This is a genomic window from Sulfitobacter brevis, from assembly GCF_900112755.1.
Classification (GTDB): Bacteria; Pseudomonadota; Alphaproteobacteria; order Rhodobacterales; family Rhodobacteraceae; genus Sulfitobacter; species Sulfitobacter brevis.
This window is the reverse complement of sequence record NZ_FOMW01000009.1, coordinates 171,543-221,582: the sequence shown is the minus strand read 5'-3', so window position 1 is coordinate 221,582 and position 50,040 is coordinate 171,543. Positions and strand designations below refer to the sequence as shown.

43 protein-coding genes and 2 tRNA genes (1 of these 45 cut by a window edge) are annotated in these 50,040 nt (G+C 57.3%); 17 read left to right on the top strand and 28 right to left on the bottom strand.

The features are described from left to right. The coding region (locus tag BM174_RS13845; protein ID WP_177209489.1) for an ATP-binding protein at nucleotides 1–296 on the top strand (296 nt) is incomplete at its 5' end. Nucleotides 297–1,039: 743 nt separating this feature from the next. Beyond that, nucleotides 1,040–1,774: a plasmid recombination protein gene (locus BM174_RS13840; protein WP_093924440.1), complete on the top strand. Its 735-nt coding sequence runs from the start codon at nucleotides 1,040–1,042 to the stop codon at nucleotides 1,772–1,774. A 33-nt stretch (nucleotides 1,775–1,807) separates the two neighbouring features. On the opposite strand, the gene BM174_RS13835 is transcribed toward BM174_RS13840, so the two are convergent. From BM174_RS13835 to iscR, 10 genes are all read right to left on the bottom strand, one after another. Beyond that, the gene (locus BM174_RS13835) at nucleotides 1,808–2,062 is read right to left on the bottom strand and encodes a P-loop NTPase family protein (protein ID WP_093924439.1); all 255 of its coding nucleotides are present in this window, start codon (nucleotides 2,060–2,062) and stop codon (nucleotides 1,808–1,810) included. Between the two features lie 561 nt (nucleotides 2,063–2,623). Continuing rightward, nucleotides 2,624–2,700 (bottom strand) — tRNA-Arg (locus BM174_RS13825). 256 nt (nucleotides 2,701–2,956) lie between these two features. Continuing rightward, a complete protein-coding gene (locus tag BM174_RS13820) occupies nucleotides 2,957–4,177 on the bottom strand; it encodes a cysteine desulfurase (protein WP_093924437.1) in 1,221 nt (406 codons plus the stop codon). Beyond that, a complete protein-coding gene (locus BM174_RS13815; RefSeq protein WP_093924436.1) occupies nucleotides 4,170–4,760 on the bottom strand; it encodes a YIP1 family protein in 591 nt (196 codons plus the stop codon). The genes BM174_RS13820 and BM174_RS13815 overlap by 8 nt, the downstream gene beginning before the upstream one ends. Continuing rightward, on the bottom strand, nucleotides 4,757–5,242 hold the full coding sequence (locus BM174_RS13810) for a YIP1 family protein (RefSeq protein WP_093924435.1): 486 nt from the start codon (nucleotides 5,240–5,242) through the stop codon (nucleotides 4,757–4,759). The genes BM174_RS13815 and BM174_RS13810 overlap by 4 nt, the downstream gene beginning before the upstream one ends. After that, a complete protein-coding gene (locus BM174_RS13805; RefSeq protein ID WP_093924434.1) occupies nucleotides 5,242–6,522 on the bottom strand; it encodes a SufB/SufD family protein in 1,281 nt (426 codons plus the stop codon). The genes BM174_RS13810 and BM174_RS13805 overlap by 1 nt, the downstream gene beginning before the upstream one ends. Next, nucleotides 6,522–7,277 (bottom strand): Fe-S cluster assembly ATPase SufC, encoded by a 756-nt coding sequence (sufC, locus tag BM174_RS13800; protein ID WP_093924433.1) that lies wholly within the window; start codon nucleotides 7,275–7,277, stop codon nucleotides 6,522–6,524. The genes BM174_RS13805 and sufC overlap by 1 nt, the downstream gene beginning before the upstream one ends. A gap of 137 nt (nucleotides 7,278–7,414) precedes the next feature. Next, nucleotides 7,415–8,938 (bottom strand): Fe-S cluster assembly protein SufB, encoded by a 1,524-nt coding sequence (gene sufB / locus BM174_RS13795; protein WP_093924458.1) that lies wholly within the window; start codon nucleotides 8,936–8,938, stop codon nucleotides 7,415–7,417. A gap of 33 nt (nucleotides 8,939–8,971) precedes the next feature. Then, complete coding sequence (locus BM174_RS13790; protein ID WP_425442369.1) at nucleotides 8,972–10,117, bottom strand: cysteine desulfurase family protein; 1,146 nt, start codon at nucleotides 10,115–10,117, stop codon at nucleotides 8,972–8,974. A 93-nt stretch (nucleotides 10,118–10,210) separates the two neighbouring features. Continuing rightward, on the bottom strand, nucleotides 10,211–10,672 hold the full coding sequence (gene iscR, locus BM174_RS13785; protein WP_093924431.1) for a Fe-S cluster assembly transcriptional regulator IscR: 462 nt from the start codon (nucleotides 10,670–10,672) through the stop codon (nucleotides 10,211–10,213). 173 nt (nucleotides 10,673–10,845) lie between these two features. Between iscR and BM174_RS13780 the strand changes: the two genes are divergently transcribed. The 5 genes from BM174_RS13780 to BM174_RS13760 all read left to right on the top strand — a co-directional run bounded on the left by BM174_RS13780 (nucleotide 10,846) and on the right by BM174_RS13760 (nucleotide 14,871). Continuing rightward, nucleotides 10,846–11,499 (top strand): alpha/beta hydrolase, encoded by a 654-nt coding sequence (locus BM174_RS13780; protein WP_093924430.1) that lies wholly within the window; start codon nucleotides 10,846–10,848, stop codon nucleotides 11,497–11,499. Beyond that, a complete protein-coding gene (locus BM174_RS13775) occupies nucleotides 11,499–11,747 on the top strand; it encodes a hypothetical protein (RefSeq protein ID WP_093924429.1) in 249 nt (82 codons plus the stop codon). The genes BM174_RS13780 and BM174_RS13775 overlap by 1 nt, the downstream gene beginning before the upstream one ends. Next, complete coding sequence (locus BM174_RS13770; RefSeq protein ID WP_093924428.1) at nucleotides 11,744–12,337, top strand: HD domain-containing protein; 594 nt, start codon at nucleotides 11,744–11,746, stop codon at nucleotides 12,335–12,337. Before BM174_RS13775 ends, BM174_RS13770 begins: the two co-directional genes overlap by 4 nt. Nucleotides 12,338–12,451: 114 nt before the next feature. After that, nucleotides 12,452–13,666, top strand: a complete 1,215-nt coding sequence (locus BM174_RS13765; protein WP_093924427.1) for an NADP-dependent isocitrate dehydrogenase — start codon at nucleotides 12,452–12,454, stop codon at nucleotides 13,664–13,666. 272 nt (nucleotides 13,667–13,938) lie between these two features. Next, a complete protein-coding gene (locus BM174_RS13760) occupies nucleotides 13,939–14,871 on the top strand; it encodes a hypothetical protein (RefSeq protein ID WP_143092459.1) in 933 nt (310 codons plus the stop codon). 63 nt (nucleotides 14,872–14,934) lie between these two features. Here the strand turns inward: BM174_RS13760 and BM174_RS13755 are convergent, their stop codons facing one another. Further along, nucleotides 14,935–15,183 (bottom strand): DUF6356 family protein, encoded by a 249-nt coding sequence (locus tag BM174_RS13755; RefSeq protein ID WP_093924425.1) that lies wholly within the window; start codon nucleotides 15,181–15,183, stop codon nucleotides 14,935–14,937. A gap of 119 nt (nucleotides 15,184–15,302) precedes the next feature. Between BM174_RS13755 and BM174_RS13750 the strand changes: the two genes are divergently transcribed. From BM174_RS13750 to typA, 3 genes are all read left to right on the top strand, one after another. After that, the gene (locus tag BM174_RS13750) at nucleotides 15,303–15,761 is read left to right on the top strand and encodes an Lrp/AsnC family transcriptional regulator (protein WP_093924424.1); all 459 of its coding nucleotides are present in this window, start codon (nucleotides 15,303–15,305) and stop codon (nucleotides 15,759–15,761) included. Between the two features lie 33 nt (nucleotides 15,762–15,794). After that, on the top strand, nucleotides 15,795–16,130 hold the full coding sequence (locus BM174_RS13745) for a DMT family transporter (RefSeq protein WP_093924423.1): 336 nt from the start codon (nucleotides 15,795–15,797) through the stop codon (nucleotides 16,128–16,130). Nucleotides 16,131–16,233: 103 nt separating this feature from the next. Beyond that, on the top strand, nucleotides 16,234–18,054 hold the full coding sequence (typA, locus tag BM174_RS13740; RefSeq protein ID WP_093924422.1) for a translational GTPase TypA: 1,821 nt from the start codon (nucleotides 16,234–16,236) through the stop codon (nucleotides 18,052–18,054). A gap of 66 nt (nucleotides 18,055–18,120) precedes the next feature. Here the strand turns inward: typA and BM174_RS13735 are convergent, their stop codons facing one another. The 3 genes from BM174_RS13735 to recA form a co-directional block, all read right to left on the bottom strand. Then, the gene (locus BM174_RS13735; protein WP_093924421.1) at nucleotides 18,121–18,408 is read right to left on the bottom strand and encodes a DUF1330 domain-containing protein; all 288 of its coding nucleotides are present in this window, start codon (nucleotides 18,406–18,408) and stop codon (nucleotides 18,121–18,123) included. A 4-nt stretch (nucleotides 18,409–18,412) separates the two neighbouring features. After that, the gene (gene alaS / locus BM174_RS13730; protein WP_093924420.1) at nucleotides 18,413–21,073 is read right to left on the bottom strand and encodes an alanine--tRNA ligase; all 2,661 of its coding nucleotides are present in this window, start codon (nucleotides 21,071–21,073) and stop codon (nucleotides 18,413–18,415) included. Between the two features lie 174 nt (nucleotides 21,074–21,247). Further along, nucleotides 21,248–22,312, bottom strand: a complete 1,065-nt coding sequence (gene recA / locus BM174_RS13725) for a recombinase RecA (protein ID WP_093924419.1) — start codon at nucleotides 22,310–22,312, stop codon at nucleotides 21,248–21,250. A gap of 206 nt (nucleotides 22,313–22,518) precedes the next feature. Between recA and BM174_RS13720 the strand changes: the two genes are divergently transcribed. Continuing rightward, on the top strand, nucleotides 22,519–23,112 hold the full coding sequence (locus BM174_RS13720) for a gamma-glutamyl kinase (protein WP_093924418.1): 594 nt from the start codon (nucleotides 22,519–22,521) through the stop codon (nucleotides 23,110–23,112). Nucleotides 23,113–23,130: 18 nt separating this feature from the next. Here BM174_RS13720 and BM174_RS13715 read toward each other — a convergent pair whose 3' ends face one another. From BM174_RS13715 to cysS, 7 genes are all read right to left on the bottom strand, one after another. Continuing rightward, nucleotides 23,131–25,404, bottom strand: a complete 2,274-nt coding sequence (locus BM174_RS13715) for a hybrid sensor histidine kinase/response regulator (protein ID WP_093924457.1) — start codon at nucleotides 25,402–25,404, stop codon at nucleotides 23,131–23,133. A 145-nt stretch (nucleotides 25,405–25,549) separates the two neighbouring features. Beyond that, nucleotides 25,550–26,662 (bottom strand): RsmB/NOP family class I SAM-dependent RNA methyltransferase, encoded by a 1,113-nt coding sequence (locus BM174_RS13710; RefSeq protein WP_342742067.1) that lies wholly within the window; start codon nucleotides 26,660–26,662, stop codon nucleotides 25,550–25,552. A gap of 98 nt (nucleotides 26,663–26,760) precedes the next feature. Then, a complete protein-coding gene (guaB, locus tag BM174_RS13705; RefSeq protein WP_093924416.1) occupies nucleotides 26,761–28,209 on the bottom strand; it encodes an IMP dehydrogenase in 1,449 nt (482 codons plus the stop codon). 174 nt (nucleotides 28,210–28,383) lie between these two features. After that, on the bottom strand, nucleotides 28,384–29,160 hold the full coding sequence (locus tag BM174_RS13700) for a squalene/phytoene synthase family protein (protein WP_093924415.1): 777 nt from the start codon (nucleotides 29,158–29,160) through the stop codon (nucleotides 28,384–28,386). Next, a complete protein-coding gene (locus tag BM174_RS13695; RefSeq protein ID WP_177209488.1) occupies nucleotides 29,157–29,876 on the bottom strand; it encodes a class I SAM-dependent methyltransferase in 720 nt (239 codons plus the stop codon). The genes BM174_RS13700 and BM174_RS13695 overlap by 4 nt, the downstream gene beginning before the upstream one ends. After that, nucleotides 29,873–31,498: a citramalate synthase gene (gene cimA / locus BM174_RS13690; RefSeq protein ID WP_093924414.1), complete on the bottom strand. Its 1,626-nt coding sequence runs from the start codon at nucleotides 31,496–31,498 to the stop codon at nucleotides 29,873–29,875. The genes BM174_RS13695 and cimA overlap by 4 nt, the downstream gene beginning before the upstream one ends. Beyond that, a complete protein-coding gene (gene cysS / locus BM174_RS13685) occupies nucleotides 31,495–32,880 on the bottom strand; it encodes a cysteine--tRNA ligase (RefSeq protein WP_093924413.1) in 1,386 nt (461 codons plus the stop codon). Before cysS ends, cimA begins: the two co-directional genes overlap by 4 nt. Nucleotides 32,881–33,183: 303 nt before the next feature. On the opposite strand from cysS, the gene BM174_RS13680 reads away from it, so the two are divergent. After that, the gene (locus BM174_RS13680; RefSeq protein WP_093924412.1) at nucleotides 33,184–34,353 is read left to right on the top strand and encodes a pyridoxal phosphate-dependent aminotransferase; all 1,170 of its coding nucleotides are present in this window, start codon (nucleotides 33,184–33,186) and stop codon (nucleotides 34,351–34,353) included. 97 nt (nucleotides 34,354–34,450) lie between these two features. On the opposite strand, the gene BM174_RS13675 is transcribed toward BM174_RS13680, so the two are convergent. After that, a complete protein-coding gene (locus BM174_RS13675) occupies nucleotides 34,451–35,047 on the bottom strand; it encodes an outer membrane protein (RefSeq protein ID WP_093924411.1) in 597 nt (198 codons plus the stop codon). A gap of 392 nt (nucleotides 35,048–35,439) precedes the next feature. On the opposite strand from BM174_RS13675, the gene BM174_RS13670 reads away from it, so the two are divergent. The 3 genes from BM174_RS13670 (at nucleotide 35,440) to BM174_RS13660 (ending at nucleotide 39,190) form a co-directional block, all read left to right on the top strand. Continuing rightward, nucleotides 35,440–36,978 (top strand): trimethylamine methyltransferase family protein, encoded by a 1,539-nt coding sequence (locus BM174_RS13670; protein ID WP_093924410.1) that lies wholly within the window; start codon nucleotides 35,440–35,442, stop codon nucleotides 36,976–36,978. Between the two features lie 128 nt (nucleotides 36,979–37,106). Continuing rightward, nucleotides 37,107–38,480, top strand: a complete 1,374-nt coding sequence (locus BM174_RS13665) for a phospholipase D-like domain-containing protein (protein ID WP_093924409.1) — start codon at nucleotides 37,107–37,109, stop codon at nucleotides 38,478–38,480. Then, on the top strand, nucleotides 38,477–39,190 hold the full coding sequence (locus BM174_RS13660; protein WP_093924408.1) for an endonuclease/exonuclease/phosphatase family protein: 714 nt from the start codon (nucleotides 38,477–38,479) through the stop codon (nucleotides 39,188–39,190). Before BM174_RS13665 ends, BM174_RS13660 begins: the two co-directional genes overlap by 4 nt. A gap of 47 nt (nucleotides 39,191–39,237) precedes the next feature. On the opposite strand, the gene BM174_RS13655 is transcribed toward BM174_RS13660, so the two are convergent. Then, complete coding sequence (locus tag BM174_RS13655; RefSeq protein ID WP_093924407.1) at nucleotides 39,238–40,491, bottom strand: glycerate kinase type-2 family protein; 1,254 nt, start codon at nucleotides 40,489–40,491, stop codon at nucleotides 39,238–39,240. A 206-nt stretch (nucleotides 40,492–40,697) separates the two neighbouring features. Between BM174_RS13655 and BM174_RS13650 the strand changes: the two genes are divergently transcribed. Beyond that, on the top strand, nucleotides 40,698–41,591 hold the full coding sequence (locus BM174_RS13650) for an AEC family transporter (protein WP_093924406.1): 894 nt from the start codon (nucleotides 40,698–40,700) through the stop codon (nucleotides 41,589–41,591). 356 nt (nucleotides 41,592–41,947) lie between these two features. On the opposite strand, the gene BM174_RS13645 is transcribed toward BM174_RS13650, so the two are convergent. After that, complete coding sequence (locus BM174_RS13645; protein ID WP_093924405.1) at nucleotides 41,948–42,835, bottom strand: LysR family transcriptional regulator; 888 nt, start codon at nucleotides 42,833–42,835, stop codon at nucleotides 41,948–41,950. A gap of 99 nt (nucleotides 42,836–42,934) precedes the next feature. On the opposite strand from BM174_RS13645, the gene BM174_RS13640 reads away from it, so the two are divergent. After that, entirely contained in the window at nucleotides 42,935–43,432 is a 498-nt protein-coding gene (locus BM174_RS13640) for a lactoylglutathione lyase family protein (protein WP_093924404.1), read from the top strand. Nucleotides 43,433–43,594: 162 nt separating this feature from the next. Here BM174_RS13640 and BM174_RS13635 read toward each other — a convergent pair whose 3' ends face one another. From BM174_RS13635 to BM174_RS13620, 4 genes are all read right to left on the bottom strand, one after another. Next, nucleotides 43,595–44,701, bottom strand: a complete 1,107-nt coding sequence (locus BM174_RS13635) for an AAA family ATPase (protein ID WP_093924403.1) — start codon at nucleotides 44,699–44,701, stop codon at nucleotides 43,595–43,597. A 357-nt stretch (nucleotides 44,702–45,058) separates the two neighbouring features. Further along, nucleotides 45,059–48,712 (bottom strand): vitamin B12-dependent ribonucleotide reductase, encoded by a 3,654-nt coding sequence (locus BM174_RS13630; protein ID WP_093924402.1) that lies wholly within the window; start codon nucleotides 48,710–48,712, stop codon nucleotides 45,059–45,061. Nucleotides 48,713–49,507: 795 nt separating this feature from the next. Then, nucleotides 49,508–49,584, bottom strand: a tRNA-Pro gene (locus tag BM174_RS13625). 111 nt (nucleotides 49,585–49,695) lie between these two features. Then, nucleotides 49,696–50,040 carry the 3' portion of a DUF192 domain-containing protein gene (locus tag BM174_RS13620; protein WP_245766372.1) on the bottom strand. The gene runs 66 nt beyond the window's last position, so 345 of the gene's 411 nt are visible here — the last part of the coding sequence; the start codon falls outside the window, past its right edge — the gene reads right to left on this strand; it ends in the stop codon at nucleotides 49,696–49,698.

The window sequence follows — 50,040 nt, the reverse complement described above, 5'->3', positions numbered from 1 at the left end:
GCTCCACTCTGATCACCGCCAATCAGCCGTTCGGCGAATGGAACAGGGTCTTCCCCGATCCCGCCATGACACTCGCGGCCGTCGACAGGCTTGTTCATCATGCGACCATCTTCGAAATGAATGTCGAGAGCTACCGGCGGCGATCCGCGCTCGAAGCCAAACGCAAGCGAGGCAGGCCTGCCACATACGCGACAATCAACAACACACCGCTGATTGACGCGGAGCGACAAACAACAGACGAAGAAAATCTTGCCGACGGCAATAACGATGATATCGTCACAGATGCCGCGACATAGAATCTCATCATGATTGTCGCCGCCGTCTCACCCAGATTGTCGCGCTATAGATATTGGGATTGTCATCTCTAGCCCTTTTTTTGGGTTATCGTAGACTATTCAGATTTCACGGCAACCAATTAAGCGCGAGCAAAGATTTTCATAAACTGGGTGGCCCTAATAGTGTTATCGGTGGTCCGTCGACACATAAAGCTGTTGTTAGATAATTTGCCCTTAATTGTCTCAAAAGAGGAAACGCAGCATTCCCACGATTTATAGGATGTTCGTCGTTCATGAACCGGAGCGATCGTCGGCTTTGGCCGATACCAGCAAGTGCCGATTAACCGTCGGAGACGCCTGAGAGGGTGCAGGGACAGACGGCGAGTGGTCCTTGCCTTGGAGTGTCCAGAGAGGGAAGTCCCCTCTTTGGTCCAAGCCGGACAGGCTGCCAGGGGGTGCAGGGGAGTGGCGAACGACGACCCTGCGAGTGGGGATGAAAGGGGTGGGCGAAACCTCCCTTTCTCGGGCTGAAGGTCCCGTGAGGGTTTGGGAGAGTTGGACGTCTCCCAAGGTCGCCGCAGGCGGCCAGGGTCCAGGGGCTTGCCCCTGGCGAACGGCAGGCCGAACAGAGGTGCCGTAGGCGCCGGAGTGCGGGCTGTTTAGTGAGTAATCTCCCTCCACCCCCGCTTAACTTTCTGCTTAAGATTCCTCACGGCGCCCGAACCATCGACCGATGTTCTGATCTCATAGTCTGGAGATCAAAAATGGCGGCGAAAAAACACCCTGTAGTCTTGCGGTATGCGGGAATGGATCCAAGCGATATCAGCGGATATCAGGCCCATCGCTATCGCAAGTATGGGGATCTGGGGCACATTGACCGCGACAAGCCAAAGCCACGGCTTCTGATCGGAACAGAAACCTGGGCGGAGGAAGCGCTGGCCGAAATCAAGCTGATCAAGATGGAAACCTTTGCTGCAGAGCTGACCGACTTGGACCGTCGCAACCGGCGCAAAGATTTGAAAAAACGCCGCATCGAAGGGCCGCGTGATCCTTGGCGCGCATCCCGGCATGGCCCGTTGCGGGAAGTCCTACTGACCGCCAACAAGGACTGGTTCGAAGTAACCGAGGACAGTGCTGAGCTTTTCAATACAGCCCGAGAGAAGCAGCTCGAGGAGCGCGCTGTTGCGTGGTTGAAAGCGAATTTCGGTGATGATGTCATCCACGCCCGGGCGGATACAGATGAACAGGCGTATCACATCCATGCGGTGATCATGCCCCGCGCGACCGTGCATAAACACGGGGTGGAGTGCAGTGTGCTCCAACCCTCCATTCATCCGCTGATCAAGGATTACGAGGCGGCACAAGACAGCGTTGGCACTTGGTTCAGCGAAATTGGCCTGACGCGCGGGGAAACCCGCAAGCAGGCGATCCGCGAGGCGCTGAACAACGGGAAAGCCCCACCGGAAAAACGGCGCCATGTTCGCCCTGCTGAACCGTGACTAAAAATGAAGCGGGTTCGGCGGTATCTTCAATCACTGATGCGGCACCATCAGATGCTGCGCCAAAGAGCGGGCCCAGTAGGTTTTCCCAATACCGGGTGGCCTTACGAAGAGCAGAGGTCTCAAACGCGGTGCCGGATCGCCGCTGCGCACCGATGCCCGCATGTCCTGCAAGATCATCGCCGTTGCTGCTGCCATCCAAAGCATCTCAGAATGGACGGCAGCAGCAATCTCGTCGGCGCGGTGTTCGGATTCGACAGAAATTAGTTTTGCGCCGTGGCGGAACACCTCCAGCCTCTGCCGGTCTTGTCAGCAACATGGACCATGCCCGATCTACGGGAAACCGCATCCCTGTAGGCTGCTATCTTTCCGCAGAATATTGCGCCGATCTCGGTCAGAGATTTGATTGTCTGGTTTGCATTTGCCCATCTTCTCTCGGAAATTGATCGGGTGCTGTTTTAACCGATGTTCAATGTCAAAGACCGACGGGGCATTCGGGTCCGGGAATCTCACGTCGGCAAATTTGATGCGTGGCATTTGATGCCCTCTCTTGGCCGGTTCGCCAGCATTTTGGCGACCGGCACTCGACAGCGAAGGGCTGCCTTGGGTTAAGCGAGAGGATCCGGATCCTTGAGAATCTTGGTGCCATTCATTGGAAGGATAGCAAACGGCGTGTCAAATATGCGCGAAAGCCACCCGGACAGACAACCTCAACTATATGAGGAACTTAGTCATAAATACATGAAATAAAAGATAAAGTATTGCCGCAACTGCTTTCTGGACACATTTTTGCGCAAGCTATTGCTACATCTAGCGCATACATTCGCTTTCGTTGGCAGGTGAAAACGGTGGTGGTCCCAGCTGGATTCGAACCAGCGACCTCTCGCTTCGGAGGCGAGCACTCTATCCAGCTGAGCTATGGGACCATCTATACAGAGCGTTTCAGTGCAGTTTCTTTGCGAGACCAACTTCTACGCTCTAATTTATACCTTACCTTTCAACACGTTGCAACTTTACCCGTTCGCCTTCGGAGGGCAGCGCTCTATCCAGCTGAGCTATGGGTGCATGCCGGTATGGCAGTTCTATACCCGAGTGACCAAGCGCCCGCAATGGTCGGGACAGCACTTTGCGCAACAATCTGGCATCGCGCGCCCTGCCCCGAAAATCGGTGTTTACCGTAGCTTAGGCGAAAAGCTCATGCGCCAGTTCGAGCGCCTCGACCAGCGTGTCGACCTCGGCCTTGGTGTTATAGAGACCGAAGGACGCGCGGCAGGTCGCTGTGACGCCCATGTGTGTCATCAAGGGCGCGGCGCAATGTTGACCCGCTCGCACAGCGACCCCCTTCTTATCCAGAATGGTCGAGATGTCGTGCGCGTGGGCCGCACCGTCCAGTGTAAAGCTGAAGATCGCCGCTTTGTCAGGTGTGGTGCCCTGGATCTGTAGCCAGTTCAGCCCGCCAAGACGCGCCACCGCATAATCCCGTATGGCATCCTCATGGGTGGCGATATTCTCCATTCCGAGGTCCATCATGTACTCAAGCGCCACGCCCAGCCCGATGGTAGCGACTATGCCCGGTGTGCCTGCCTCGAACTTCATCGGCGGGTCGTTATAGGTCACCTCTTCTTTGGTGACTTCGCGGATCATATCACCGCCACCGATAAACGGACGCATCTCGGCCATCCGCCCAGGCTTGATATAGATCGCGCCCGACCCTGATGGACCATAGAGTTTGTGCCCGGTGATCGAATAGAAATCACAGCCGATGTCTGCCACGTCCACGGGCATATGAACAGCAGCCTGCGAGCCATCTACCAGCACCGGCACGCCCTTTGCATGCGCTGCGGTAGTGATGGCTTTCACATCAACCTTGGTACCTAACACGTTAGATAGATGAGAAATTGCCACGAGCTTTGTCTTGGGTCCGATCGCATCGATCACGGACTGCGGGTCCAAAGCGCCGGTGCTATCAACATCGACCCATTTCAAGACAATGCCTTGCCGCTCACGCAGGAAATGCCAGGGCACGATATTCGCGTGATGCTCCATCACGCTCAGCACAATCTCGTCCCCCGCCTGCATGCGCGGCATCGCCCAACCATAGGCTACAAGATTGATGCCCATCGTGGTGCCGGTGTTCAGGACGATACTTTCTTCATTGGGCGCATTGAGAAACCGCGCAACCGTGGCACGGACACCTTCATATTTGTCCGTCGCCAGATTAGAAAGGAAGTGTAAGCCTCTGTGAACGTTCGAATACTCAGAAGTGTAGCCTTGGGTCACCGCATCAATCACCACCTGCGGCTTTTGCGCCGAGGCGCCATTGTCGAGGTAAACCAGCGGTTTTCCATTCACTTCGCGCGACAGAATGGGAAACTGGCTGCGGACCTGCATGACGTCATACATGTGCAAATACCCCTTGGGCGCTCAGCCCGATCAGTGTCAACAAGAACCCTAAGCCCAGGACCAGCCCAATAGCCCCGATCACAAGCACTGCAAATGCATGAAAAAGGGTAGGAAGATGAAGGGCTTCAGAGATGAAGTTCAACATGATCCAAAAACCCCAGACAGAGACAACGAGCGACAACAGTAGCGCCAGCATGGGTGCAGCAAGCGTAAGGATCACCACGGCTAACTGAGCCGCAACCCGCAGCACTAAAAGCCAAACCACCAGCGCCACAACATCAAGCAGACTGCCTTTGCCGCCGATGGCGACGCCCGTCCAGTAGATCGCGTGGATATACACCACCGATGTGCCCGCAAGCAGCACGAACATCGCCAGCGGCGCGTCGAAGTAGCTTGGCAAGGCAATATTGGGCGGTGACATGGCCAGCAGCAGCACGATAATCACCGTATTTGCCAAAGCTACCAGCGCTAAACCTGTCCACAGAACATCGCGCGGAAAGTTAAAGCCGATGATTTGCTGTGCCGCTGCACGCGGATCGCGCAGTGTGAGCAACGCCAGTGCTTTGAAATCAATATCGATCATGATGTGGCTCGCAAAGCGCCTGTCAGGCCGCCAATCCAGAACCACGCAAAGATCGCGACCCATAGGATACCAACGGCCGTCATCTCTAGCCCGTCGCCGATGAACCCTGCCGTCAGACCCCAGAGCAGGATCACCGGAGAGGAGGCCAGCAACGCCCAGAACAGCGCCATGCGTGTTGCATAAGCGCTTGTCTTAACACCAAAAATCCGCAGCACCAATTGGCTGACGCCCGCCAGGATGTAGAACACCAGCGGCGCGATAAACAGCCACGCCAAAAGCGTTGCTCCCATCAACATGCCAAGGTCCTCGCCCGTCTGCCAGGCTTGTCTTGCCAAACGCGGCGTTTGCGCCACGAACACCATCAGGCAGCCGATCATCAAATAGATCAGCGCCCGATCTTCGCGCAGCCCGTCGCCGAGTAACCGGCGCACAACGCGGCCCGGCCCCCGATACGTGGCAACAATATCGCGTGTCGCCGCCATCAGTCGCTGCGACGGCCAAGCCAGGACGCGAGGCGGCCATTGATCTGGTCGCGCAGCGATTCCTGAGCGATCTCCTCCACAGCTTCGGCAAGGAATGACAGGGTTAGCAAATCTGTCGCTTCGTTTTTGCTGACGCCCCGTGCGCGCAAGTAAAACAGCGCTTCCTCGTCGATCGCGCCGGAAGTCGAACCATGCGAACAGGCCACATCATCGGCGTAGATCTCAAGTTCGGGCTTGGCGAGGAATTGGCTGTCTTCGTCGAGCAGCAAAGACTGGCTGATCTGATAACCATCGGTCTTTTGCGCGCCGGCCTTAACCAGAATTTTACCCTGAAATACACCTGTCGCGCCGTTGCGGAGCACTTTTTTGAAAACCTGACGGCTCTCGCAATTTACCGCGTCATGGGTAACGAAAACCGTGTCATCGTGATGGAAAGCCCCATCGCCGACGCAGGCGCCAGCGACATGGGCCGAGGCGTCATCGCCCGTCAACTCAATGATACAATCATTGCGGGTCATGACGCCGTTCACCGTGACTGTGAAGCTTTTGAACAAGGATCGTGCGCCAAGACGCGCAAAGATATGGGTTGCGGCGCGGCGCTCATGATCGCGCCCCTGGGCCCGCACGTGGTGGAATGCTGCGTCATCCGCGACATCAATCTCCATCACTTTGTTCAAACGTGCGGCGGCGGGACCGTTCTCCAGTAAAGTCAGTTCAGCACCCGAGTCGACCTTTACAAAGTGGTGGAGGATCGCGTCGGAAGTCGTTGATGCGTGACGATAAATAATGCTTACCGGCTTGCTTGGTGTGGATGTTACATGGATCAATACACCGTCGCTGGCAAAGGCTGTGTTCAGCGCTGCAAGCGGGCGTGCCACTGGTGTCTGGCCGTTCTGCTCCAGCGTGCCATAGAGGTCGCGCGCCCAATGCAAATCAGCATCTGTCTGCTCCAAGCGGTCTATCGTGATCCCGTCCAGCGCCAAATCGTCTGAGGCGTCTGCATCAAAAGTACCGTCGACAAAGACGATTTTCAGCCGGTCAACATCGTCAAACAGCTGCGCTTCGTCATTTTCAAACACCGCGGCAGGTTCAGCAACCGGTTGGATCAACGTATCTGGGCGGGTGTATTTCCAATATTCGTCACGCCGTTGCGGCAAGCCAGTGGCCCGCAGACGTGTCAACGCGTTTTGACGCGCGGCCACAGACCAACCAGCACTCGGCATCTCCAGCGTGGCGATCATCTCTTCGGTCGGGTTCGGTTTTTGGACTGCTTCCGCCATTAGGCAACCTCGGCCTTGATATCGGCGTAACCGTTATGTTCAACGTCCAAGGCCAATTCAGGACCGCCACTTTTAATGATCCGGCCATCTGACATAATATGCACAACGTCTGGTTTAATATGGTCAAGCAAACGCTGGTAGTGGGTGATTACCAAAAAGCCACGGCCTTCGCTGCGCAGCGCATTCACGCCGTCTGCGACCAGTTTCATGGCATCTACATCCAAACCGGAGTCGGTCTCGTCCAAGATGCACATCTTCGGCTCTAGCATCGCCATCTGCAGGATTTCGTTGCGCTTTTTCTCACCACCGGAAAAGCCCATGTTGACAGGGCGCTTCAACATCTCGGCGTCGATCTGTAAGTCTTTCGCTTTGGCGCGCACGACCTTCAGGAACTCGGAAGCTGACATTTCCTCTTCGCCGCGTGCCTTGCGCTGTGCGTTCACCGCAGTACGCAGAAAGGTCATGTTGCCCACACCGGGAATTTCAACGGGGTATTGAAACGCCAGAAACAAGCCCGCCGCTGCGCGCTCTTCCGGCTCCATGTCCAAAAGATCCACACCTTCCAGCTTCGCCGTGCCGTCCGTGACCTCATAGCCACCCTTGCCCGAGAGCACATAGCTGAGGGTCGACTTGCCAGAGCCATTCGGCCCCATAATCGCGTGGACCTTGCCCGCCTCGACCTCAAGGTTCACGCCCTTGAGGATTTGCTTGTCTTCATCTTCGAGTTTTACATGCAGGTTCTTGATGCTCAGCATAATGTCTTTCCTTACTCCCGCGATCCGGCGCGGTGTTGTCTGTTTCCAAGGGCGCCCGCAGACACCACTTCGGCATTTATCCAGCGGTTTAGCCGCAAAAGGTCCGGAGCGCGCTCAGCGCCCGAGAAATCCCATTGTCAACCGACCGATCCTTCCAGCGAGATCGCCACAAGTGCTTGCGCTTCCATGGCAAATTCCATCGGCAGCGCCTGCAACACGTCCTTGCAGAACCCGTTCACTACCAGCGCCACGGCCTCTTCCTCATCCATCCCGCGCGACCGGCAATAGAACAGCTGGTCATCATCGACCTTCGACGTCGTCGCCTCATGCTCCACGCGGCTCGAGTTATTTTTGACCTCGATATAAGGCACCGTGTGCGCCCCGCATTCGCTGCCAATCAACAAGCTGTCACACTGGGTATAGTTGCGCGACTCCTTGGCCTTAGGGTGCATTGACACCAAGCCGCGATAGGTATTCTGCGCCTTGCCGGCCGAGATACCTTTAGACACGATGCGCGATTTAGTGCGCTTGCCGAGGTGGATCATCTTGGTGCCGGTATCGGCCTGCTGCATGTTATTGGCGATGGCGATGGAATAGAACTCGCCTTGGGAATCGTCGCCGCGCAAGATGCATGACGGGTATTTCCACGTCACAGCAGAGCCGGTTTCGACCTGCGTCCACATCACCTTGGCACGGTCGCCACGGCAATCGGCACGTTTGGTCACAAAATTGTAAATCCCGCCCTTGCCGTTCTCGTCACCGGGATACCAGTTCTGAACGGTGGAATATTTCACCTCTGCATCTTCTTCGATGATGATCTCGACCACAGCGGCGTGCAACTGCGACTCGTCACGTTGCGGCGCCGTGCAGCCTTCGAGATAGGACACATAAGAGCCCTTGTCAGCGATAATCAAAGTACGCTCGAACTGGCCGGTGTTCTCGGCATTGATCCGGAAATAAGTCGACAGCTCCATCGGGCAGCGCACGCCAGGCGGCACATACACAAAAGAACCATCTGAAAACACTGCGGAATTCAATGTCGCATAGAAATTGTCGTTCACCGGAACGACTGTACCGAGGTACTTCTTCACCAGTTCAGGGTGTTCACGTACGGCCTCGGAGATCGAGCAGAAAATCACGCCCGCCTTCTTCAACTCGTCTTGAAACGTGGTACCCAGAGACACGGAATCGAACACCGCATCAACCGCAACCTTGCGGCCCTCGGCAGGTGCGTTTTCCGCGCCCTCGATGCCAGCAAGGATCATCTGTTCTTTCAGTGGAATGCCCAGCTTGGCATAGGTAGCAAGCAGCTTGGGGTCGACCTCGTCCAGTGACTTGGGCTTTACGGCCATGCTCTTGGGACGCGCGTAGTAATACTGGTCTTGGAAGTCGATCTCAGGGTAATCGACCATCGCCCAAGTGGGTTCTGTCTTGGTCAGCCAGCGATCATAGGCCGCCAGCCGCCATTCAGTCAGCCATTCCGGCTCATCATTGTTCTTCGAAATCAGTCGCACGATATCGGGCGTCAGCCCCTTGGGGGCGTAATCCATCTCGATGTCGGTGGACCAGCCGTGCTTGTATTTGCCACCGACTTCACGCACCGCATCCACGGTGTCTTGATCCACGCCATCCTTGACGCCGCTCTGTTCGTTCAGAGTGATAGTATCCAAGACCCTGTTCCTTTCGTTTGGCCGTCAGGCGGCCCGTATTCCATGCTTGGCAAGCTTTGCCGCCCAGCTATCTGCAAACCGCAAAACCTGTTCGCTTGTTGTTTCAAGCCCCAGTGACACGCGGATCGCACTCGACGCTTCTGTTTCATCATATCCCATGGCGTGCAACACAGCACTTGCCCGAACCTTGCCCGAAGAGCACGCCGAGCCCGCAGAAATCGCAAATCCCGACAGGTCCATTTGTATGACCTGCGTCTCACCCTTCCAGCCTGCGGTGATCATGCAGGACGTGTTTGGCAGCCGTGGCGCATCTTTACCAACTAAAATAGTCACCTTTGAAGCAGCTTCAACCGCCTGCTCCAACAAATCGCGGTGCTCGGCCACCTCTTCCCAGCGCCCCGCCGCAACGTCACGTGATGCTGCCTCCGCCGCCGCGCCAAAACCGGCAATCCCGATCACATTCTCGGTGCCGGATCGCCGCCCCATTTCCTGTCCGCCACCGCGTAACATCGGCTCGGGGTCTTCCCGTGTGAAGTTGATCAAAGCGCCAATACCCTTTGGCCCGCCCAGTTTATGGGCTGACAAAATCGCATAGGAAGGTGTGGCAGCGTCATAAACCACCGGCATCTTCCCTGCGACCTGGGTGATATCGCAAATGACCGAGTAGCCCGCCGTGCCGTTTGCGCCGTCAACGCTCCCCAGTACCTTGCCCGCATGGGTCAAAATGCCCGTCTCGCTATTTGCTGCCGACATCGCCACCAAAGCCGCACGTTCCACAGAATGATCGCCTGCAAGGTCTGACAATTGTTTTTGCAAACCCGCTAACGGCACCCCATCGCGCCCAATGGGGGAAGGCATTTCCACCTCGCTCCACACGCGCAAACAATCGTGCTCCGTCGGCAGCGCCGCAAATACCCCTCCATGTCGGTGCTTTTGGGCCACAGCCAGCGCTGCCGCTTCCGTTGCCGATCCGGTAAACACTACCTGAGTCGGCAGGCACCCGACCAAGGCCGCCACCTGCGCCCGCGCCCGCTCCACCAGCATCTTGGCCGCGCGCCCCTCGGCATGAACGCTGGACGGATTACCCGCCACATCCATTGCCGCCACCATCGCCGCCCGCGCCTCGGCCCGCAAAGGCGTCGTCGCGTTATGATCCAGATAGGTCCGCATCACGTCATCATTTCATTTGGCCGGATAAACTCCGGGTAAGTTTGAGGGGGCAGCGCCCCTTCATCTCAAAATATCTGTCGATTCGGCGCACCTTCACGCGTCATCCACCACGGCAAATAGATTGGGAACAGCCGGACAAGGCACCAGATCGTTGGTAATAATGTCTGAAAGCCGCGTCTGGTGCAGGAACACATAGACATGTGCACTTAGCCCCTCCCAAAGACGATTGGTCAGCGACTGCGCGCGGCTTCCCGACAAACCACCAGAAACACCCGCACCTTTGTGCATCGCATCCAGCATCTCGTCGACCGCCGCCAACACATCGACAACCCTGATTTCCGCCGCCGGACGCGCCAAACGATAGCCGCCCCCCGGACCGCGAACCGATTTCACCAACTCCGCACGCCGCAGCTTCACAAACAACTGTTCCAGATAAGGCAACGATATCGACTGACGCTCGGCAATGTCTCCCAGCGAAACCAGCTTGTCAGCCGGTTGCAACGCAATATCGGCCAGCGCCACCATGGCATACCGCCCCTTGGTCGAAAGCTTCATGCGTAATCCTTTGATCCGACCGCCATCTGATTGACGCGGGCGCGCGAAATGCCTAAGTGCAATGCCTGACCCGCGCATCCTGCGCGGCCCCAAGATTAGAACCGTTCTAAGGTGTCTTAGCGAATTCGTCAACTATTCGCCACACCCCAAAGAACCCCCAGACAGGGACGCCCATGCCCGAGGTTATCTTTCCAGGACCCGAAGGCCGCCTCGAAGGCCGCTACCACCCGCAAAAAGAACGCGATGCACCGATTGCCATCGTGCTTCATCCGCATCCGCAGTTTGGCGGTACAATGAATCACAAGGTCGTCTATAACCTGCATTACGCCTTTTATAATATGGGCTTTACCGTGCTGCGGTTCAATTTCCGCGGTGTTGGTCGCAGTCAGGGCGAATACGATCAAGGCATTGGCGAATTGTCCGATGCAGCATCGGCGCTCGATTATCTGCAGTCGATGAACAACAACTCCAAACATTGCTGGGTTGCCGGGTTCTCCTTCGGCGCGTGGATCGGGATGCAGCTTTTGATGCGCCGCCCCGAAATCACCGGCTTCATCTCGGTGGCACCGCCTGCAAACATGTACGACTTCTCGTTCCTCGCACCCTGCCCCGCATCGGGTCTGGTGATCAATGGTACCGCCGACCGCGTGGCGCCGCCTGCTGATACCGTGAACCTCGTCGGCAAGTTGCACGAGCAAAAGGGCATCACCATCACCCATCAGGAAGTCGAGGGTGCCGGCCACTTCTTTGAAGAGCCGCATATGGATACGCTGATCACCTCGACCACCGATTACGTCAAACGTCGCCTGACCGAGACGTCGCGCTGATGGCCGATCCCGCAGTCACCGAAATGGCCAACAAGCTGGCCGAGGAATGTCTGGCTGTGCAGACTGCAACTGGCGAGGACCGTTTGTTCATGCAGGTCGGTGACGTGCTGGGCGCTTCGAGCCAAACACTGGAAGAAGCGTTTCTGACGGCGATCCGCGTGCGGATGGCCGAAATTCAGGGCCGCAACTTCCTGAAAAAGAAGCTGGCTGAGCATCGTGCCCAAGCCAGCAAAACCGCGCCGGAATGACCGAACGGCTTGAGCAGCAGATCGCCTTTCTCAATGAAGCGGACAAGCTCAAGTCGGTCGTGCGCGGTACAACCCTTTGTGATGCTTCGCGCTATGAAAATTCAGCCGAACACTCATGGCATCTGACGCTCTATGCGCTGGTGCTGGCCGATCAGGCAGGGCCGGATGTCGACATCACTCGCGTGATCAAGATGCTGATCCTGCACGATCTTGTCGAGATTGACGCAGGCGATAATCCGATCTTCGGCGACTATGATGCGCAAGCCATGCAGGTCAGCGAACTTGCCGCCGCCGACCGCATCTTTGGCCTACTTCCCGATGATCTACGCGCTGATTTGCGCAGCATCTGGGAGGAGTTCGAAGCCGCAAAGACAGCTTCGGCCCAATTTGCCAAATCCCTAGACCGGTTCCAGCCACCGATGCAGAACCTGCAATCTGGCGGCGGCAGCTGGAATGACTATAATGTCTCCCAGACCCAGATTGCCGAAAAGGTCGGCGCCAAGATTGCCATTGGCGCACCCGCACTTTGGGCCTTTGCAAAAGCCAAGATTGCCACCTTTTTCGCCAATCGGCCCACCGACCAGACCTAGCCGCAGCAAAGCCTCATTCGTGAGCGGCAATTATCTGCATACAATGGTATACCGCCTTCCGCTGTAGCCCGCGATAGGCTACATGCTGGCTTAACCACATTCAGGAGCATCCCCATGTCCAAGATCAAGGTAGAGAACCCGGTCGTCGAACTCGACGGTGATGAAATGACCCGCATCATCTGGGATTTCATCAAGAAAAAATTGATTATCCCCTATCTCGACATTGATCTGAAGTATTACGATCTCGGCATCGAGACCCGCGACGAGACCAATGACCAGATTACCGTGGATGCCGCCGAAGCGATCAAGAAGTACGGCGTCGGCGTCAAATGCGCGACAATCACGCCAGATGAACAGCGCGTCGAAGAATTCGGCCTCAAGGAAATGTGGCGCTCGCCCAATGGCACCATCCGCAACATCCTTGGCGGTGTGATTTTCCGCGAGCCGATTATTTGCAAAAACGTCCCCCGCCTTGTGCCCGGGTGGACGCGCCCGATCGTTGTCGGCCGCCATGCTTTTGGCGACCAATACCGCGCCACCGATTTCCGCTTTCCGGGCAAGGGCAAGCTGACGATTAAATTTGTCGGTGAAGACGGCGAGACCATCGAACGCGAGGTTTTCGACGCGCCCTCCGCCGGTGTCACGATGGCGATGTATAACCTTGACGATTCCATCCGCGACTTCGCCCGCGCCTCGCTGAACTACGGTTTGGCGCGCGGCTGGCCGGTATATCTCTCGACCAAGAACACCATCCTCAAAGCTTATGACGGCCGGTTCAAAGACCTGTTTCAGGAGATTTTCGACGCCGAGTTTGCCGAAGACTTCAAGAAAAAGGGCATTACCTACGAACACCGCCTGATTGATGATATGGTCGCGGCCGCGATGAAATGGTCGGGCGGCTATGTCTGGGCCTGCAAAAACTACGATGGCGATGTGCAGTCCGATACTGTGGCGCAGGGGTTCGGCTCGCTCGGTCTGATGACCAGCCAGTTGATGACCCCCGATGGCAAGATCGTCGAGGCCGAGGCCGCCCACGGCACCGTCACGCGCCACTACCGCCAGCACCAGAAGGGCGAGGAAACCTCGACCAACTCCATTGCGTCGATCTATGCGTGGACTGGCGGGCTCAAGCATCGCGGCAAGCTCGACAACAACACAGCCTTGATCAACTTTGCCGAAACGCTGGAGCGTGTGGTGGTCGATACCGTCGAAGCGGGCAGCATGACCAAGGATCTGTCTTTGTTGGTCGGACCGGACCAAAGCTGGCTGACCACGATGGGCTTTCTAGAAAAAGTTGACGCCAACCTCGGCAAGGCTCTTGCGGGCTAAACCCAGCTCTCGAAACGTAACTTGATTAAAAGGACCCGCGCTGCGGGTCTTTTTTTTTGGCGGGAACCTTTTAGCGATTTCACGTGTTTGTGAGGGCGATGTGATCCGTACTTCCCCCTGCTCTGGCGCGTGTGCCCCGCAGGTCCGGCGGTTCGAGACACTTTAATGAAAAGACCTAATTGACTGGAGAACTAAGATGGGCGGAATTATTTACCTTGTGGGCCTCGTGGTCGTCGTACTGGCGATTTTGTCTCTGCTGGGGCTCAGCTGAAATGGTGGGTCGTACTGAAGGCATGACAGCGGCATCAGCGCCGCGTTCTTCGCATGATGGGTCCTATGTCGACTGGCCAGCAATCTTCGCTGGTGCGGTATCGGCATCCGCCATCGGCCTGCTTTTTGCGGGCTTTGGAGCAACCTTGGGGCTGACAGCAGTCTCCCCGCAACCCAACGAAGGTTCAGCGGGCTTTGCGCTCGTGATCGTCGGCGCATGGATGCTGGTAACCGTCGTGGCGTCCTATGCTGCTGGCGGGTACATTGCGGGCCGTATGCGCCGCCGCGTTGACGGTGCGCACGCAGATGAGGTCACCGCGCGTGACAGCATCCACGGCGTTGTTGTCTGGGCACTTGCTGTTCTGGTTGGCGCATGGATTGCAACTGGCGCGGTCGGCACAGCGCTTAACGCTGTTGGCAATACGGCTGCTGCTGTGGGTCAAACCGCTGCTGCGGCGGGTGCTGCTGGCGCCGCCGGTGCGGCTGCAACCCCTGGTGGGGTTCAAGGCGTTGATGTTGATCCGCTTGCGATCATCAACAACCGCCTGTTGCGCGGCACAGATGTGACGCTGGATCAGAACGCAGAACTGTCTGCACAATCCGCGACCATTCTGGCGGATGTTGCGGTTAACGGCGAAATGACCGAAGGCGACGCAAGCTATCTCGCAGCGGAACTGGCAGAAAACTCAAACCTGTCGGAATCCGAAGCAAAAGCGCGTGTTGAGGCTGCTGCACAGGAAGTCATCACCGTGCGTGATGAAGCTGCGCAGACTGCCCGTGACGCAGCCGATGCTGCCCGCAAAGCTGCGATCTTGAGCGGTTTTGCACTGGCTGCTGGTCTGTTGATCGCCGCCGCAGCATCGGTCTGGGCCGCTGCAATTGGTGGTCGCCACCGGGACGAAGGCCGGATCTTTGCAGGTTTTAAAACCTTCTGATCCGACACTCTTTCTTAACGAGTTTAATGCGTCCCCGATTTGTGGGGCGCATTTTTTTCGCTTTCAGTGGGCTGCCGAGGCATCCCCGACCGACGCAGATAAATCCGCCGCATGCCGGCTCTGCATCCGCATGTAGAGCTTTTTGATGATGCTGCTGGCTGTTTTCTCAAACAGGCACGGTATGAGCGCATGTACCAGCGCCGCCCCTGCTGCGGCAAACAGCAGCCCTGAAAACTTCAAAGCAAAGGCCATATGCTGAAGGAAAGTCTCTTCGACTTCGGCTGGATGATTGAGAAATACACGGGCGATCATAGGGGCTCTCCTTGGCTCAGCTAATTTGAACCAACCGTATCTGCGGGGCTGCGGGATAAAATCCCATAGTTTTGGAAACCGCCCTTGTTTTGGGGAATATTTCCTGCATAGCTTCGATAATGGTGACACTTGATGATATAGACCGCCGCATATTAGGTGAATTGCAACGTGACGCCACCCAGTCGCTGGAGGTGCTCGGTCAGGCGGTGCATCTGTCGCGCAATGGGTGCTGGCGACGCATCCGCGCGCTGGAAGGCGCTGGCGTGATCAAGGGCCGCGTCACCTTGTTGGACCCTGTGAAGCTCGGGCTGTCACTGTGCGTATTCATGATGATCCGCACCAATGCCCATGCGCCCGACTGGCTTGAACAGTTCTCCCGCGCGACCCGTGGCATGCCGGAGATTATCGGGGTCTACCGGATGACCGGCGATCTGGACTATCTAATTCGCGCACGGGTGGCTGATATGGCCGACTACGACAGGTTGTACCAGCATCTTATCCGCAAAGTGCCGATTTCGGATGTATCCGCCAGCTTTGTTATGGAAGAGATAAAGGAAACAACCGAACTGCCGCTGTAATGCAAGCTGTTACATTGGCGAAAGGACCGCTCCATGCCCGTTCAATATCTCATTCTTTTCTTCGCAATCTTGGCAGAGACCATCGGCACCACCGCACTACAAGCATCCCACCAGTTCACGCGGGTCGGTCCCGCGATTGTCACCGTCATCGCTTATGGCATTTCGTTTTACCTGCTGTCGTTTTTGCTCAAAACCATGCCTGTCGGGATCGTTTATGCGATCTGGTCGGGCCTCGGTATCGTGCTGATCGCCGGGATCGGGTTTGTTTTGTTCGGTCAGAGACTTGATCTTCCGGCGATCTTGGGCCTTTTATTGATCGTGGCGGGTATTACCGTCATCCACCTATTCTCGACCGCCACACCCCATTAAGGCGGCATGAATGAGCGCAGGTTAACCGCAGAGCCGCTTTTTGGCTGGCCTTTGCTGCGCGTGCACGCTATTGGCGCGGCAACCCTCACCAAAGGCTGAACTCATGGACCTGCGCAATATCGCAATCATCGCTCACGTTGACCACGGCAAAACGACGCTTGTGGACGAGCTGCTCAAGCAATCCGGCACCTATCGCGAAAATCAGGCAACGACTGAGCGCGCGATGGACAGCAATGATCTTGAGCGCGAACGCGGCATCACGATCCTTGCAAAGGCGACTTCCGTTGAGTGGAAGGGCGTTCGCGTCAATATCGTCGACACCCCCGGCCACGCCGATTTCGGTGGCGAGGTTGAGCGCATCTTGTCGATGGTTGATGGCGTTGTTCTGCTCGTCGATGCTGCCGAAGGCCCGATGCCACAAACTAAATTCGTGACCTCCAAAGCCTTGGCTTTGGGCCTGCGTCCGATTGTTGTTCTGAACAAGGTCGACAAGTCCGACGCCGAACCTGACCGCGCGTTGGACGAGTGTTTTGATCTGTTCGCCAACCTCGGCGCCAATGACGCACAGCTCGATTTCCCGCATATGTATGCATCAGGTCGCTCTGGCTGGGCCGATATGGAGCTCGACGGCGAACGCAAGAACCTTGATGCGCTGTTTGATCTGGTGATCAAACACGTCCCCGCGCCTGCGCAGATTTCGCGCCGCGCCGAGCCTTTCCAGATGTTGGCAACCACTCTGGGGTCCGACCCGTTCATCGGTCGCATCCTGACTGGCCGCGTCGAAGCGGGCACGCTGAAGACCGGCGAGACTGTCAAAGCTTTGGCACGTACCGGTGATCTGATCGAAAACTTCCGCGTTACCAAGATCATGGCGTTCCGCGGCTTGGGCCAGCAGCCTATCGAACTGGCCGAAGCGGGCGATATTGTTACCCTCGCCGGCATGACGAAAGCGACCGTGGCAGACTCGATTGTTGCCACCAGCGTCAACACCGCCCTGCCCGCGCAGCCGATCGATCCGCCAACCATCACTGTGACCTTCGGCATCAACGACAGCCCGCTTGCTGGTCGTGATGGCAAAAAGGTCCAATCGCGCGTTATCCGTGACCGTTTGATGAAAGAAGCCGAATCCAACGTTGCGATCAAGATCACCGATTCTCCCGGTGGTGAAGCCTTCGAAGTTGCCGGTCGTGGCGAACTCCAGATGGGTGTTTTGATCGAAAACATGCGCCGCGAAGGCTTTGAGCTTTCGATTTCCCGTCCGCAGGTTCTGTTCCAACAGGGCGAAAACGGCGAACGGCTGGAGCCTATCGAAGAAGCCACAATTGACGTGGATGACGATTACTCCGGCGCCGTAATCGAAAAGCTGACAGGCCCCCGCAAGGGCGAGCTGATCGAGATGAAACCAGCCGGTGCTGGCAAGACCCGCATCGTGGCACTTGTGCCGTCGCGTGGTCTGATCGGCTATCATGGCGAATTCCTGACTGATACCCGCGGTACCGGCGTTTTGAACCGTGTGTTCCACAGCTGGGCACCGCACAAAGGTCCGATCCCGGGCCGTCGTGCTGGCGTGCTGATCTCCATGGAGAATGGCAGCTCGGTGTCCTACGCCCTGTGGAAGCTGGAAGACCGTGGCCGGTTCTTCATCGGTGCACAGGAAGCCGTCTATCAGGGCATGATCATCGGCGAACATTCCCGCGAGAACGATCTCGAAGTGAACCCGCTGAAAGGTAAGCAGCTGACCAACGTGCGCGCAAGCGGCACCGACGAAGCTGTGCGTCTGACCACGCCGATCACCCTGTCGCTGGAACAGGCGATTGCCTATATCGACGATGATGAATTGGTCGAAGTGACGCCTAATGCGATCCGTCTGCGCAAGCGCTATCTGGACCCGCACGAGCGCAAGCGGATGTCCAAATCTGCCTAAAACTAAAAAAGGGTCCGAGGTATGAACCTCGGACCCTTTTTCTATGCCGCTAATTGAGAAGCGATCTTATTCGCTGGTCTCGATGATCATCAGCTCCCGCTCGGATGCGCCCCGCGCAAACTCCATAGCCGCCTGATACTCCGTTGAATGATAACATTTTTCAGCCGTTTCCACATCGGGAAAACGGGCAACCACGTTGCGCGGACGCTCTTTGCCTTCAAGCTGAACAAACTTGCCGCCCCGTGCGATGAAGGTACCGCCATGCGCGGCAATCGCCTTCGTTGCACCTTCGGCATATTTTTTGTACGCGTCTTCGTCGGTCACGGTTACATGTGCAATCCACAGAGCGCCCATTGATTTATCCTTTCAAGATGTTTTCGGCGGCCGCGATTGCAGCCTCCGCATTTTCTGCACTTTGTCCGCCGCCCTGGGCCATATCGGGACGACCACCACCGCCTTTGCCACCCAATTCGGCCACCGCGGCTTTCAGCAGATCCACCGCCGAAATGCGGGTGGTCAAGTCTTTGGTAACGCCAGCAGCAACGGCGGCCTTACCGCCGGTATCAGCGATCAACAAAACAGCGCCGGAACCCAAACGCGATTTATGCTCGTCGACCAGCGCGGGCAAATCCTTGCCGGAAATGCCGGAAACGACCTGCGCGATGAACGAAATGCCGCCCACGTCGCGCGGCTCTGCCCCACCGGAGGAGGCACCGCCCGACATTGCCATTTCACGGCGCAACTGGGCGATCTCGTTGTTCAGAGCTTTACGTTCATCCAGCAATGCACGCACCCGATCCGGCACATCCGCTGGGGCGGTTTTCAGGCTCTCGGCGGTCTGCGCGAGCTTCGATTGCTGATCACGCAGCCATGTCAGGGCTTCTTGGCCCGTCAAGGCTTCGATCCGGCGTACACCCATACTGCTGGCAGAATCGCCAAGCAGGACAAACGCGCCAATGTCGCCAGTCTGGCGCACATGGGTACCGCCGCAAAGCTCCAGTGAATAGGTGGTTTTATCTGCGCCCTTGCCCGAGCCGTCCTGACGGCCCATTGAAACCACCCGCACTTCATCGCCGTATTTCTCGCCAAACAGCGCCTGCGCGCCAAGGCCACGAGCATCGTCGGGCGTCATAATCCGTGTCTCGACAGGCGAGTTCTGGCGGACGTATTCATTGACCTCCCGCTCGACCTTTGAGAGTTCCTCGGCAGTGAGAGCCTTGGTGTGGCTAAAGTCAAAGCGCAAACGATCCGCCGCATTCAGCGAGCCGCGCTGTGACACATGATCGCCTAAGGCGCCCCGCAGCGCCTCGTGCAACAGGTGTGTGGCGGAGTGATTGGCTCGGATCGAAGACCGACGGGCATTGTCGACCTCAAGCAAAGCTGCCTGACCTGTTTTAACTTCGCCTTCGACGACCTTGCCGATATGGGCAAAGACACCAGCGGTCTTACGGGTGTCAGTAACCTCAATCTTGCCGGTTTCGGTGGTGATGATCCCTGTATCGCCGATCTGCCCGCCGGATTCAGCATAGAACGGTGACTGGTTCAGCGCGATATGCACTGACGTGCCTTTACCAGCTATCTTGGCCAGCTCGCCCTCGACCACAATCGCGACCAACTGGCCCTCGGCGGTTTCGGTGTCATAGCCGAGGAAATCTGTGGTGCCGTGTTTGTCAGCCACATCAAACCACACGGTCGCATCTGCCGCTTCGCCCGAACCCGACCAAGCCGCGCGGGCCTTGGCCTTTTGTTCGGCCATTGCGGCATCAAAACCCGCCGTATCGACGCCACGGCCTTTTTCACGCAAGGCGTCCTGCGTCAGATCAAGCGGGAAACCGAAGGTATCATAAAGCTTGAACGCAGCCGCACCGGGCAAATCGGCATCGGCAGGAAGGCTGCTCATTTCGTCGTCGAGCAGCTTCAGCCCACGCTCAAGCGTCTGCTTGAAACGGGTTTCTTCCAGTTCAAGCGTTTCGGTGATCAACGCCTGTGCGCGTCCAAGCTCGGGATAGGCCGAGCCCATCTGGCGGACGAGCGCGGGCACCAGTTGGTACATCACCGGATCTTTCGTGCCGAGCAGGTGGGCGTGGCGCATCGCACGCCGCATGATGCGCCGCAAAACGTAGCCGCGCCCGTCATTGGCCGGCATCACGCCGTCCGCGATCAAAAACGAAGTCGCCCTCAGGTGGTCGGCGATAACGCGGTGGTGCACATTGCCGGCCCCAAACGGATCGCTGTGGGTTGCGTGGCCGCTGGCCTCAATCAAACTACGCAGCGTATCGGTGTCATAGTTGTCATGCTTGCCTTGCAGCAACGCGCCAATCCGCTCCAACCCCATGCCGGTATCAATCGACTGCATTTCGAGGGGCCGCATGGTGCCGTCTTCAAACTGTTCATTCTGCATGAACACGATATTCCAGATCTCGATGAACCGATCGCCATCCTCATCGGGGCTGCCCGGAGGGCCACCGGGGATGTGATCGCCATGGTCATAGAAAATCTCGGTGCACGGACCGCAGGGACCGGTTGGCCCCATCCGCCAGAAGTTATCGTCGGTGCCAATGCGGATGATCCGCTCTTCGGGCAGGCCTGCGACCTTCTTCCAGATTTGTGCTGCTTCCTCATCCGTATGATAAACCGTTACCAGCAAGCGATTGGCATCAATGCCAAATTCCTTGGTCAGTAGTTCCCACGCAAAGGCAATGGCCTCTGCCTTGAAATAATCGCCAAAGCTGAAGTTGCCGAGCATCTCAAAGAACGTATGGTGCCGTGCGGTATAGCCAACATTGTCGAGATCGTTGTGTTTGCCGCCTGCGCGTACACATTTCTGGGCCGAGGTCGCACGCACATAATCGCGGGTTTCGACACCGGTGAACAGGTTTTTGAACTGCACCATGCCTGAGTTTGCAAACATCAGTGTGGGGTCGTTGCGGGGTACCAGCGGGCCTGAAGACACCACCTGATGCCCTTGCCTGTCAAAATAGGAAAGGAAAGTGGAGCGGATGTCGTTGAGGTTCATCATATTCAGGGCCTTCTCGGCATCAAAAGGATCAGCCTTCCGAATACCCCCACGCTCCCGTGCTGTCCACAGGGTCCCATGCAAAAAGGGCGCACCATTGGCACGCCCTTTTCGGTATAGATTTATATCAAGGTACGCACGGGCCGACTTATAAAGCGCAAGACCCGCGCAGCGCCGCTAGCTTTCGAGAACCGCGTCATCCTTCGAGCCTGCAAAATCAAGCCCGTGCGCCGCACGGATTTTATCTTCGATCTCAATTGCCATCGCTGCATTGTCCTTCAGGAACTGCTTGGCGTTCTCACGTCCCTGCCCGATACGCTCATCACCATAGCTGTACCAAGAACCCGATTTATCGACGACGCCAGCTTTGACCCCGAGATCAATCAACTCGCCCATCTTGGAGATGCCTTCGCCGTACATGATGTCGAATTCAACCTGTTTGAATGGCGCGGCAACCTTGTTTTTAACGACCTTCACCCGAGTGGCGTTGCCAACAACCTCGTCGCGATCCTTTAGCGACCCGATACGGCGGATATCCAACCGGACAGAGGAGTAGAATTTCAGCGCGTTGCCGCCTGACGTGGTCTCGGGAGAGCCGAACATCACTCCGATTTTCATGCGGATCTGGTTGATGAAGATCACCATGCAATTGGACCGGCTGATCGATCCAGTCAATTTGCGCATGGCCTGGCTCATCAAACGGGCCTGCACGCCAACGCTGCTGTCGCCCATTTCCCCTTCGAGTTCAGACTTGGGAGTCAGTGCTGCGACGGAATCGACAACAACCATGTTCACAGCACCAGAGCGCACCAATGTGTCGGTGATTTCGAGCGCTTGTTCGCCTGTGTCAGGCTGCGAGATCAGCAGTTCGTCAATATCAACGCCAAGTTTCTTGGCATACTGCGGGTCAAGTGCGTGCTCAGCATCAACAAAGGCGCAAACCCCGCCCTTTTTCTGCTGCTCCGCCACACAATGCAGCGTCAGCGTGGTTTTACCCGAAGATTCAGGACCATAAATTTCGATGATCCGGCCCATTGGCAATCCGCCAATCCCCAGAGCGATATCCAGCCCCAGCGAGCCCGTAGAACTCGCGGTGATGTCCTGAACCGCACCTTCGGCGCCCAGCTTCATGATGGATCCCTTGCCGAACTGACGTTCGATCTGGGCCAATGCACTATCAAGCGCTTTTTGTTTTTCCGCTGCTTTTTTATCGGTCATTGTCAAAAGATCTGCCATTGCCATTTTGCCTAACCCCTTAGTGTCATAGTGCAACCGCCGCGGCAATCGCCGAAGCAGGACACACTGGCTTTTGTTCTTCTAATGTTCCATATGAGACCAAAAGAAGAACATTTCAATCTAAATAATTGTACTGCCATCTTTTTACAGTGTTGGTTAAGAAGTAGTTTACGCAAACCGAATATTTTTAGACATCACACAGGAGAGACCAGATGCTTGTTTTCTTTAAAGAACGACTGGCGTTTCTTTCTGTGCCGAAAACCGGCACGACCGCCTATGAAGCGGCGCTCGCGCCGCGCGCCGATATGGTGATCTCCGAGCCGCCGATGCTGAAACACGCGCCCGTATATCGCTATAACCGGTTTATTCGCCCGATGTTCCTTAAGGTATGTGACGTAGAACTTGAGTTGATGGCGGTCATGCGCGAACCGGTGAGCTGGCTTGGCAGCTGGTACCGCTATCGCCAGCGCCCGTTTATGGAGGGCAAAGACAACAGCACCCATGGCATCAGTTTCGATGATTTTGTGCTGGCCTATATGAAAGGCAACAAACCTGGTTTTGCGGATGTCGGCAGCCAGTATAATTTTATGAAGGGGCAGCCGAACGGTACCTCGATTACCCATTACTTTCGCTATGAAGACCAGCCGCGGTTGCAGGTATTCCTTCAAGATCGATTGGGCGTCACACTTGATCTGAAGCGGGAAAATGTTTCGCCTGCTATGCCGCTTGCCCTCTCCGATGATGTCAAAACACGGTTCAGGCGGAAATTCCCCGAAGAGTTTGAACTGTACGAATCAATCGCCTAGATTTGCCTGTGTTTCTAGCTAATGGAGCTGGTTGTGCACGGTCTCGGTTAGATCACTCAGGGAGAAAGGCTTCGGTAGGAACACCGAGTTCGGGATTTTTCGCTGGCTTTCGCCAAAGCTGTCTTCAGCATAGCCCGAAACAAAAACCACTCGCACCTCAGGGCGGGCTTTCAATGCTTCCCGTACCCAAGTCGGACCATCCATACCGGGCATAACCACGTCGGTTACAAAGACGTCAATCACAAGATTCTGGTCTTCAAGTGTCTTTAGCGCTGCCTCGGCAGATTCGGCTTCGAGCACCGTATAGCCGCGCAATTTTAAAGCTCGGCTAGCAAAGGCGCGCACTGATGCTTCGTCTTCCACCAGGAGAACCACGCCGTCAGCCTGTCCCAAAAGGGGATGCGGAGTGGGCGCGCGCACGACCGAAGTGGTAAGCTCAGGTGCATCCAGGACCGGGAAATACAACGTAAAGACTGTGCCTGCACCCACCTTACTATCCACGAAGATAAACCCGCCCGTTTGCTTGATGATCCCGTATGCTGTCGACAGTCCGAGACCTGTGCCCTCGCCGGTGCGCTTGGTTGTGAAAAACGGCTCAAAGACTTTCTGAAGCTTGTCCGGCGCGATACCGACACCATCATCGCACACTTGAACCGTCACATATCGGCCCGTCGGCATCGTGACCCTATCACGAGTTAAGGGTTCAATGAGGTCTAGACATTCTGTGATGATTTTTATTTCCCCGCCGGCGGGCATGGCATCGCGCGCATTGACCACCAAGTTCATCAACACCTGTTCTAACTGACGTTTGTCAGCGCGGATCGGTTGCAGTACGGGATCGTGGCTGAGCGTTAAAGTTACCTTTTCTCCGACTAATCGATTCAAAAGGTGCGTTAGGTCTGCCAGCGTGTCCCGCAAATCCAAGGTTTCAGGGCGCAGAGTCTGTTTGCGTGAAAATGCCAGTAGCTGTCCGACCAAAGCCGCCGCACGATTGGCATTCTGGTTAATCTGCATCAGGTCCGCATAATCCGGATCGCCCTGATCGTGGCGCAGAAGCAGCAGATCGCAATGGCCGGAAATTGCCGTGAGCAAGTTATTGAAATCATGCGCGACACCGCCCGCAAGCTGGCCAATCGCCTGCATTTTCTGACTTTGGACAAATTGCGCTTCAAGCGTTTTTAATTCGGTCGCATCGCTCAATACGGCGATCAGCGCTGGTGCGCCGTTTTCAGTCACACGGTTAAGCGAAACCTGTACGAATACTTCGCGATCCTCGCGGGTCAGACGAAGGAACTCTGACTTCTGAACCAGTTTGCCTGCAAGCGTATCCGCGAGCCAATCGGCAATAGGCCTGCCCAGCCCCTCCATAAGTTTTGAAAGATTTACGTCTGTTTCCAGCGAAACGCCGATAAGTCGCGACGCAGTTGCGTTAAATGCAGTTACAGCACCTTCCGGAGACACTTTGATCAAAGGCACGGGCAGGTCCTCGAAAGCATGCCATCCGACATCGCCCACATCGCCCGGTGACGCAGGTAAAAGATAAAGCGCACGGCGCCCGGCTCCGGCCGCTACCTCGGAAAGGATCACGTTGCGTTTGCCTAAAGTTGTTGAAATTTCCGTCACCGATCCGGATACGGGAGGCAAATTGGTAAACAACCGGTCGAGCGACTTGATCCTTGAGCCTATTAACGCGCGCGCAGCATCGTTCATAAACAGGATCGCCCCCGTCCGGCCCACGGTGATCATTGGCAGGTTTACTGCATCCGGCCGGTTGCGGCGGGTCTGTTGGTCCACCATTTTCTCAAATCGCCAGATATACTTGTGGCGCTCCATTTCATGCACCGAAAGCCTGACGTGGCCCGACCTCGTAACGATATCCTCTCGCGCGGCACCAGTATGGCCAGCCTTGGATTGCAGCCGGAAAATAATGCCGCTGGGGTTGGCAAATGTCGTCTGCAAGGCAGCTGCCAAGGTATCGTGTTCGAGATCGGGGAATTCATCGCGCGCAATATCATTGCGCGACAAAATCCGGCCATCGGAGGAGGTCACGAAAGCCGAGGCACAATCTTTTTCAATAAACTTCAGGACTGCATTGAAATCCAACATCTTTTTACGGCTGCTCGCGCGGCTGCGGATGCCCAATGCCCATGCCAGCACGATCAGGGTTGCAGCAGTTGCCGTGAGCCCCAGCGCAACAAGTTGGTGCGGAACAAGAAGGGCCGAGGTTCCCAGAACCACAGCAAGCACGATGAGGGTCCGAACCCGCTTGAGTTCAGGGGATGGGCCCGGCATGGGTTCTGCCGATGCCACGATAATGGGCGCTGCCTGCTGCAAAGAGGCCTCAGTTGGTCGAATCCTTACCGCATTTACATGCGATAAGGGTTAACCAGCGCTTAACCATCCTAGGATTGCTGCCTAAAAGTGCAGATTTATGGTTTTAAACACGCACAAGATGCGCCGTGAAAAATCCGTCACCCCAAGCGTCGACCGAAAAGCGCCGCGAAAGCTTGGTCTCCCAGCCTGAATTGCGGGCATGGAATGCGGCAATGCGATCTTCGTTCTCGGACTTGAACACCGAACAAGTGGCATAGGCCAAAAGCCCCTCCTGGCCGACCAGTTTTGCCGCATCGTCCAAGATTTCATCCTGAATTTTAGTCAATTCTTCTAGGCGTTCGGGCGTCAAGTTCCACTTCGCCTCCGCCGCGCGGCGCCACGCGCCCGAGCCGGAGCAGGGCGCATCGCATAAAACCACGTCGAATGGCGCGGCAGTGGAAAGGTCTACTGTCTCCAGTATGGCCACTTCGGCCTCGGCGCGTTCGGCACGTGGCGGCAAATCAGCTAGCCGGCCAGAGTTGACGTCATGGGCAAAGACCTTTCGCGTGCTGTCCATCGCCAGCGCCAAAGCCTTACCACCGCCGCCTGCGCAGTAATCCAGCACCGTGCCACCTTGCGGCATAATGCCGACAACGGCTTGGCTTGCGGCGTCCTGAAACTCGACCAGACCTTCAAGATATCCTTGGGAGTTCCTGATCTTGCGTTGTCCATCCGTCACAGTTAGCGCGCCGAAACAAAGCGGATTATCAATGGTTTCGACGCCTTCACTCTGCAGCATCTCCTGCGCGGCCAAGGGCGTGATCCGCGCCAGATTGACCCGCAACGTGATCGGGGCACGCGATTGCAGCGCCATTGCCGTCGCAGCCGCGCTGTCTCCCAATCCCGCCTCAAAAAGCGGTGTCAGCCAGGCTGGCAGGTTCCACGTAATCGCTGGATCATGCGTGGCGGCGGGCACGATTTGCTCGTCTTCGCTGAGCGGTACAGGCGCATGCCCGACACCGTTAAAGATTGTTTCCAGATCAATGCCTTGCGCGCGGAGATTGCCGATCAGCAGCGCGCGCGGCGAAGCGCCGCCACCCAGTTGCGCGGCCGTCAGTTTGCTCCGCAAAACGTCAAAGACGTGGTCGCGCACTGCCGCACGGTCCTTGGACCCTGCAAAGCGGCTGTTGCGCGCCCAACGGGTCAGGGCCTGCTCTGCGGCAAGTCCGTCTTCCATTACGGCTAAAACTTCTATCGCGGCCGAGACCCGCGCGCCCGGGGTCACGTTGCGCCCACAGCGGTGGCGATTATCAATCTGGAACTAATCACGGTACTTTATCCGATCCGGTAGTTGGGAGATTCGCGGGTGATTTGCACGTCATGCACATGGCTTTCTTTCAGCCCCGCACCGGTGATTTTCACGAAACTGCAGTTTTTGCGCATCTCGGGCACCGTCGCACAGCCGGTATACCCCATCGCCGCGCGCAAACCGCCGACCATCTGGTGCACCACAGCGGCAGCACTACCCTTATACGCAACCTGACCCTCGATACCTTCAGGCACCAGCTTGTCCGAAGCGGCGTCCTTCTGGAAATACCGGTCGGCTGAGCCATTGGCCATTGCGCCAAGGCTGCCCATACCGCGATAGCTTTTGAAGCTTCTGCCCTGATACAAGATGACCTCGCCGGGGGATTCGTCGGTGCCTGCGATCATCGAGCCGACCATAGCGCAGGAAGCCCCGGCGGCGATGGCCTTGGCAAAATCGCCTGAGAATTTGATGCCGCCGTCAGCGATAACCGGCGTGTCACCGCCCGCTGTCGCACAATCCATGATCGCCGTCAGCTGGGGCACACCTACCCCTGCGACCATACGGGTGGTACAGATCGAGCCTGGGCCGATCCCCACCTTGATCGCGTCTGCGCCGGCACCGATGAGTGCACGAGTAGCCTCGGCGGTGGCAACGTTGCCTGCCACGATCTGCACAGAGCTATTGATCTTCTTCAGGCGTTCAACGGCCCGCGCGACCCCTTCGGAGTGACCATGCGCAGTGTCGATCACAATCAGATCGGCGCCGGCATCGATCAAAGCTTCGGAGCGCTCGAAGCCCGCGTCGCCGACCGTGGTTGCCGCTGCGACCCGCAAACGGCCCAAGTCATCTTTGCAGGCTGTCGGGTTCAGCACGGCCTGTTCGGTGTCTTTGAGGGTCAGCAGACCGGTCAATTTCCCCGCCTTGTCGGTCACAAGCAGTTTTTCGATACGGCGGGCCTTCATCAGGCTGATCGCCTCGTCGCGGTCGGCTGGTTCGTGCAGGATCGCAAGATTATCAGTGCTCATCATCACCTGCACAGGAGTGCGGTCATCCGAGGCAAAGCGCATGTCCCGGTTGGTGACAATGCCGACCACGCGGCCGCTTTCATCCACCACCGGAAAACCAGTTACATTATAGCGCTCCTGGAGGGCTTTGGCATCCGCGAGGGTCTGATCGGCCCGCAGGGTGATCGGATTGTAGACGATACCGGATTCAAACCGCTTTACGCGTCTGACTTCCTGCGCCTGTTGGTCAACGGTCAGGTTGCGGTGGATCACGCCCATGCCGCCTGCCTGCGCCATGGCAATCGCCATGCGGGATTCTGTCACGGTATCCATGGCAGAGCTCAACAGCGGGATATTCAGAGCGATGCTGCGCGTCACATGGGTGCGGGTATCTGCTGTTGACGGCAGTACCGATGACGCTCCTGGGACCAGCAATACATCGTCAAAGGTCAGGGCCTCACGAATCTCCATTTTCACCTCCGGGGCATGGGTTCACTTGGCGGTTTGCTATTTCACGGATGTGTCAGGATGGAAAGACCGTTCGGGGCGGAAATTGGCCAAGATTTGCGCATCTGCGTGCCATTCGTGCAGGGCACCTGCAATTTGACCGCTGAAAGCCTGAAGGCCGCCCGCGTAAAGTCGGTATCACCAACGCCCCGTCAACGCCCGCCAGCCGATCCGCAAGCGGTCCACTTGCACCGGATCGGGCAGCGTATCCAAGGCCACACGACGCGGATCGGCGATTGCCGCCCGCAAGACTGGTGCCGCCGCACCAATGTGAAGCAGCCCAACCGCTGCCGCACGGGACACGGCACCGCGGCGGGTGCGGGCTTTCTCTAGCCGCTTGAGCGCCCCGCCAGCCAGATCGCGCAGGCCATCGGCAGTGCCATCCAGCAGCGGTATCCGCCCCGCGGCCTCCAACTCGGGGATCGCCTTGAGCCATCCCGCTATCCCCGCAGCATAGGCTGCATCGCGTACCACTGCCTCATTCGCCGCGCCCAAGCGCCGCACAGCCACCCAAGTCAGGTTGCCCGAGGTCTGGTCGATATAACGTTCCAGATGCGCGGTGTCTTCAAAAGGGTCGCGGTAGATGTCCCAGCGCCGCGCCGCGACAAGCTCGTCCAGCAATGCGGCATCCTCAGACGTCACAGCCTTGGCCAATGGCGTTGCCACCTCATGCCGCCGCACGGCCTCACCCTGCGCAATCTGCGTGCAGATATCGCGCCACCACTGCAGGCGCATCTCGGCAATCATCGACTCCTTGGTGAGCCAAGGAGCGCGGGCGACCTCAAAATTAAAGGCATAGAGCGGGAACAGCAGCCGCCGCGCTGCCACAGGGGCTGCCATTGCCGCGCGAAAGCGCAGCGGATCGCCACGCTCTACCAATGCAGCGCAGGCATTCAGATCATCGTCAAAACTCATCGGGGTCGGGCTACCGTCAGCAAATATCCAAAACTGTCGCGATGTTTGCGCCAAGCTGCCGCTTCGGCCTCGGCCTCACCTAACACTGTCTGCAACGCCGCATCTGCCTGCGGGCGCAGCGCCGCAATCCGCGCCTCTAGCGGCCCGTAATAGGCCTCCCAAGCAGCATCAGACAGCTTACGCGTCGCCACCACACCAAACCCTGCATCCGTCACACGTTGGGCAATGCCTGCAGCATTGGTCATCTGCGGGTATTCCGCCCAAACGGCTTGCGCTTCGGACGAAGGATTATCGGTAAACCAGCAAGGCTCGCTAAAGGCCACTGCCCCGCCCGCCCGCAATGATTTGCGCCACATCTTCAACGCCTCGGTGATGCCGAGAAAATACACCGCGCCCGCGCACCAGATCATATCGTAGGGATTCATGATCCGCGCCATATCAGCCTGCAAGACCGTAACCCGCGGATCAGCCTGCCAAAGGGCGCGCGCGGCCTGCACATAATGCTCGGTCTTGTCCAAGGCAGTGACATGCCCCTGCGGAGCGGCCTGCAAAAGCGCTGCCACATCGCCGCCGGGGCCGCAGCCGACATCGGCAATCTCGGCCCGCGCCTTCAACCCCGCAGCCTGCGCCGCCCAAGCCACATCTGCCGCCTCGCCCGGTCCTTCGCGTGGCAGATCGCGGTGCAATGTGTAGAAAGCTGCCAACGTGTCGGTCATGCGGTTTTCCCTGCGCTGGTATCACGGATCAGCTTCCAACGGATCGCATCCAGCAAGGCCTCGAAAGAGGCATCCACGATATTCGCGGAGACACCCACGGTGGACCACCGCTGCCCCTGCCCGTCTTCGCTGTCGATGATCACGCGGGTCACCGCCTCGGTTCCGCCTTGGGTGATGCGCACCTTGAAGTCGACCAGTCGCATGTCATCCAAAGTCGACGAATACTGCCCCAAATCCTTCACCAGCGCCTTGGACAGCGCGTTGACCGGACCACGGTCCGAGCCGTCCTCATCCATCGACTCGCTCACGGACAGACGCTTCTCGCCGTCCACCTTCACCACCACCACGGCCTCGGACAGGCTGACCATCTTGTCGTACTTGTTCTTGCGCCGCTCCACCGTGACACGGTAGCGCTTGACCTCGAAGAGGTCCGGCATCCGCCCCAAGGCTGCCCGCGCCAGCAACTCGAAACTGGCCTGCGCGGTGTCATAGCTATAGCCTTCGGACTCGCGTGCCTTCACCTCTTCCAAGATACGCGCCAGCGCCGGATCACCCGAAGCAACCTCCAGCCCTGCCGAAGCCAAGCGTCGCCGCAAATTCGACTGCCCCGCCTGGTTGGACATCGGAATGATCCGCACATTACCGACTACGGCAGGATCAATATGTTCATAGGTTGTCGGATCTTTGAGGATCGCACTGGCGTGCAGCCCCGCCTTATGGGCAAAGGCAGAGGAACCGACAAAGGCCGCCTGTTTCATCGGCACGCGGTTAAGGATTTCATCCAGCATCCTGCTGGTGCGCGTCAAACCCTCAAGCGCGTCCAGGCTGACACCGGTCACATAGCGGCTTGCGTAAGGCTCTTTGAGCAGCAAAATCGGGATCAAAGCGGTCAGATTGGCATTGCCACAACGCTCCCCCAACCCATTCAGCGTGCCCTGCACTTGCCGTGCGCCCGCATCAACCGCAGCCAGAGTGCAGGCAACGGCATTTTCAGTGTCATTATGGGTGTGGATGCCCAAATAATCGCCCGGAATCCCCGCTTCGATCACTTCAGAGGTAATCCGCCCGACCTCGGCTGGCAGGGTGCCGCCATTGGTATCACAGAGCACAATCCACCGCGCACCGGCATCATAGGCCGCGCGGATCGTCTGTAGCGCATAGTCGGGATTGGCGCGGTAGCCATCAAAGAAATGCTCGGCATCAAACAGCGCCTCGCGGCCCTGCGCCACCAGATGGGCCACCGATTTGGCGATGTTCTCGGCGTTCTCCGCCAGGGTGATGCCAAGCGCCGTCGTCACATGGAAATCATGGGTCTTGCCGACCAGACAAACCGCCTGTGTGCCTGCATTCAACACACCCGCCAGCACGTCGTCATTCTGAGCTGAAATACCAGTGCGCTTGGTCATGCCAAAAGCGGTTAGGCAAGCACGGGTCTTGGGCGCATCGTCGAAAAATGCACTGTCGGTCGGGTTCGCTCCGGGCCAGCCACCTTCAATATAATCAACCCCCAAGGCATCCAGCGCCGTCGCAATCGCACGCTTCTCTTCCGTGGAAAATTGCACGCCTTGGGTCTGCTGGCCGTCCCGCAGGGTTGTATCATAGAGGTAGAGGCGCTCAGTCATGAGCTGCCCCATAATCCATCAAGCTTGTTAATGTCGAAATTTGACAGTCGCTCAAATTCGGGTTCAGTGGCTGTGTCCTTAATTCCTACGCCTGCATCCAGCAGCCCATCACGCAAAAGATCGGCTTTGGCAAAGTCGCGGTCACCCCGCGCAATCTCCCGCCTGTTGAGAAGATCGCGGATCAGACCAGTCTCTGCATCACTGAAACCCTCCACTCTGGCCCATTTCGGTATCTGTCCGTCAAACAGGCCCAGCAGATACAGTGATTTTCTTAGCTGGGAAAAATCACCCGCATTGGAAAGCGCATGAAGGTTGGAAATCACTTCCGGCGTGTTCAGATCATCAGCGATTGCTTCGATAGTCCCACGATGAACAGACCCATCGAGCGTGGCAGTTGAAAGTCCGATCTGACGAAACCACTTCTTCAGCGTTTGTTCCGCTTCCACCCGCTTCTTCTCTGTCCAATCCATCGGCTTGCGATAATGCGTCGAGAGCATCACAAAGCGGATCACCTCGCCGGGCACGCCCTGATCCAGCAAGTCCCGCACGGTAAAGAAATTGCCCAAGGATTTGGACATCTTCTTCCCCTCAACCTGCAACATCTCGTTGTGCAGCCACACATTGGCAAACCCGTGTCCGGCACAGCGCGACTGGGCGATTTCGTTCTCGTGATGCGGAAACTGCAGGTCATTGCCGCCGCCATGAATGTCGAACTGTGTACCGAGCAGTTCCGCCGCCATTGCCGAACACTCGATATGCCAGCCCGGACGGCCGCGCCCCCAAGGGCTTTCCCAGCCCGGCGTGGCCTCATCCGACGGTTTCCACAACACAAAATCCATCGGATCACGCTTGTAGGGCGCGACTTCTACCCGCGCGCCAGCAATCATATCATCCACTGACCGCCCCGATAGCGCACCATACTGAGCGTAACTGTCGACCGAAAACAGCACATGCCCCTGCGCCGCATAGGCATGGCCACGGGCAATCAGGTCCTCGATCATCGCGACCATCTGAACAATATACTGCGTCGCCCGCGGCATTGCATTGGGTTCCAGCGCCCCGACCTGCGCCATATCCTCCAGAAACCACGAAACCGTCTCATCCGTGATATCCCCGATCTCGCGGCCGGTTTGCGCAGACTTTGCGTTAATCTTGTCATCTACATCGGTGAAATTGCGCACATAATTCACATGGTTCGCGCCATAGACGTGGCGCAACAACCGATACAGCACATCAAACACAATCACCGGACGCGCATTGCCCAGATGCGCCCGATCATAAACTGTCGGCCCGCAGACATACATCCGCACGTCCTGCGGATCGATCGGCACAAACGCCTCTTTGCGGCGCGTCATGGTGTTATGCAGCTTGATCGTGGTCATCGCGGGCGTCCTTACGCAAGTGTTGCGCGGACTTTGCATAGTTTCGTCTGGATGAAAACATGTACAACGGCCCGCGAGAGTTCTCTCAGCAGATCGTACAGCACATAATGTCAGCACGCATGTTCATGCCGCCGACCATAGCAACACCGCTCTGCGCCGCCAAGTCTTCACTCGTTCTGAGCTTAAATATATCATACGGTCCGGGTGCAGCGCACCTGTCAACCTCCGCCGCGCTGCGCGACGCCGATTGACAAAATACCCTGCCTCTGCGTCCCTGCCGCTTCAAATCTCAGGAGGTGCAGCATGCAAATATCAAAGCGGATCAGCGGACTACTCGGCGGCGGCTCGGATGGATGGGACGTCTTCAACCGCGCCCGCGATATGATCGCGCAAGGCACTGCGGTGACCGAACTTACCATCGGTGAGCACGACATCCGAACCGCAGCCCCGATCTTGCAAGACATGCACCGCGCCGCAATGGCCGGCCATACCGGTTATGCAGCCGTTCCGGGCACCACCTCGCTGCGCGACACGGTTGCAGCGCGGGTTCAAAAACGCACTGGCGTGCCGACTACACGTCGAAATGTTTTAATCACCCCCGGCGGACAGGCCGCGTTATTCGCTGCCCATATGGCGACCTGCGATGTCGGTGATACCGCACTCTATCTTGACCCGTTCTACGCCACCTACCCCGGTACCCTGCGTGGCGTAGGTGCGATCCCCCAAGTGATCCGCACCCGCCCCGAAGATGCCTTTCAACCCCGCGCCAGTGACATCACCCCCTATGCCGCAAGCGCGACATCGCTGCTGGTCAACTCGCCGAACAACCCGACCGGCGTCGTTTATTCCCAAGCGACGCTCGAAGGGATCGCTGATGTTTGTAAACAACACGATCTTTGGCTGATTTCGGATGAGGTTTACGACACGCAAGTCTGGGAAGGCGAGCACATCAGCCCGCGTGCCCTGCCAGACATGGCCGAGCGCACCCTTGTCGTCGGCTCGATGTCAAAGTCCCACGCTATGACAGGTTCGCGCTGCGGCTGGATTGTCGGTCCCGAAGAGATCATCACCCATCTGATCAACCTTGCCACCCACACCACTTACGGGGTGCCGGGCTATATTCAGGACGCCTCCGAATTTGCCCTCACACGGGGCGACGCGTTGGAGGAAGAAATCGCCGAGCCGTTCCGCCGCCGTCGCGCGCTGGCGAAGCAGGTTCTGGCGCAGCAAAATGCGGTCGCCTTAGTGCCGGCGCAAGGTGCGATGTATCTGATGCTTGATATCCGCGCGACGGGGCGCAGCGGGGAAGAGTTTGCAAACGACTTGCTTACTGCCCACCATATCGCTGTCATGCCGGGTGAAAGCTTTGGCTCAGCAGCTGCGGGCCACGTCCGCGTCGCAATGACCATCGAAGACGCTGCGTTCGAGGCAGCATTGCGCACCCTGTGCAGCTTTGCTGAAGGTCTGGCTTAAGATCCAGCCAGTTTTTTCACCTGTACGACAAAAAAAGGGCCGGAGCGCTTAAACGCTCCGGCCCGACCACCTTTTTCAGGCAGCAATCAATCCGCTATTAGAAGCGCATCGAAGCGCGCAGGTTGAATGTTGTTGCGTCTGCATCAGCGCCAGCGACGCCGCCCAGATCGTCAAAGCGGTGCTCCAACAGTTCTGCGCCGACGGTGTAGCGGTCGGTCACTTTGTAAGCGACGCCAACACCGGCGAACTTGCCTGTTTCGTCACCAAAGCTTGTGTCGGCACGGGCCGCACCAGCTGTTGCATAGACCAATGTGTTACCAAGGTCGTAGCCGCCTTTGATTTTCGCACGGGCGATCGAGTCGATATTGGCGTTGCCGCCCAGATCGAGGTCGGTCTTGTCATATTCAAGTTCGCCACCCAGAACGAACTGACCGAAGTCATAGTCGTAACCAGCATGGAAACCGTAAGACATGTCGTCGCCGTCAAATGCGCCTGGGCCGTCAACGTCAGCGTAGCCGAGGTTCAAACCAGTGTAGAAACCGGTCCAATCGCCAACCACTGGCTGTGCGATGGGTGCGGGTGCGTATACCGGTGCTTCGACCGGTGCATCCGCAAGGCTGCCTGCATATGCGGTGCCGCCCATAGCGGTGGCGATTGTGAGGGCGAGGGACGAAATTTTAGTCGTGCGTTGCATTTTCTGCTCCTGCATTAAGTTTTTGAGGATCGACCGCTTGATGGTCGGATCACATCCCCAACCGCTCAGGTAAGAAGTGGTTTCATGTTTCGCACATCACAGAGCCGTGTTCGGCAAATTGTTGCGTAATTACGACAGGTTCCGGCGGGAACCTGCCGACTGGAACAGTTGATACGGGTCGCATTCAGAACGGCCCGTCGCAAACAGAACAGAAGCTGTCACCGCGCTTTCGCACCATCCCTAAAGCAGGGAGTGCTCAAGTGAATATTTATCTATGCATCATTGCACGGGTAAGCCGCACCATCGGGGCGGAACGCGGCCGCGCCGCTCGTGGCGCACCGCTTGGGTGCGCATAAACCACCCTGCAAAATTCCCTTTAGTCGGAAAACACCATGACAGATCAATCTCCTCTTCGCACCGGCGGTCGCGCTGCGCGCCGTGCTGCGCGCGCCGCGCCTTTGGCCCAGCACCTTCGCCCCGTGCGCCCCGGCATGTCCGGCGGCACTTATAACCCGCTCAGCCAAGCCGATGTCGAGCGCATACACCATGCGGCTCTGCAAGCGCTTGAAGAAATCGGGCTTGCCGATGCGCCCCCCTCGGGCGTGGCCTACCTCACTGGTGCGGGTGCCATCCAAGGCAGCGACGGGCGCATCCGCTTCCCCCGCGCGCTGGTCGAAGACACATTGGCCAAAGCCAACCGAAGTGTGACTTTATGCGCCCGCGATCCCCGACACGATCTCGATCTGTCGGGCAGCCGCGTGCATTACGGCACTGCGGGGGCGGCCGTCCATATGGTGGACGTCGAAGGCCGCAATTACCGCGAATGTGGCGTGCAGGATTTACACGATGCCGCCCGCATCTGCGATGTGCTCGACAATATCCACTTCGTGCAGCGCCCCATGGTCTGCCGTGACATTCCCGACAACTTCGAGATGGACCTCAACACGATCTATGCCGTCTGCTCCGGCACCACAAAACACGTCGGCACATCTTTCACCGATCCTGCCTATGTCTCCAAAGCCTTCGAGATGCTGCACATGATGGCGGGCGGTGAAGACAAATGGCGCGAACGGCCTTTTGTCAGCAACTCCAACTGCTTCGTCGTCCCACCGATGAAATTCGCTACCGAATCCTGCATGGTGATGGAGGCGGTGATCAAAGGCGGCATGCCGGTCCTGCTACTCTCTGCTGGCATGGCTGGTGCCACTGCCCCCTCAACAGTGGCGGGCGCAATCGTGCAAGCGGTTGCGGAATGTCTGGCGGGTCTGGTCTATGTTCATGCCGTGAAGCCCGGCCACCCTGCAATCTTTGGCACTTGGCCCTTTGGGCTCGACCTGCGCTCAGGCGCGATGACGGGTGGCTCCGGCGAACAGGCGCTGCTCACCGCAGGCTGCGCGCAGATGCACCGGTTTTACGACCTGCCCGGCGGCGCCGCCGCAGGTATCGCCGACAGCAAACTCCCCGATATGCAGGCCGGATGGGAGCAGATGTGCTCCAACGTCATGGCGGGGCTTTCAGGGCTTAACATGGTCTATGAAGCCGCGGGTATGCATGCCTCCCTGCTCGGGTTCTGTCACGAATCCCTTATTCTCGGTGATGATCTCATCGGGCAAGCCCTGCGTTGCGTGCGCGGCATCGAGGTGAATGACGAAACTCTCGCCCTGGACCAGATGCGCCAAGTTTGTATCGGCGGCCCCGGCCATTATCTCGGCACCGAAGCCACGCTCAGCCGGATGGAAGTAGACCACGTCTATCCCCGCCTCGGAGATCGGACCTCCCCCAAGGAATGGGCCGAAAAGGACAAGCCCGACCTGATCGCCAAAGCCGTTGCGCGCAAACAAGAAATCCTCGGACAACGCGCCGCCGCAAGGTTCGATCCCAACACTGATCAAAAGCTGCGGCAAGCCTTTAACATTCATCTCCCAGCCTAATGTTTAACTGCTCTTTCTGACCAAAAGTATCTTGGCGGGGCGAGGCCCCGGGCCGCTCGCCGCTCTTGTCTCCCTGCGCAGATCATCTACATCTCAAGGTGATCTGATCACCTAGGACTTTGCCGAAGATGCTATATTGGTTCACCACCCACATCGAAATCGTGATTGTGGTGGTCATGACGCTGATCGCCGCGGTGGTCATTTTGCAACAGCGCCGCACCCCGCAATCGGCCGTGGCGTGGCTGTTGTTCTTCATCGTGCTGCCCTGGCTTGCGGTGCCGCTATTTCTGGGCCTCGGCTTTCGCAAACAAGGCAGCCGCTACTCTCCGGTACATTTTCTGAAAGGGGATACTGGCGGTCCGCCCCCGCCGCCTGCGCATGCAATGGATGAAACCTTCCAGCGGTTTGGTCTCCCCGCAGCGCTTAACGGCCAATCCCTAACGCTATTGCCCACCGCCAAGGCGGCGCATGGCGCGCTGTTAAAGCTCGTAAACGATGCCGAACACACCCTTGATGCGCTGTTTTACACCGTCACCCGTGATCCGGTTGGCGAAGAGTTCCTGGACGCACTCGCCGCGCGTGCAAAAGACGGTATTCGTGTGCGATTGCTGCTCGATCGGCTCGGAACAGGTATCGGCCCCTCAGCTGCCCTTAAACGTCTGCGTGCCGCGGGGGTCGAAATGCACTTCTTCTCGCCGCTGCTCCAGCTTCCGGGCAGCGGGCATCTTAACCTGCGCAACCACCGCAAGATGGTGATTGCCGATGGGCTGCGGGTTTTCGCAGGCGGGATGAACGTCGGCCAACATTATTTTTCCCCTGCACCGGTAAAAGGTCAATGGACCGACCTTGCCTATCTGCTCGAAGGCGTTTCGGTCCAAAGCTTTGGCGATGTGTTTCGTTCTGACTGGGAAGAGGTTACAGGCGAGGAGCTTAATCCTGCCGTGCCGCGTGCACCTTCTTCTGGAGGGACAGCGACGGTGCAACTTGTCCCGTCAGGGCCAGACGTGAAGGAAGACCCGCTGCATGACGGTCTGCTCCGCGCTCTCCACCTCGCACAATCGCGGATCTGGATTGTGACGCCCTATTTTGTGCCCACCGAAGGGCTGATCGCCGCGCTGTTGATTGCAGCGCGGCGCGGTGTTGATGTGCGGATATTGGTGCCAGCCAAATCCAACCAGCGCATCGCCGATTTCGCCCGCGGCGGATACCTGCGTGAACTTGAACGCAACGGCGCCAAAATCCTGTTCTACCAGCCCGGCATGATTCACGCCAAAGCCGGGGTAATCGACGATCTGGCCTATGTCGGATCGGCCAATTTCGACGTGCGCAGCATGCTTTTGAATTTCGAGGTGACCCTGTTTGTCTATGACGGCGGCAGTGTCGCGGAACTAGCATCCTGGTTTGAGGGACTTTCGGACCACTCCGAAGAGGGCTGCCCTACCCCCAGAGCCGGACGGCGGTTGGCCGAGGGCGTCTTTCGCTTGGGAGCGCCGATCCTGTGACACCTGAAATTGCCCCCGAATGCCTGCGCATTGCGAGCTATAATATCCGCAAAGCGCTTGGCACCGACCGTCGTCGCAACCCTGACCGGATCCTCAGGGTGATTGCCAGCCTCCATGCCGATGTCGTGGTTTTGCAGGAAGCTGATATGCGGATGGGCGCACGGCCCTCCGCGCTCAATGCAAATACGTTGCGCAGCATGACCGGACTGCACCCTGTAGAGACACCAAGCGCGGTCAGCCTCGGCTGGCATGGCAACGCTGTGCTGGTCTCTGAGCGGACGGTGACCACCCGCGTGGACCATATAGACCTGCCCGGGATCGAACCGCGCGGCGCTTTGGTGGCGCATCTCGAGGTTGCAGGCAGACCGCTGCGGGTCATCGCCTCCCATCTGGGGCTGTTGCGCCCATCGCGCAAGGAGCAGCTCTCGGCGCTCTTTGCGCATCTGGAGCAATGTCCGCCCTGCCCGACCTTGATCGCAGGTGATCTGAACGAATGGTCCAACAAAGCCGGGTTGGGGCGGTTGGCCAAGCGGTTTACCATTGTCGCACCGGGCAAAACCTATCACGCGCGGCTGCCTGTCGCCTCGCTGGACCGGATGGCGTTGGATGGCAAACTGGAAGAGCGTCAGGCGGGGGTTGTAGATAACGAGACCACACGGCGGGCGTCAGACCATTTGCCGATCTGGGTGGATATTGCCCATCGGGAGTGACGGCAGATGTTTGGTAAAGGGACCCCTGCCTAGCGACCCCCGCAGGGTCAAAGAATAAGAACCGCTCTGAAGTCATTCACATTGGTGAGGGTTGGGCCGGTTCGGATGAGGTGACCAAGTGTGTCGAAGAGCGGGTAGCTGTCATGGTTGCGCAGATGCGTCGCAGGATCGATATTTGCGGTTGCGCAGGCGGCAAGGGTTTGGGGGCTGATCGCAGCACCGGCAGCATCTTCGGTGCCATCAATGCCATCGGTATCGGCGGCGATTGCGTGGATGGCGGGATGCCCCTCAAGGCTCACAAGCATCGAGAGCAGAAATTCGGTATTGCGCCCGCCACGGCCCGCCGTACCGGAAATTGTGACCGTGGTCTCCCCGCCCGAAAGCAGCACCGCTGGCGCTTTGATCGGCACCGAATGGGTGGCTGCAGATACCGCGATGCCAGCCATGATCGTGCCAAGCTCGCGGGCCTCGCCTTCAAGTGCATCGCCAAGGATCAGCGGGGTGACGCCATGCGCCTCTGCCACCTTCGCGGCGGCTTGCAACGCCATCATCGGTGTGGCGATCAGACGGTAGTCTGCATCAAAGGGGGGCTCCTGTTGCGGATCACGCAGCAGAATGTCGCGCACCGTATCGGGCAAGGTCGGGCCAAGTGCGGCAACGATACCGGACAGGTCTGCACTCTCGGTCGGGTCTGGCACTGTGGGGCCTGAGGCAATGGCAGCGGGATCATCGCCGGGTACGTCGGAAATTGCCAGTGTCACGACCCGTGCGGGGGCTGCGGCGCGGGCCAGCCCGCCGCCTTTGATGCAGGACAGGCGGCGGCGCACCTTGTTCATTTCGTCGATCGCCAGTCCCGAGCGTAGCAGCAGACGGTTGACCGCTTGCTTGTCAGCCAGCCTCAGCGGCGATACCGGCAAGGGCATCAACGCCGAGCCACCGCCCGAGATCAACACCAAGACCAGATCATCCGGCCCTGCTGCCTGCGCTGCGGCATAGATTTCGCGTGCTGCAGCTTCGCCCGCTGTATCCGGAACGGGATGGGACGCCTCCAACACTTTGATCCGGCGGGTTGGTACCGCATGACCGTAACGGGTCACGACCACGCCACCGAGATCGACATCGGGCCAAGCTTTTTCAACGGCCAGTGCCATCGCAGCCGCAGCCTTGCCCGCGCCGAGCACAATGCAGCGGCCTTTCGGGGGTTCCGGCAGATGGTGGGCCAATACGACAGCGGGGTCGGCGGCGGCAATTGCAGCAACCAGCATTTGGCGCAGCAGGGCTTGGGCCTCGTCGTGGGTCATGGGGGTCTCCGCTATCTGAGTTGCCGCATGATGCCTGTGGGTCTGCCAGTGTCAACGAAGCATCGACATCGGCGCTGGCAATAAAAAAGGGGCACCACATGGGCGCCCCGAGTTTCGCGTGATCAGGCTCGAATGGTTCACTGCTCGGTTAGTTTTATGCCTGCGGCCCGATCTGCGTCAGGGACAAGCGCACCTGTCCCGGATCCTTGATTTCTACCAGCGGCGATCGGGGGCCACAAACCGGCCTTGGCGGATGGGCGATCAGCAAACGGATAGCGCCGGACATCTGGGCTGGCATCGACCGCCTGAACTTTCTTGTGCTTTTCCCCGCGCTCCTGTTTGTCTCTGCATCTGTGCGCCCGATTGCCATCTCCGAGATCGCGTCCGTCGGTGTCGGTGTCTGGACCGTCATGGGGTTGGGGTTTGGCTTGGGGCTCCTATTGCGCTCTTGGGGACCTGCGTCATTTCTGGACTTCGCAGGGACATGGCAGACCGCATGGCGCTTCAACACGGCAATTGCCTTTGTCGCGGCGTCTGCGATGCCCGCTGCTGTTTCCGGAATAATGTCTGTCGCAATTGGCCTCGCCGTTCCGGTGGCGAATGTCTTGGCTGTCGGTGCTTTGTCTCGCGGACGCGGGGGGTGGAAATTACGGCTCATCGCTATCGCCACCAACCCGTTCCTGCTGGCCAGTCTTGCTGGTATTTCTGTCGGTCTATCCGGTATCGCCTTGCCGAAAGTCCCGGTGCAAGCCCTGTCACGCCTGTCTGAAGCAGCTGTGCCCATGGCACTTTTGTCCATAGGTGCCACGATGGATTGGAAGGCCATCCTCCGTCTGGACAGGTTCTGTAGCGGGTTAAACGCAATCAAGCTGTTGATTTTACCATTTGCGGTGTGGATCGTGGCACCGCATTTGACCGACGATGCAGCACTTGTAGCTTTAATGATCGTCTTTGCTGCGCTACCGACGGCATCGGCTGCGCATATTCTGGCAGGTGCCTTCGGCGCGGACCGTCGAGTTCCTTCTATACTGATCGCGCAATCTACGCTGTTGAGTTGTATAACGCTGCCGCTATGGATTGCAGTAGCTCTGCGTTTATAAAGACGAGATTAGGCATTTTGAGGAGTGTCAAAAACACTCGCTTTCGGCGCAGCCACAAATCACCTCGTTTGACGCTGCCACATTACCTGTTCAAAACTCAAAGAGTTGTTGAAGGTTTATGCCTCACTGGTGATAGCAGCCATTCACACACAATGCCGCATTCGTCAGTATGGGATCTCACGACACTTTCGACGCGCTTTGCATGAATGGCTGCTCAGAAATCTTTTGCCGTTAACTGGGGCAAGTCTGAACTCACACAACGCGGGACAAAATTGCCGTTCCATATACTTCTCTGAAAGTCATCTATCTGTTCCCACCGATCCCCATTTTGTTTGTTGCTCCCCTGAAACGCTACTTCAAAGCATTTGCGCCGCACGGCCAATAAGGTTGCTCAATGCAGCGACACGCGCGATCTCGCTCCGTCCCTTGCGAGAAATTATCCAAAGATCATGGTATCGTTTTTTTGGAAGTTGAATGATCGCCAAGTCCTGCTTGCCAGCAAAGGCATCGACGCCAGATTTGGGCAATATCGTATATCCCAGCCCCTGCGCTACTGGGATGGGGATTTGGCCGATCTGGTTGACAAAGGTCCTTATCCACAAGCGGTCAGCCCCTTTATAATCTTCTGGGAAGTTCAACGAAAAGAGATCATCCGCATATGCATATCCGTCTGGGTGTGCGACAAAACCGATCTCGTTCAAGAGGTTGAGATCAAGCTTTTGCCCAGCATATGATTGGGGAACAATCAAACAGAGCTCTTCACGGGCGAATTTGACGGCCTCCAATCTGGGATAGTTGATCGGCTCAGAAACGATCCCCAGATCGAACTTTCCATCCAGCACGGATGTCACAATACTCATATGCGGCGCAGCCGTGACACGGAGGACAAGCTCAGGTGCTTGATGCATCCAATCCAGAAGATGCGGATAGAGCCACATGGCAAAGCTGCCGGAACAACCAATGCTGATGTCGCCGACGTTTGGATCGTCAAATTGGATAATGTCCTGCAGTTCGCGTTCTTGGCTACGCCGTGCGATGCCAATCGCCAGCACGGCCTCACCAGCAGGGGTGAGCGTGAAAGATTTTCCATCCTTTGATATGAGCGGCTTGCCAACTTGAGACGCCAGCTTGTGTAAATGCTGTGAAACACCGGGCTGGGTCATCCCCAACACTTCAGCCGTCCGCGTAAAATGTCCAATATCGCACAGTGTTGTGAAGGTATCCAACCACTTGGCATTCAGCATGCTAAACTCATAAAATTATGAAAATCATATAAAATGATAATTTCCAACGAGACAAGAGTCCACCTAAACCTCCATCAGAACTCTTAAAAAGGAAATACCATGCACCCGACACCACGCTCATTCTCTCATATCGGTTTGTCTGTTCCAGATTTGGACAAGGCGATCACATTCTACGGCGACGTCCTTGGCTTCTATGTCATCATGGAACCTACGGTCATTATCGAAGACGACAGCGACATCGGCCAAATGTGCTCAGATGTTTTTGGCAAAGGTTGGGGGCGCATGCGTATCGCGCACTTGGCAACGGCTGATCGTATCGGGTTCGAACTCTTCGAATTTGAAGGCCACGAGGCGCCCGATAATAACCTCGACTTCCGAAAGCACGGCACGTTCCACTTTGCCATTCAGGATCCAAACCTTGAAGACCTTCTGGCAAAAATCGTAGCCGCCGGAGGTAAACAACGGATGCCCGTGCGTGAATATTTTCCCGACGAGAAGCCGTATCGCATGGTTTACGTTGAAGACCCCTTCGGCATCGTCTTTGAACTCTACAGCCACAGCTATGAGCTGACATACTCTAACGGTGCTTACTCCTAAGCCAAAAGCCGACATTCACGTTGCAATTGAGTGTCGGCACTTTGGGCTCACAGCCGTCTTTCATATCGCCGAAAAATCCTCGATCCATGGCTGAATGGATGTCGGCTCTCGCCGCTGATACAAGGCCAATTCGCACTTGCAGAGAAAGTCCGCAATCCGCCCTCAGTGTAGCATCGGCCGCCCCTCGAGAACCTCTGCCCGCCGCAACATGCGATTGACGTCTCGCAAACTAGGAACGGTCCTACCGACATATTCTGATGAGCCGATTACATGTTCGATAACTTCAACTGATGTATTTGTAAGCTTTAGTTGTTTCGCTCTCCGTCGGGCAAAACCTTTCAGTTCCGACACGGTGATAGGTTGGCACTCGACACGTGTGCACCTGCTAAGCAGCGGTTCTGGCACTTTCAACGCATCGTTTGACGTCAAAATCCATGAGATCTGCGACATGTTGATCTTAATTCGATAGAATGGGCACTCCCAGCTAACAGAAGTTGCCGGCTCAAGAATGTTCAGCAGCGTATTCGCAAACGAGTGTTCCCCACCTTTATTCGACCTGCCGGACTGAGCTTTGCAGATTTCATCGACTACAATCAGGGGATTGCCAATCCGATGTTGCATGATGATTTCAAGTGGTCTGCCGGGTTGCGCGGAAGACCATCCTCTTTCAGTTCCAGCAACGCTAAATCCGACACCCCCCAAACTCGCATCAATATCACATCTGGGGATGCAAAGCAGTTGAGCAAGTCGACGAGCCCAAACTGACTTGCCAATGCCAGGCGGGCCATTCAATAGCAGCGGTGGAATTTTGACAGGTTCACGCCGACTGCAATTTTGACGTAAAGCATACCAGACCTCTTTAGTAGCGGGGCCCATCCACGGCATCTCATCATGCAGGGTTGCAATGATTTCATCCACTCTGTGTTCACTTTCAAGTTCGACAACTTGGACCCCGTCGATGAAAGAGCTTAGCCACTGGACCTCTTTGTAATTGAGATGGGCCATCCCTGAAGCTTCTAACCGCCGATCTGCAATTCTTCTCACGCGCATACTGATCCGGTTTTCATCTTCCCAAGTCTTCTCTACAGGCGTTGTCACCGGTTCGACCCCAACAATCTTTGCGGGATTGTTGGGGTCATCATTGGCGTCAGAAGAAGCCAAAACTTGCCCCTTGGTGCGCAGCTTCTTTAGGTGCTTGGTCAGGCGCAACGTCATTGCGTCTTTGTCGACACTGGGATTCGATACATCAAAGAGCTTGAAGGTTTTCATCGCGGGTTCCTTGTTCTTCGAGAAAAAGGGACCAACCAGCTCGGGCAAGTTATATGGATGAATGACTAGACCTCGACTGCGGCCCCGAAGGGAATCAGATCAAGAGAACCGTATGAGATGGATAAGCTTTGCGTCTGTCATCACTAAAGACAGCACCAAATGTTTGATTTCGTCAACCCCATGGGAGGCGCGATGAATTTGTGGAGCGCGTTAATCGATTAAATCTAGCGCGCTCCAAAATATCATAAAAACAAGGACTTTACATTGCTTGGGTCCGAATGACCTTGGTTTTGGGCGTCAAAATAGCCCCATTGGGCTATAATCACTTGGTATATCACCGTGACGCGCCGCCGTTGGTTAGCTACAGCCGCTGGTGCCGCCGCAGGTATTGCACTTCATGCAGGTACCATTGCGCACCAGCGTGTAATTTCCGCACTCGCCGCAGGCCTCGCCCTCATAGCCCTGCATCTTGGCCTTGGTGCGCAAATCAATGCTCACAGCCCCGCTGGCGACCGAGGTGCTGGCCATGGCGACCGCGACACTGCCGGAGGCAAGCTCGGGCGCCAATGCGGTGCCAACAGCGGCCATCCTACCACCCTGCCCGCCTTGCAGCACGACAAGCTCCTGCGGCAGACGATTGCGCAGATATCCGGTCGAGCTGATCTGGCGCAGAACTTCGAGCGATTTGTTCGCCGCGTTTTCGCTGATCTCGCTGACGTTCGCGACACCTTCGGAGGTTTCGCCCTGTCCGATGGTGTCGAACGAGGCCCCTTCAGGCTGCACATGTGCCAGATCGGTGCGATCAAGGTACGACACCGCCAGTTCGCGGAAAATATAGTCGAGGATCGAGGTTGCAGATTTGATGCTGTCGTTGCCCTGCACCATGCCTGCGGGTTCAAATTTGGTGAAGGTGAAGGCGTCCACGAACTCCTCCAGCGGCACGCCGTACTGCAGACCGACCGACACCGCGATGGCGAAGTTGTTCATCATCGCACGGAAACCAGCACCCTCTTTGTGCATGTCGATAAAGATTTCGCCAAGCTTACCGTCTTCGTATTCTCCGGTGCGCAGATAGACCTTATGACCGCCGACATTGGCCTTCTGGGTATAACCTTTGCGGCGCTGGGGCATCTTTTCGCGGTGCGATTTGATGATTTCTTTGACAATGACTTTTTCGACGATCTTTTCGGCCAGTACACGGGCCTTCTCGTGGGGCGTGCCGCTTTCCAGCGTTTCTGCCGCCTCGTCGTCATCCTCCACCAAGGCTGCCGCAAGCGGCTGGCTGAGTTTGGAGCCGTCACGGTAGAGCGCGTTGGCTTTGATGCCGAGCGACCAGCTCAACTCATAGGCCTTCTGGCAGTCTTCGATGGTCGCATCATTGGGCATGTTGATGGTCTTGGAGATCGCACCCGAAATGAAGCTTTGCGCCGCGGCCATCATGGTGATGTGGCTGTTAACGCTCAGGAAACGCTTGCCCTTTTTGCCGCAGGGATTGGCGCAGTCAAAGATCGAGTAGTGCTGCTCTTTGAGATGCGGCGCGCCTTCAAGGGTCATTGTGCCGCAGACATGGTCGTTGGCGGCCTCAATGTCGCGGCGGGTAAAGCCGAGCAATTTCAGCAGGTCAAACGACGGATCGTTCAGCATCTCGGTGGGAATGCCGAGGACCTTGGTGCAGAAATCAGCGCCCAGCGTCCACTGGTTGAAAACAAAGCGGATGTCGAAAGCCGAGGCCAATGCACCATCAATCTTGGCCAGTTCCTTGGGGCCGAAGCCATGGCCTGTCAGGCTGGTGTGGTTGATGCCGGGCGCGTTGCCGATGGAGCCATGGCCCACGGCATAGGCGACGATCTCGCTGATCTGCGCGGCGGTGTAGCCCTGTTTGGCCAAAGCACCGGGAACCGACTGGTTGATGATCTTGAAGTAGCCGCCGCCTGCGAGCTTTTTGAACTTCACCAATGCGAAGTCAGGCTCGATTCCGGTGGTGTCGCAATCCATCACCAGGCCGATGGTGCCGGTTGGTGCAATCACGGAAGTCTGGGCGTTACGATAGCCGTGCTCTTCGCCCAGTTTCAGTGCTTCGTCCCAGCAGGACATCGCCACATCGACCAGCCCGGGCTGAGGGCAGTTCACGTGATCCAGCGGCACGGGCTTGACCGACAGACGCTCGTATCCGGTGTCGTTGCCATAGGCGGCGTTGCGATGGTTGCGCATCACCCGCAGCATGTGGTGGGCGTTTTTCTTATAGCCGGGGAAAGCGCCAAGCTCGCGCGCCATTTCGGCAGAAGTGGCATAAGCCACACCGGTCATGATCGCAGTCAGCGCGCCACAAAGGCTGCGGCCTTCGTCGCTGTCATACGAATAGCCCATGTTCATCAGCAAGCCGCCGATATTGGCATAGCCCAGACCCAGCGTGCGGAAATCATAGGACCGCTGCGCAATTTCCTTGGAGGGGAACTGCGCCATCATCACCGAAATTTCCAACGTCACCGTCCACAGGCGGCTGGCATGCATATAGTCTTCGACCATGAATGCGCCGTCCTTGAGGAAGGTCAGCAGGTTCATCGAAGCAAGGTTGCAAGCCGTGTCGTCTAGGAACATGTATTCCGAACAAGGGTTTGATCCGCGGATCGCGCCATCTTCGGGGCATGTGTGCCAGTCGTTAACGGTGTCATGGTATTGGATGCCCGGATCGGCACAGGCCCAAGCAGCGTGGCCCACCTGCTCCCACAGATCACGGGCGCGGATTGTTTTCGTGACCTTGCCATCAACGCGGCTGATCAGCTCCCAATCGGCGTCTTTTTCAACGGCGGTGAGGAAAGCGTTGGTCACGCGGATCGAGTTGTTGGAGTTCTGGCCCGAAACCGACGAATAGGCTTCGGAGTCCCAGTCAGTGTCATAGGTCGGGAATTCGATGCTGGTATGGCCCTGCTTGGCATAGTCCAAGACGCGCTTGATATAGGTCTCGGGGATCGCGACCTTTTTGGCCTCGCGGATCGCCTGCTTGAGCTGCGCGTTGGCTGCCGGATCATAGGCGTCTGCCACAGCGCCGTCCCAAGCCTTGATTGCCGCGAAAAGCTTGTTGAGCTTTTCTTCGTGCATTTTGGAGCCCGCAACGATGCTGGCAACCTTTTGTTCTTCAATCACTTTCCAGTTGATGAAGTCCTGAATATCGGGGTGGTCGGCATCGACGATGACCATCTTGGCCGCGCGCCGTGTGGTGCCGCCCGATTTGATCGCGCCTGCAGCACGGTCGCCGATTTTCAAAAAGCCCATGAGGCCAGAGGACTTGCCGCCGCCTGATAGTTTCTCTCCCGCACCGCGCAGGGAAGAGAAGTTTGTACCCGTACCGGAGCCGTATTTGAACAGACGCGCCTCACGTACCCAAAGGTCCATGATGCCGCCGTCACCGACCAGATCGTCCGCGACGGACTGGATGAAGCAGGCATGCGGCTGTGGGTGCTCATAAGAGGATTTCGAACGGGTCAGCTTGCCGGTTTTGTAGTCGACATAGTAGTGACCTTGCGCAGGACCGTCTATGCCGTATGCCCAGTGCAGGCCGGTGTTGAACCACTGCGGGCTGTTCGGAGCACCTGCCTGTGACGCCAGAATGTACCGCATTTCGTCGTAATAAGCTTGGGCGTCTTCTTCGGTGCCGAAATAGCCGCCTTTCCAACCCCAATAGGTCCAGGCGCCAGCCAAACGGTCGAATACCTGTTTGGAGGATGTCTCGCCGCCCATTTCCGCGCCTTCGACGGGCACCGAGCGCCAGAGAAATTCTGGGACGTCCTTTTCTTTGACCTTCTTCACTTCCGTCGGCACGCCAGCTTTGCGGAAATACTTCTGGGCGATCACATCACTTGCGACCTGGCTCCAGCTTGAGGGGACTTCGACATCATCGAGCTTGAACACCACCGAACCATCAGGGTTGCGGATCTCGCTTACCGTGGTGACGAAATCGAGTGCCGCGTAGGCGTCTTGGCCGGCCTTGGTGAATTTACGTTCAATTTTCATGTCGCTGCCCCATCCGTAGCGTTTTCATTATCGGCGGGATGCAGTCATTGCAGACACCCCATCTGCCAGCCCGCTACCGCGCGCCCACAGGTCACTGCACCGGCCACAACAGGAATACCCCACGGCCCATGCGTCATTTGAAAGAAACGATGTAAGTCGTTTACTGCCCTGTGCTCCGATGCGCCCTCTGAGCTTAAACCACTACATCTTGTGGCGACATCATCTGCACCCACAATCTGACGTAATCATCCCTATCGGGTCAACGGTTTTATTTCGGAATTTTTCTAAACTGCATGTTGACGGGAGGGCGCAACTTTGAGGCTCTCTCGCCCCACCGATTCACTCACTAGATATCCCCAGAGATGTCCGCAGCCTGTGCCGCAGTGCTACATCCGAATAAGTCGAATAACCCGTGGGGGTTAGCTGCAATCAATAGGCGGCCGGGGTGGAATTGTCCCCAGCTTCTGATCATCTCATCAGCCAACCTGACGAAGACAGTCGTAGGAGAGTCAATTTTCAGCGCAGCCGTTCATTGAATCGAAACCTGTGACATTTTAGGGCCTCAAATCTGCTCGCGATTCGGACAAAGCCGCACACCTAGAGATGGCGCATCTTACGGACCACTAAATGTAGGGGGGTGCACGGTTCGGCGAACAGTCTAAGTGCCCTGCAGTTGGCGAGCGGCACTATCAGATGGGGATACGATACCTGGGGGTGCCGAATGGCTCTGCCGCGACAAAACGCAAACACCCTGTGCGCTTAATGCGCACCCAAGGTGGGGGATTTTAGTGAAAGTGGTCGGAGCGAGAGGATTCGAACCTCCGACCCCCTGTACCCAAAACAGGTGCGCTACCAGGCTGCGCCACGCTCCGACAAGGGCTTCTTTAGCCAGCTTCTTTGCGGATGAAAAGGGGAACAATGCACCCGATTGCAATATATCTGGCCGAAACCGGTAATTTTTTGGCTAGGCCCTTAAAAACCGATCAATCGTCGCAAGGCCATGCAGCCAGGCGGCCCGAAAATGCAGGATGGCGCAGTTCGGTGCCCTCCTCGATTCCCATACGCGCCGCTAATCCGCCGTTGATCTCGAGCACCGCAAGCAAGTCATCACCACCGAGAATCGGCGACTCATCCAGCGGCACGGCATTGTGGTGGATGTATTGGACGACCCCGCGTGCATCGATGAACAGCATATCGAGCGGGATCAACGTGTTGCGCATCCAAAAGCTCAGGGTTGTCGGACGCTCATAGACAAACAGCATGCCCGCGCCCATCGGCATCGAGGTCCGGTCCATCAAGCCCTGCGCCCGCTCCGCAACATCGTCAGC

Coding starts and splice junctions, on each gene's coding strand:
- BM174_RS13745 (WP_093924423.1), top strand. CDS start 15,795: ATGCCCGTTCAATATCTCATTCTTTTCTTCGCAATCTTGGCAGAGACC.
- BM174_RS13805 (WP_093924434.1), bottom strand. CDS start 6,522: ATGGCGGAAGCAGTCCAAAAACCGAACCCGACCGAAGAGATGATCGCC.
- iscR (WP_093924431.1), bottom strand. CDS start 10,672: ATGAAGCTTTCGACCAAGGGGCGGTATGCCATGGTGGCGCTGGCCGAT.
- BM174_RS13735 (WP_093924421.1), bottom strand. CDS start 18,408: ATGGGCGCTCTGTGGATTGCACATGTAACCGTGACCGACGAAGACGCG.
- BM174_RS13720 (WP_093924418.1), top strand. CDS start 22,519: ATGCTTGTTTTCTTTAAAGAACGACTGGCGTTTCTTTCTGTGCCGAAA.
- BM174_RS13780 (WP_093924430.1), top strand. CDS start 10,846: ATGCCCGAGGTTATCTTTCCAGGACCCGAAGGCCGCCTCGAAGGCCGC.
- BM174_RS13680 (WP_093924412.1), top strand. CDS start 33,184: ATGCAAATATCAAAGCGGATCAGCGGACTACTCGGCGGCGGCTCGGAT.
- BM174_RS13765 (WP_093924427.1), top strand. CDS start 12,452: ATGTCCAAGATCAAGGTAGAGAACCCGGTCGTCGAACTCGACGGTGAT.
- recA (WP_093924419.1), bottom strand. CDS start 22,312: ATGGCAATGGCAGATCTTTTGACAATGACCGATAAAAAAGCAGCGGAA.
- BM174_RS13630 (WP_093924402.1), bottom strand. CDS start 48,712: ATGAAAATTGAACGTAAATTCACCAAGGCCGGCCAAGACGCCTACGCG.
- guaB (WP_093924416.1), bottom strand. CDS start 28,209: ATGGAGATTCGTGAGGCCCTGACCTTTGACGATGTATTGCTGGTCCCA.
- typA (WP_093924422.1), top strand. CDS start 16,234: ATGGACCTGCGCAATATCGCAATCATCGCTCACGTTGACCACGGCAAA.
- cimA (WP_093924414.1), bottom strand. CDS start 31,498: ATGACTGAGCGCCTCTACCTCTATGATACAACCCTGCGGGACGGCCAG.
- BM174_RS13775 (WP_093924429.1), top strand. CDS start 11,499: ATGGCCGATCCCGCAGTCACCGAAATGGCCAACAAGCTGGCCGAGGAA.
- BM174_RS13670 (WP_093924410.1), top strand. CDS start 35,440: ATGACAGATCAATCTCCTCTTCGCACCGGCGGTCGCGCTGCGCGCCGT.
- BM174_RS13755 (WP_093924425.1), bottom strand. CDS start 15,183: ATGATCGCCCGTGTATTTCTCAATCATCCAGCCGAAGTCGAAGAGACT.
- BM174_RS13810 (WP_093924435.1), bottom strand. CDS start 5,242: ATGGCGGCGACACGCGATATTGTTGCCACGTATCGGGGGCCGGGCCGC.
- BM174_RS13710 (WP_342742067.1), bottom strand. CDS start 26,662: ATGGAAGACGGACTTGCCGCAGAGCAGGCCCTGACCCGTTGGGCGCGC.
- BM174_RS13695 (WP_177209488.1), bottom strand. CDS start 29,876: ATGACCGACACGTTGGCAGCTTTCTACACATTGCACCGCGATCTGCCA.
- alaS (WP_093924420.1), bottom strand. CDS start 21,073: ATGATGAACCTCAACGACATCCGCTCCACTTTCCTTTCCTATTTTGAC.
- BM174_RS13840 (WP_093924440.1), top strand. CDS start 1,040: ATGGCGGCGAAAAAACACCCTGTAGTCTTGCGGTATGCGGGAATGGAT.
- sufC (WP_093924433.1), bottom strand. CDS start 7,277: ATGCTGAGCATCAAGAACCTGCATGTAAAACTCGAAGATGAAGACAAG.
- BM174_RS13770 (WP_093924428.1), top strand. CDS start 11,744: ATGACCGAACGGCTTGAGCAGCAGATCGCCTTTCTCAATGAAGCGGAC.
- BM174_RS13750 (WP_093924424.1), top strand. CDS start 15,303: ATGGTGACACTTGATGATATAGACCGCCGCATATTAGGTGAATTGCAA.
- BM174_RS13820 (WP_093924437.1), bottom strand. CDS start 4,177: ATGTATGACGTCATGCAGGTCCGCAGCCAGTTTCCCATTCTGTCGCGC.
- BM174_RS13675 (WP_093924411.1), bottom strand. CDS start 35,047: ATGCAACGCACGACTAAAATTTCGTCCCTCGCCCTCACAATCGCCACC.
- BM174_RS13665 (WP_093924409.1), top strand. CDS start 37,107: ATGCTATATTGGTTCACCACCCACATCGAAATCGTGATTGTGGTGGTC.
- BM174_RS13760 (WP_143092459.1), top strand. CDS start 13,939: ATGGTGGGTCGTACTGAAGGCATGACAGCGGCATCAGCGCCGCGTTCT.
- BM174_RS13715 (WP_093924457.1), bottom strand. CDS start 25,404: ATGCCGGGCCCATCCCCTGAACTCAAGCGGGTTCGGACCCTCATCGTG.
- BM174_RS13815 (WP_093924436.1), bottom strand. CDS start 4,760: ATGATCGATATTGATTTCAAAGCACTGGCGTTGCTCACACTGCGCGAT.
- BM174_RS13700 (WP_093924415.1), bottom strand. CDS start 29,160: ATGAGTTTTGACGATGATCTGAATGCCTGCGCTGCATTGGTAGAGCGT.
- cysS (WP_093924413.1), bottom strand. CDS start 32,880: ATGACCACGATCAAGCTGCATAACACCATGACGCGCCGCAAAGAGGCG.
- BM174_RS13635 (WP_093924403.1), bottom strand. CDS start 44,701: ATGAAAACCTTCAAGCTCTTTGATGTATCGAATCCCAGTGTCGACAAA.
- BM174_RS13640 (WP_093924404.1), top strand. CDS start 42,935: ATGCACCCGACACCACGCTCATTCTCTCATATCGGTTTGTCTGTTCCA.
- BM174_RS13790 (WP_425442369.1), bottom strand. CDS start 10,117: ATGCGGACCTATCTGGATCATAACGCGACGACGCCTTTGCGGGCCGAG.
- BM174_RS13645 (WP_093924405.1), bottom strand. CDS start 42,835: ATGCTGAATGCCAAGTGGTTGGATACCTTCACAACACTGTGCGATATT.
- BM174_RS13655 (WP_093924407.1), bottom strand. CDS start 40,491: ATGACCCACGACGAGGCCCAAGCCCTGCTGCGCCAAATGCTGGTTGCT.